The 57,671-nt window shown below is 60.1% G+C and carries 49 protein-coding genes and 5 tRNA genes (2 of these 54 only partly in view); 29 read left to right on the forward strand and 25 right to left on the reverse strand.

Translation table 11 applies throughout. The features are described from left to right. Positions 1-7, reverse strand: the beginning of a protein-coding gene (locus tag BFL40_RS21900) for an outer membrane protein assembly factor BamD (protein ID WP_071485892.1). Its footprint begins 1,019 nt before the window's first position; the window shows 7 of its 1,026 coding nt (coding positions 1-7); its start codon is at positions 5-7; its stop codon lies beyond the left edge, outside the window. A gap of 149 nt (positions 8-156) precedes the next feature. Between BFL40_RS21900 and rluD the strand changes: the two genes are divergently transcribed. The 9 genes from rluD to BFL40_RS21945 all read left to right on the forward strand — a co-directional run bounded on the left by rluD (position 157) and on the right by BFL40_RS21945 (position 7,088). After that, the gene (rluD, locus tag BFL40_RS21905) at positions 157-1,119 is read left to right on the forward strand and encodes a 23S rRNA pseudouridine(1911/1915/1917) synthase RluD (protein WP_071485893.1); all 963 of its coding nucleotides are present in this window, start codon (positions 157-159) and stop codon (positions 1,117-1,119) included. Next, a complete protein-coding gene (gene pgeF / locus BFL40_RS21910) occupies positions 1,116-1,841 on the forward strand; it encodes a peptidoglycan editing factor PgeF (RefSeq protein ID WP_071485894.1) in 726 nt (241 codons plus the stop codon). The genes rluD and pgeF overlap by 4 nt, the downstream gene beginning before the upstream one ends. A gap of 137 nt (positions 1,842-1,978) precedes the next feature. Further along, positions 1,979-4,543 (forward strand): ATP-dependent chaperone ClpB, encoded by a 2,565-nt coding sequence (gene clpB / locus BFL40_RS21915; protein WP_071485895.1) that lies wholly within the window; start codon positions 1,979-1,981, stop codon positions 4,541-4,543. Positions 4,544-4,845: 302 nt separating this feature from the next. Next, a tRNA-Asn gene (locus tag BFL40_RS21920) sits at positions 4,846-4,921 on the forward strand. 9 nt (positions 4,922-4,930) lie between these two features. Further along, positions 4,931-5,007: transfer RNA gene (locus BFL40_RS21925), tRNA-Pro, on the forward strand. A gap of 5 nt (positions 5,008-5,012) precedes the next feature. Beyond that, a tRNA-Lys gene (locus BFL40_RS21930) sits at positions 5,013-5,088 on the forward strand. Between the two features lie 94 nt (positions 5,089-5,182). Then, positions 5,183-5,259: transfer RNA gene (locus BFL40_RS21935), tRNA-Pro, on the forward strand. A 166-nt stretch (positions 5,260-5,425) separates the two neighbouring features. Beyond that, positions 5,426-6,169 carry a cysteine hydrolase family protein gene (locus BFL40_RS21940; RefSeq protein WP_071485896.1) on the forward strand — a complete coding sequence of 248 codons (744 nt, stop codon included), beginning with the start codon at positions 5,426-5,428 and terminating at the stop codon, positions 6,167-6,169. Positions 6,170-6,200: 31 nt separating this feature from the next. Further along, positions 6,201-7,088 carry a LysR family transcriptional regulator gene (locus tag BFL40_RS21945; protein ID WP_071485897.1) on the forward strand — a complete coding sequence of 296 codons (888 nt, stop codon included), beginning with the start codon at positions 6,201-6,203 and terminating at the stop codon, positions 7,086-7,088. 49 nt (positions 7,089-7,137) lie between these two features. Here BFL40_RS21945 and BFL40_RS21950 read toward each other — a convergent pair whose 3' ends face one another. The 3 genes from BFL40_RS21950 to BFL40_RS21960 form a co-directional block, all read right to left on the reverse strand. Beyond that, on the reverse strand, positions 7,138-8,436 hold the full coding sequence (locus BFL40_RS21950; RefSeq protein WP_071485898.1) for an NAD(P)/FAD-dependent oxidoreductase: 1,299 nt from the start codon (positions 8,434-8,436) through the stop codon (positions 7,138-7,140). A gap of 60 nt (positions 8,437-8,496) precedes the next feature. Continuing rightward, a complete protein-coding gene (locus BFL40_RS21955) occupies positions 8,497-8,670 on the reverse strand; it encodes a DUF3094 family protein (RefSeq protein WP_016971625.1) in 174 nt (57 codons plus the stop codon). Between the two features lie 89 nt (positions 8,671-8,759). Next, positions 8,760-9,389 (reverse strand): DUF1780 domain-containing protein, encoded by a 630-nt coding sequence (locus BFL40_RS21960; RefSeq protein ID WP_071485899.1) that lies wholly within the window; start codon positions 9,387-9,389, stop codon positions 8,760-8,762. Positions 9,390-9,518: 129 nt separating this feature from the next. On the opposite strand from BFL40_RS21960, the gene BFL40_RS21965 reads away from it, so the two are divergent. Beyond that, complete coding sequence (locus tag BFL40_RS21965; RefSeq protein ID WP_071485900.1) at positions 9,519-10,208, forward strand: energy-coupling factor ABC transporter permease; 690 nt, start codon at positions 9,519-9,521, stop codon at positions 10,206-10,208. A 66-nt stretch (positions 10,209-10,274) separates the two neighbouring features. Then, positions 10,275-10,490: a hypothetical protein gene (locus BFL40_RS21970; RefSeq protein WP_003171680.1), complete on the forward strand. Its 216-nt coding sequence runs from the start codon at positions 10,275-10,277 to the stop codon at positions 10,488-10,490. On the opposite strand, the gene yacG is transcribed toward BFL40_RS21970, so the two are convergent. The 4 genes from yacG to BFL40_RS21990 are packed head-to-tail and all read right to left on the reverse strand — an operon-like array spanning position 10,487 to position 13,375. Further along, positions 10,487-10,687 (reverse strand): DNA gyrase inhibitor YacG, encoded by a 201-nt coding sequence (gene yacG / locus BFL40_RS21975; RefSeq protein ID WP_003188437.1) that lies wholly within the window; start codon positions 10,685-10,687, stop codon positions 10,487-10,489. The two genes, BFL40_RS21970 and yacG, sit on opposite strands and share 4 nt — an antisense overlap. Continuing rightward, positions 10,684-11,307, reverse strand: a complete 624-nt coding sequence (gene coaE, locus BFL40_RS21980) for a dephospho-CoA kinase (RefSeq protein ID WP_071485901.1) — start codon at positions 11,305-11,307, stop codon at positions 10,684-10,686. The genes yacG and coaE overlap by 4 nt, the downstream gene beginning before the upstream one ends. After that, positions 11,304-12,170 (reverse strand): prepilin peptidase, encoded by an 867-nt coding sequence (locus BFL40_RS21985; RefSeq protein ID WP_071485902.1) that lies wholly within the window; start codon positions 12,168-12,170, stop codon positions 11,304-11,306. Before BFL40_RS21985 ends, coaE begins: the two co-directional genes overlap by 4 nt. Beyond that, positions 12,167-13,375 carry a type II secretion system F family protein gene (locus BFL40_RS21990; RefSeq protein ID WP_071485903.1) on the reverse strand — a complete coding sequence of 403 codons (1,209 nt, stop codon included), beginning with the start codon at positions 13,373-13,375 and terminating at the stop codon, positions 12,167-12,169. Before BFL40_RS21990 ends, BFL40_RS21985 begins: the two co-directional genes overlap by 4 nt. Positions 13,376-13,578: 203 nt before the next feature. Between BFL40_RS21990 and BFL40_RS21995 the strand changes: the two genes are divergently transcribed. From BFL40_RS21995 to BFL40_RS22005, 3 genes are all read left to right on the forward strand, one after another. Beyond that, complete coding sequence (locus tag BFL40_RS21995; protein WP_071485904.1) at positions 13,579-13,992, forward strand: pilin; 414 nt, start codon at positions 13,579-13,581, stop codon at positions 13,990-13,992. 64 nt (positions 13,993-14,056) lie between these two features. Continuing rightward, positions 14,057-14,129 (forward strand) — tRNA-Thr (locus BFL40_RS22000). A 151-nt stretch (positions 14,130-14,280) separates the two neighbouring features. After that, on the forward strand, positions 14,281-14,586 hold the full coding sequence (locus BFL40_RS22005; protein ID WP_071485905.1) for a DUF6388 family protein: 306 nt from the start codon (positions 14,281-14,283) through the stop codon (positions 14,584-14,586). A 42-nt stretch (positions 14,587-14,628) separates the two neighbouring features. On the opposite strand, the gene nadC is transcribed toward BFL40_RS22005, so the two are convergent. Beyond that, positions 14,629-15,477 carry a carboxylating nicotinate-nucleotide diphosphorylase gene (gene nadC, locus BFL40_RS22010; RefSeq protein WP_071485906.1) on the reverse strand — a complete coding sequence of 283 codons (849 nt, stop codon included), beginning with the start codon at positions 15,475-15,477 and terminating at the stop codon, positions 14,629-14,631. Between the two features lie 246 nt (positions 15,478-15,723). Here nadC and BFL40_RS22015 point away from each other — a divergent pair, with 246 nt between their 5' ends. The 4 genes from BFL40_RS22015 to BFL40_RS34655 all read left to right on the forward strand — a co-directional run bounded on the left by BFL40_RS22015 (position 15,724) and on the right by BFL40_RS34655 (position 21,521). Then, entirely contained in the window at positions 15,724-17,880 is a 2,157-nt protein-coding gene (locus tag BFL40_RS22015; RefSeq protein WP_071485907.1) for a DUF1631 domain-containing protein, read from the forward strand. 61 nt (positions 17,881-17,941) lie between these two features. Continuing rightward, positions 17,942-18,505 (forward strand): 1,6-anhydro-N-acetylmuramyl-L-alanine amidase AmpD, encoded by a 564-nt coding sequence (gene ampD, locus BFL40_RS22020; RefSeq protein ID WP_071485908.1) that lies wholly within the window; start codon positions 17,942-17,944, stop codon positions 18,503-18,505. Then, positions 18,502-19,338, forward strand: a complete 837-nt coding sequence (gene ampE / locus BFL40_RS22025) for a regulatory signaling modulator protein AmpE (protein ID WP_071485909.1) — start codon at positions 18,502-18,504, stop codon at positions 19,336-19,338. Before ampD ends, ampE begins: the two co-directional genes overlap by 4 nt. 1,478 nt (positions 19,339-20,816) lie before the next feature. After that, positions 20,817-21,521, forward strand: a complete 705-nt coding sequence (locus BFL40_RS34655; protein WP_408003982.1) for a methyl-accepting chemotaxis protein — start codon at positions 20,817-20,819, stop codon at positions 21,519-21,521. Positions 21,522-21,532: 11 nt separating this feature from the next. On the opposite strand, the gene BFL40_RS22035 is transcribed toward BFL40_RS34655, so the two are convergent. Then, positions 21,533-22,309: a TatD family hydrolase gene (locus BFL40_RS22035; RefSeq protein WP_071485911.1), complete on the reverse strand. Its 777-nt coding sequence runs from the start codon at positions 22,307-22,309 to the stop codon at positions 21,533-21,535. Between the two features lie 2 nt (positions 22,310-22,311). Next, positions 22,312-23,307, reverse strand: coding sequence for a catabolite repressor/activator (gene cra, locus BFL40_RS22040; protein ID WP_071485912.1), 996 nt, complete (start codon positions 23,305-23,307; stop codon positions 22,312-22,314). Positions 23,308-23,601: 294 nt separating this feature from the next. Between cra and ptsP the strand changes: the two genes are divergently transcribed. From ptsP to BFL40_RS22075, 7 genes are all read left to right on the forward strand, one after another. Then, positions 23,602-26,460: a phosphoenolpyruvate--protein phosphotransferase gene (ptsP, locus tag BFL40_RS22045; RefSeq protein WP_071485913.1), complete on the forward strand. Its 2,859-nt coding sequence runs from the start codon at positions 23,602-23,604 to the stop codon at positions 26,458-26,460. Beyond that, the gene (gene pfkB, locus BFL40_RS22050; protein ID WP_071485914.1) at positions 26,461-27,399 is read left to right on the forward strand and encodes a 1-phosphofructokinase; all 939 of its coding nucleotides are present in this window, start codon (positions 26,461-26,463) and stop codon (positions 27,397-27,399) included. Positions 27,400-27,413: 14 nt separating this feature from the next. Further along, complete coding sequence (locus tag BFL40_RS22055) at positions 27,414-29,132, forward strand: PTS fructose-like transporter subunit IIB (protein WP_071485915.1); 1,719 nt, start codon at positions 27,414-27,416, stop codon at positions 29,130-29,132. 102 nt (positions 29,133-29,234) lie between these two features. After that, entirely contained in the window at positions 29,235-30,776 is a 1,542-nt protein-coding gene (locus BFL40_RS22060; RefSeq protein ID WP_071485916.1) for an alkaline phosphatase D family protein, read from the forward strand. Between the two features lie 154 nt (positions 30,777-30,930). Next, positions 30,931-31,449, forward strand: a complete 519-nt coding sequence (locus tag BFL40_RS22065; protein ID WP_071485917.1) for a sigma-70 family RNA polymerase sigma factor — start codon at positions 30,931-30,933, stop codon at positions 31,447-31,449. Further along, positions 31,446-32,399: a FecR family protein gene (locus BFL40_RS22070; protein ID WP_071485918.1), complete on the forward strand. Its 954-nt coding sequence runs from the start codon at positions 31,446-31,448 to the stop codon at positions 32,397-32,399. Before BFL40_RS22065 ends, BFL40_RS22070 begins: the two co-directional genes overlap by 4 nt. A gap of 78 nt (positions 32,400-32,477) precedes the next feature. Continuing rightward, entirely contained in the window at positions 32,478-34,892 is a 2,415-nt protein-coding gene (locus BFL40_RS22075; protein ID WP_071485919.1) for a TonB-dependent siderophore receptor, read from the forward strand. 54 nt (positions 34,893-34,946) lie between these two features. Here the strand turns inward: BFL40_RS22075 and BFL40_RS22080 are convergent, their stop codons facing one another. Together BFL40_RS22080 and BFL40_RS22085 are read right to left on the reverse strand one after the other, a co-directional pair. Then, the gene (locus BFL40_RS22080) at positions 34,947-37,469 is read right to left on the reverse strand and encodes a PepSY domain-containing protein (RefSeq protein ID WP_071485920.1); all 2,523 of its coding nucleotides are present in this window, start codon (positions 37,467-37,469) and stop codon (positions 34,947-34,949) included. 136 nt (positions 37,470-37,605) lie between these two features. Then, positions 37,606-39,897 (reverse strand): TonB-dependent receptor, encoded by a 2,292-nt coding sequence (locus BFL40_RS22085; protein WP_071485921.1) that lies wholly within the window; start codon positions 39,895-39,897, stop codon positions 37,606-37,608. Positions 39,898-40,104: 207 nt separating this feature from the next. On the opposite strand from BFL40_RS22085, the gene BFL40_RS22090 reads away from it, so the two are divergent. Together BFL40_RS22090 and BFL40_RS22095 are read left to right on the forward strand one after the other, a co-directional pair. Further along, the gene (locus BFL40_RS22090) at positions 40,105-40,785 is read left to right on the forward strand and encodes a Fe2+-dependent dioxygenase (protein WP_071485922.1); all 681 of its coding nucleotides are present in this window, start codon (positions 40,105-40,107) and stop codon (positions 40,783-40,785) included. Between the two features lie 2 nt (positions 40,786-40,787). Continuing rightward, positions 40,788-41,537 carry a tetratricopeptide repeat protein gene (locus BFL40_RS22095; RefSeq protein ID WP_071485923.1) on the forward strand — a complete coding sequence of 250 codons (750 nt, stop codon included), beginning with the start codon at positions 40,788-40,790 and terminating at the stop codon, positions 41,535-41,537. A gap of 49 nt (positions 41,538-41,586) precedes the next feature. Here the strand turns inward: BFL40_RS22095 and BFL40_RS22100 are convergent, their stop codons facing one another. The 5 genes from BFL40_RS22100 to BFL40_RS22120 form a co-directional block, all read right to left on the reverse strand. Next, a complete protein-coding gene (locus BFL40_RS22100) occupies positions 41,587-42,750 on the reverse strand; it encodes a type III PLP-dependent enzyme (RefSeq protein ID WP_071485924.1) in 1,164 nt (387 codons plus the stop codon). Between the two features lie 449 nt (positions 42,751-43,199). Further along, complete coding sequence (locus BFL40_RS22105; protein ID WP_071485925.1) at positions 43,200-44,357, reverse strand: osmoprotectant ABC transporter ATP-binding protein OsmV; 1,158 nt, start codon at positions 44,355-44,357, stop codon at positions 43,200-43,202. Then, entirely contained in the window at positions 44,354-45,007 is a 654-nt protein-coding gene (locus BFL40_RS22110) for an ABC transporter permease (RefSeq protein WP_071485926.1), read from the reverse strand. The genes BFL40_RS22105 and BFL40_RS22110 overlap by 4 nt, the downstream gene beginning before the upstream one ends. Positions 45,008-45,018: 11 nt before the next feature. Continuing rightward, positions 45,019-45,912, reverse strand: a complete 894-nt coding sequence (locus BFL40_RS22115; protein WP_071485927.1) for a glycine betaine ABC transporter substrate-binding protein — start codon at positions 45,910-45,912, stop codon at positions 45,019-45,021. A gap of 20 nt (positions 45,913-45,932) precedes the next feature. Further along, positions 45,933-46,649: an ABC transporter permease gene (locus BFL40_RS22120; protein ID WP_004372306.1), complete on the reverse strand. Its 717-nt coding sequence runs from the start codon at positions 46,647-46,649 to the stop codon at positions 45,933-45,935. Positions 46,650-46,978: 329 nt separating this feature from the next. Here BFL40_RS22120 and BFL40_RS22125 point away from each other — a divergent pair, with 329 nt between their 5' ends. Both BFL40_RS22125 and BFL40_RS22130 read left to right on the forward strand, forming a co-directional pair. Beyond that, positions 46,979-48,562 (forward strand): peptide chain release factor 3, encoded by a 1,584-nt coding sequence (locus BFL40_RS22125; RefSeq protein WP_071485928.1) that lies wholly within the window; start codon positions 46,979-46,981, stop codon positions 48,560-48,562. A 493-nt stretch (positions 48,563-49,055) separates the two neighbouring features. Further along, complete coding sequence (locus BFL40_RS22130; RefSeq protein ID WP_071485929.1) at positions 49,056-49,313, forward strand: hypothetical protein; 258 nt, start codon at positions 49,056-49,058, stop codon at positions 49,311-49,313. Positions 49,314-49,422: 109 nt separating this feature from the next. Here the strand turns inward: BFL40_RS22130 and BFL40_RS22135 are convergent, their stop codons facing one another. The 7 genes from BFL40_RS22135 to BFL40_RS22165 all read right to left on the reverse strand — a co-directional run. Further along, a complete protein-coding gene (locus tag BFL40_RS22135) occupies positions 49,423-50,394 on the reverse strand; it encodes a peptide ABC transporter ATP-binding protein (RefSeq protein WP_071485930.1) in 972 nt (323 codons plus the stop codon). Beyond that, positions 50,394-51,362: an ABC transporter ATP-binding protein gene (locus BFL40_RS22140; RefSeq protein WP_071485931.1), complete on the reverse strand. Its 969-nt coding sequence runs from the start codon at positions 51,360-51,362 to the stop codon at positions 50,394-50,396. Before BFL40_RS22140 ends, BFL40_RS22135 begins: the two co-directional genes overlap by 1 nt. Before the next feature lie 10 nt (positions 51,363-51,372). Continuing rightward, positions 51,373-52,284 carry an ABC transporter permease subunit gene (locus BFL40_RS22145; protein WP_071485932.1) on the reverse strand — a complete coding sequence of 304 codons (912 nt, stop codon included), beginning with the start codon at positions 52,282-52,284 and terminating at the stop codon, positions 51,373-51,375. A gap of 10 nt (positions 52,285-52,294) precedes the next feature. Continuing rightward, positions 52,295-53,305 carry an ABC transporter permease subunit gene (locus BFL40_RS22150; protein ID WP_071486157.1) on the reverse strand — a complete coding sequence of 337 codons (1,011 nt, stop codon included), beginning with the start codon at positions 53,303-53,305 and terminating at the stop codon, positions 52,295-52,297. Between the two features lie 73 nt (positions 53,306-53,378). Continuing rightward, entirely contained in the window at positions 53,379-54,977 is a 1,599-nt protein-coding gene (locus tag BFL40_RS22155) for an ABC transporter substrate-binding protein (RefSeq protein WP_071485933.1), read from the reverse strand. An 80-nt stretch (positions 54,978-55,057) separates the two neighbouring features. Beyond that, positions 55,058-56,455: an OprD family outer membrane porin gene (locus tag BFL40_RS22160; protein WP_071485934.1), complete on the reverse strand. Its 1,398-nt coding sequence runs from the start codon at positions 56,453-56,455 to the stop codon at positions 55,058-55,060. Between the two features lie 170 nt (positions 56,456-56,625). Continuing rightward, positions 56,626-57,671, reverse strand: the 3' portion of a protein-coding gene (locus tag BFL40_RS22165; protein WP_408003983.1) for an ABC transporter substrate-binding protein. Its footprint extends 532 nt past the window's final position; only the last 1,046 of its 1,578 coding nucleotides appear in the window; its start codon lies off the right edge, out of view — the gene reads right to left on this strand; the stop codon is at positions 56,626-56,628.

Consider the following 57,671-nt stretch of genomic DNA (forward strand, 5'->3'; position numbering starts at 1 on the left):
CTTGCATGGCGGCTTGCGTCCCTATGACGGCCGCTGTCTTGGGCGGGGCCGTCCTGTTATGATGAGCGCCCCGTTGAAAGCCTCGGGGCAAAAGACGCCGTATTTAACCACAAGCGCGCAGCCGAAACCAAAGGCTGTGCCACGCCTAGTCTGAGCATGTCCGATAAAATTGAACTTCGCGCAGAGGTGCCGTCCGAATTGGGCGGCCAACGCCTCGATCAAGTCGCCGCACAATTATTCGCTGAGCACTCGCGCTCGCGCCTTTCCGCCTGGATTAAAGACGGCCGCCTGACTGTGGATGGAGCGGTTATCCGCCCGCGAGACATAGTCCATGGCGGTGCGATTCTTGAGCTGACTGCCGAGCAGGAAGCCCAGGGAGAATGGATCGCCCAGGACATCGAGCTGGACATCGTCTATGAAGACGACGACATCCTGGTCATCAACAAACCCGCAGGCCTGGTGGTTCACCCGGCGGCTGGGCATGCTGATGGCACTTTGCTCAATGCCTTGTTGCACCACGTGCCGGACATCATCAATGTCCCGCGCTGCGGCATCGTGCACCGTTTGGACAAGGACACCACTGGTCTGATGGTGGTGGCCAAGACCATCCAGGCCCAGACGCAACTGGTCACGCAATTGCAGAGCCGCAGCGTCAGCCGGATCTACGAGTGCATCGTAATCGGTGTCGTGGTCGCGGGTGGCAAGATCAACGCGCCTATCGGTCGACACGGCCAGCAGCGCCAGCGTATGGCGGTGATGGAAGGCGGTAAGCAGGCCGTCAGCCACTACCGTGTGCTGGAGCGTTTCCGGTCCCACACGCACGTGCGTGTCAAGCTTGAAACCGGCCGTACCCACCAGATTCGCGTGCATATGGCGCACATTAACTTCCCGTTGGTCGGAGATCCGGCCTACGGCGGCCGTTTCCGTATTCCGCCGGCGGCCAGTGCAACCATGGTCGACTCGCTGAAAAACTTCCCACGCCAGGCGCTGCATGCACGTTTCCTGGAACTGGATCATCCGACGAGCGGTAAGCGGATGAGCTGGGAATCGCCTCTTCCGGACGATCTGGTCTGGTTGTTGTCGCTGCTCAAGCAGGATCGCGAGGCGTTTATCGGATGACTGACTGGCTGATTCCTGACTGGCCCGCGCCGGCCGGGGTGAAAGCCTGTGTCACCACCCGTGCGGGCGGCGTCAGTCTGGCGCCGTTCGACAGCCTCAATCTGGGCGATCATGTCGAGGATGACCTTGAGGCCGTTCTCGAAAATCGCCGTCGTCTCACCGATGCTTTTGATATTCAACCGGCATGGCTGCGGCAAGTCCACGGGGTGACCGTGGTCGAGGCGGATCCCGGCAGCATTGCCGAGGCCGACGGCAGTTGGACCAGCACCCCTGGGATCGCCTGCACCTCAATGACCGCAGATTGCTTGCCTGCGCTGTTCTGCAATCGCGCCGGTACCCGCGTCGCAGCGGCTCATGCCGGTTGGCGTGGCCTGGCGGCGGGCGTGCTGGAAGCAGCCTTCGAAAGCCTGGATGCCGAGCCTGCTGACGTCCTGGTATGGCTGGGGCCTGCTATTGGCCCACAAACCTTCGAAGTCGGCCCAGAAGTGCGTGAAGCTTTCATGCAGCAACTGCCGATCACCGTCGAAGCCTTTACGCCCAGCCGCAACCCCGACAAGTACATGGCCGACATCTACCAACTGGCACGCCTGCGCCTGGCTGCGCGGGGTGTCACCGCTGTGTACGGTGGCGGTTTTTGCACCGTGACCGACCCGCGCTTCTTTTCTTACCGCCGCAGTCCTCGCACGGGTCGGTTTGCCTCTCTTATCTGGCTTGAGCGCTAGACTCTTCTGATCTGCGTCAACTGTCCAAAGCTTGAATCTCCCAGAATCGACCACATCTATAGGGGTATCTGGCAGGCTTCTTCATTCAGGATGTGTTTCTCTACATAGCTCCGGCCTGCTCAAAAGGAAGGTGACTAATGCGTATTGATCGTTTAACCAGCAAATTGCAGTTGGCTTTATCTGACGCCCAATCTCTGGCTGTTGGCCTGGACCATCCGGCCATTGAGCCTGCGCACTTGATGCAAGCGCTCCTGGAACAGCAAGGCGGTTCCATCAAACCCTTGTTGATGCAGGTGGGCTTTGACGTCAACAGCCTGCGCAAGGAGTTGAGCAAAGAGCTCGATCAACTGCCGAAAATCCAAAATCCTACTGGTGACGTGAACATGTCCCAGGACCTGGCGCGTCTGCTGAATCAGGCAGATCGCCTGGCCCAGCAGAAGGGCGACCAGTTCATCTCCAGCGAGCTGGTGCTACTCGCCGCCATGGACGAGAACAGCAAGCTCGGCAAATTGTTGTTGGGTCAGGGCGTGAGCAAAAAAGCCCTGGAAAACGCCATCAACAACCTGCGTGGCGGCGAGGCGGTGAATGACCCCAACCATGAGGAGTCGCGCCAGGCCCTGGACAAATACACCGTCGACCTGACCAAGCGCGCCGAAGAAGGCAAGCTTGATCCGGTGATCGGCCGTGACGATGAAATTCGTCGCACCATCCAGGTGCTGCAACGTCGTACCAAGAACAACCCGGTACTGATCGGCGAGCCTGGTGTGGGTAAAACCGCGATTGCCGAAGGCCTTGCCCAGCGCATCATTAATGGTGAAGTGCCAGACGGCCTTAAAGGTAAGCGCCTGTTGTCCCTGGACATGGGGTCGCTGATCGCCGGTGCCAAGTTCCGTGGTGAATTCGAAGAGCGCCTGAAATCCCTGCTGAATGAACTGTCCAAGCAGGAAGGGCAGATCATTCTGTTTATCGACGAACTGCACACCATGGTCGGCGCTGGTAAAGGCGAAGGCTCCATGGACGCCGGTAACATGCTCAAGCCAGCACTGGCGCGTGGTGAGTTGCATTGCGTCGGTGCTACCACGCTGAACGAATACCGCCAGTACATTGAAAAGGACGCGGCCCTTGAGCGTCGTTTCCAGAAAGTGCTGGTGGAAGAACCGAGTGAAGAAGACACCATCGCGATCCTGCGTGGTTTGAAAGAGCGCTATGAGGTCCACCATAAGGTGGCAATCACTGACGGGGCGATTATTGCGGCGGCCAAGTTGAGCCATCGCTATATCACCGACCGCCAGTTGCCGGACAAGGCCATCGACCTGATCGACGAAGCGGCCAGTCGTATTCGCATGGAGATCGACTCCAAGCCGGAAGTACTCGACCGTCTGGATCGGCGCCTGATTCAACTGAAAGTCGAATCCCAGGCCCTGAAGAAAGAAGAGGACGAGGCGGCGAAGAAACGCCTGGAAAAACTCCAGGAAGAAATTGTCCGCCTGGAACGTGAGTATTCGGACCTCGAAGAAATCTGGACCTCGGAAAAAGCCGAAGTGCAGGGGTCTGCGCAGATTCAGCAAAAGATCGAGCAGTCCCGTCAGGAACTGGAAGCGGCGCGCCGTAAAGGCGACCTGAATCGCATGGCCGAGTTGCAGTACGGGGTGATCCCGGACCTGGAACGCAGCCTGCAGATGGTCGACCAGCACGGAAAGCCCGAGAACCAGTTGCTGCGCAGCAAGGTGACCGAGGAGGAAATTGCAGAAGTCGTCTCGAAGTGGACCGGCATTCCGGTGTCGAAAATGCTCGAAGGTGAGCGTGACAAGCTGCTGAAGATGGAGCACCTGTTGCACCAGCGCGTTATCGGCCAGGAAGAGGCGGTGGTGGCGGTGTCCAATGCGGTGCGGCGTTCGCGGGCTGGCTTGTCCGACCCGAACCGTCCGAGCGGCTCGTTCATGTTCCTCGGCCCAACCGGCGTGGGTAAGACCGAGCTGTGCAAAGCCTTGGCCGAATTCCTCTTTGATACGGAAGAGGCCATGGTGCGGATCGATATGTCCGAGTTCATGGAGAAACACTCGGTGGCTCGCTTGATCGGCGCACCACCAGGTTATGTGGGCTACGAAGAGGGCGGTTACCTGACCGAAGCTGTGCGGCGTAAGCCTTACTCGGTGATCCTGCTGGATGAGGTCGAGAAGGCGCACCCGGATGTGTTCAACATCTTGCTGCAAGTGCTGGAAGATGGCCGTCTGACGGACAGTCATGGGCGTACCGTGGACTTCCGTAATACGGTGATCGTGATGACGTCCAACCTGGGGTCGGCGCAGATCCAGGAACTGGTAGGCGATCGTGAAGCCCAGCGCGCTGCTGTGATGGATGCGCTGACCACCCACTTCCGTCCGGAATTTATCAACCGGGTCGACGAAGTAGTGATCTTCGAGCCGTTGGCGCGGGATCAGATTGCGGGTATTACCGAGATTCAGCTGGGTCGTCTGCGCAGTCGCCTGGCCGAGCGCGAGCTAGCCTTGGAGCTGAGCAGCGAGGCATTGGACAAGCTGATCGCGGTCGGTTATGACCCGGTGTATGGCGCACGGCCGTTGAAGCGTGCAATCCAGCGCTGGATCGAGAACCCGCTGGCGCAGCTGATTCTGTCGGGCAGCTTTATGCCGGGCACCAGCGTCGAGGCGACTGTGGAGAACGACGAAATCGTCTTCCACTAAGCGCAGTCTGTATGGCTATAAGAGGAGGCCCCGCATTGCGGGGCCTTTTTTTTCGATAGGGCGTTGAACTGTAAGGCAAAGGCTTGTAAAGTGCGCCCCGCAGCAACGTCAGCCCACGGGTTTCTTCTCCCCAAGAAGAAATCAGAAACAAGCGCAAATCATTGTCTTAAAAGCAATTTAAAGGGTTGACAGGGGTTTTTAAGATTGTAGAATAGCGCGCCTCAGACACATGAACGTAGCGATACGGACAAGTCGAAGAGAAGGTTACATAGCAGTAAAAGTTGTACTTTGAAATATGTAGTTCCGTGATAGCTCAGTCGGTAGAGCAAATGACTGTTAATCATTGGGTCCCAGGTTCGAGTCCTGGTCACGGAGCCAATTTCAAGCCGGGGTATAGCGCAGTCCGGTAGCGCGCCTGCTTTGGGAGCAGGATGTCAGGAGTTCGAATCCCCTTACCCCGACCATATTTGGGTCGTTAGCTCAGTTGGTAGAGCAGTTGGCTTTTAACCAATTGGTCGTAGGTTCGAATCCCACACGACCCACCATTTTTGAGACCAGTTAACGCTGGAATCGAATCTTAAGATCAGAGGCCAAAAGCGCTGATCGAAGAAGGCGACTGAAAGGTCGCCTTTTTATTACCGGGGTATAGCGCAGTCCGGTAGCGCGCCTGCTTTGGGAGCAGGATGTCAGGAGTTCGAATCCCCTTACCCCGACCATATTAAAAATCCTCGTATCGAAAGATACGGGGATTTTTTTTGCCTGTTTTTTAGTCTGGCTTGTGCAAATTCCAAACAGATATTGTGCTGATTGGTGCGTTGGTGCTGCGGTAACGGCCTCCTAGACTGGGCTCTCCGGCTAATCACTCCAACAGGAATTCGCATCATGACTCAGACCGCTTCTTTCCTTGCTGCTCAACCCGTTCGCTCGTTGCCTGCGCTGCTCAAGTCCACCCTCGTTGGCCTGGGCATGATGATGGGGCTCGGTCAATGTGCTGTCGCTGCCGAAACTGCCGCGAATCAGCAGCCGACCATTCGCGCCATGTTGGGCGCCAAGCCGATCGACCGACTGGACCCGAAAACCACCGCTTTATTGGTGATCGACTTCCAGAATGAATATTTCACCGGCCGCATGCCGATCCCGGATGGTATGAAAGCCCTGGAAAATACCCAGCGTTTGATCAAGTTTGCGGACAAGGAACATATTCAAGTCATTCATGTGCAGCACATCGCTCCGGACGGCGCGGCTGTATTCGCGAAGAACGGTAAGACGGTGGATTTTCACCCGCTGATGAAGCCACGGCCGCAGGACAAGCTCGTACAGAAGACTACGGTCAGCGTATTTGCCAGCACTGACCTGGATGCCCAATTGAAGAAAGCTGGGGTCAAGACCCTGATTATCTCGGGCCTGATGACCCACGCCTGTGTCGCGGGCGCTGCCCGGGACGCCGCGCCGATGGGTTATGACGTTGTGGTAGCATCCGATGCCAGCGCCACTCGAGCGATTACCCGTGCCGATGGCCGCTCGGTGACCAAGGATGAGTTGCATAACTCGGCACTGGCTGAAATCGAAGACACCTTCGGCTCGGTGTTGACCGCCTCGCAAATTATCGCTTTGCCGGTTAACTGACTCCCCTGACCAGCTTGGGATCGCCTGTTTCATGAACCAGTTATCTGCCATGCGCGCCTTTCGGTGCATCGTTGAAGCCAAGGGCTTTTCTGCAGCGGCAGAGCGTTTGGATACCACCCATTCGACGATTTCCCGGCAGTTGCAACAACTGGAGATTGAACTGGGCGCCCAACTGATCAATCGCAATACGCGGCGTTTCAGTCTGACCGCTGCTGGGGAGCAGTACTACGCGGCATGCGTCGACATCCTTGACCGTGTCGACGCAGCATCCCAGGTTATTGCCCAAGGGCACCAACGTCCTGAGGGTTTGCTGAGAGTCAGTGTGCCACTGGTGGTGGGGACCTTGGATCTGCCGCATTGGCTGCCGGGTTTTCAGCGGTGCTATCCCGATATTGAGCTTGAGTTGTGTTGTGATGATCAGTTCGTCGACCTGGTCGCCAACGGATTTGATGTCGCGGTGCGTATCGCCAGTGTCCTGGCGGATACCTCGCTAGTTGCACGCACGTTGACGGTTTCCAAGCAGGTATTGGTGGCTTCGCCGGGTTATATCGGTCGCCATGGCTTGCCCCGTTCGGCCCAGGAGCTCGACCAGCATCGCTTGCTGACCTTCATTGGTGCTTCTTCGGATTGGGAGCTGAGCGCAGCGCGTGGTGGGGCGGTCAAGGTCACGCCATCTGGACGCTTCAGAACCAATACGATCAGTGCGTTGCACGCGGCCACGTTGGCAGGTGCGGGCATTTCATGTTTCACCCAGGCCACGGTGCGCAATGAGCTTGCGCAGGGGCAGCTTGTCCGCATTCTGCCCAATTATTCGTTAGGCGAACGGCACTACTACGCCCTCTATCCGCAGTCTCGGCATCTGGCGCCGAAGGTGCGGGCGTTTGTCGACCATATAGCTGAGTTTTACTCATCCCAATAAAAAATCCCCCTATTTTTCGATAGGGGGATTTTTGCAATAGCGCAGTCGATCAATGCAGCTTGAGCCTCGGCTCAGTCCCACGCCCGATCTTGCTGCCCAACATCAGCATCGCGGTGCGGAAAAAACCGTACAGCGCCATCTGGTGCATGCGGTACAGCGATACGTAGAACATCCGCGCCAACCAGCCTTCCAGCATCACGCTGCCGGTCAGGTTGCCCATCAAGTTACCCACAGCCGAGAACCGTGACAGCGAGATCAGCGAGCCATAATCGGTGTACTTGTAGGAGGGCAGGTCCTTGCCCTCGATCCGCAGCTTCAGCGATTTGGCCAGCAGCGAAGCCTGCTGGTGAGCTGCCTGGGCCCGTGGCGGTACATTGCGGTCGGTGCCCGGTTGCGGGCAGGCGGCGCAGTCACCGAAGGCGAAGATGTTTTCGTCGCGGGTGGTTTGCAGCGTCGGCAGCACTTGCAGTTGATTGATCCGGTTGGTTTCCAGGCCATCAATGTCCTTGAGGAAGCCAGGTGCGCGAATACCGGCTGCCCATACCTTGAGACTGGCTGGGATGACCTGGCCGCTGCTGGTGATCAGGGCGTCGGCAGTCACTTCGCTGACGGCCGAGTTAGTCAGCACGGTCACCCCGAGTTTCTCCAGGGTTTTATGCACAGGCCCGCCAATCCGCTCCGGCAGTGCAGGTAATACACGTGGGCCGGCTTCGATCAGGGTGATGTGCATGTTTTCCGGCTTGATCCGGTCCAAGCCATACGCCGCCAACTCATGGGCGGCGTTGTGCAGCTCGGCGGCCAGCTCAACCCCGGTAGCACCGGCACCGACGATGGCAACGCTGATGTTTTCTTCCGTGTCGGTCTGGCCCGCATGGGCGCGCAGGTAGTGGTTAAGCAACTGCTGATGGAAGCGTTCGGCCTGTTTGCGGGTGTCGAGGAACAGGCAGTGCTGCGCCGCGCCCTCGGTGCCGAAGTCGTTGGTGGTGCTGCCGACTGCAATCACCAGGCTGTCATAGCCCAGCACTCGTGCAGGCACCAGTTCCCGGCCTTCTTCGTCGAGGGTGGCGGCCAACTGAATTTTCTTCTGTTCACGGTCAAGCCCGCTCATGCGCCCCAGCTGGAACTCGAAGTGGTTCCATTTGGCCTGGGCGACATAATTGAGTTCGTCTTCCGAAGAGTTCAGTGAGCCGGCGGCCACTTCGTGCAACAGGGGCTTCCAGATATGGGTCAGGTTGGTGTCCACCAGCGTGATGCTGGCGGTGCCGCGCTTGCCCAGAGTCTTACCGAGGCGGGTAGCCAACTCCAGGCCGCCGGCGCCGCCGCCGACGATAATAATACGATGGGTCATGGGGATATCTCGCAAGGCTAAAAGAAATCGGAGCAGTTACCCCCGCGAGCGCCAGGCAGCTCATAGCGTCAGGTAACTCAAAAGGCGGCTCAGCAGACCGAGCCCGATCACTGCTACCAGCACCACAACCAGGAGCAGCCATGGCCTGAAAGGCTTGCGCTCGACTCGGTTCTGGGAGAGTTGCAAGTACTCTTCGACATGCTGTTGGTCATCAGGGTTCAGGCGGCTGGTCATAAAGGCCTCGTCGGGTAGACGTTGCAAAAGGGCGCCACGTTACAGTCAGGGAATCGGCGGTATCGCCACAAGCGTAGCCTGTGCCCCGGTCACAGGCTGATGCCCACGTCGAATACTATGCTGCGCCCCAAGTTGTTGCGCAAGAAGTCCGGCGCATCCGGGTGGGCAAACAGCACGCGTGCAAAGGTCGGCCCTACCAGTGATAACGAGCGCCAGCCCTGGCGCAGGTATTCGGTCGGTGGTGGAAAGTGGCTGTTGAGGTCCAGTACTTCACGTTTGAGGCTGGTAAAGGCGATGAGATCCAGCTCCCCCAGGTCCATCCCGCGCTCTTTGTAGTTATGGGCCTTCTTACGCAAGGTCGGTGCCAGGCGTTGCAGAAACTCATGGGCCGGAATGCGTCGAGGCTTGGCTTCGCGTCGCACCAGTTGGCTCAGGGAAAACGCGCTACGTCGACGCAGTAACTCATCGCGCCATTCGTCATTCAGGCGCCGACCTTCATCCAGCACGAAAAATACCTCGAAACTGGCGTCGCGAAACAGCACGTCCGGAGGCTCTTGGCCGGCGGCGTGAAACTCCTCGGCACGGTAGGGCACATTCAAGCCTTGCAGCAGGCGCTGGCAGACCCAACGCTCACGCTCCCATTTGCGGGCATTGGACAGGAACGCGTTGGCTTGTTCGGCCGCTACGGTGAGCAGGCGCAAATAATCTGAGTCATCCATATTGGCAGCTTAGCGTTCAAATGATGACCACAGGAAGTCTTGCTTCAAAACGTCGGTGTAGACTGGCTACTCGACAGTAGTCCCAGGGATGAGGTGCGTAATGAGGTGTTTTGCAGTGGTGGTGCACCTGTGATCAGCGCTGCCGTGCTGGCGCCGGAGACGCTCAGTATCGGCTGGCTGCTATATGCGCCGGTGGTGATGTGGGCGATCCTGCGTTCGCCATGGGTTGAGTTGTTTGCCGATCGACGGCGCCAGCATTTGCTGTTCGGTACGGTGTTCGCGTTGTTCATGTTGTGGCTGGTACGGCGGGATTTCGATACAGGCGTTTCCTACCACTTTATCGGCATGACCGCCGTCACCCTGTTGCTCGACTGGCCCTTGGCAATTGTCGGAGGGCTAGCCGCACAGTTGGGGCTGGTATTGCTGGGGCGCCAGGATCTAGCCGCCGTTGGCGTCAATGGTTTGCTACTGATCGTACTGCCGGTGCTGGTCACCGAGGCCTGTGCGTCGCTGGTCGAGCGGGCGCAGCCGCGAAACCCGTTTGTGTATATCTTCTGTTCCGGTTTTTTTGCCGCCGCGCTGTCGGCGCTGCTCTGCCTGCTGGTGGGGTTGGGGCTGTTGTGGTTCGACGGCCGTTTCGCAATGCCCGAATGGTTGGAGGATTTCGTCGGTTACCTGTGGCTGATCATCTTCCCTGAGGCTTTTATCAACGGCATGGTCATTAGTGCCCTGGTGGTGTTTTGCCCTGAATGGCTGGAGACCTTCAACCGCACCCGTTACCTATCAGCGCCATGGAAGGATGACGATTCGCGGCGTTGACCCAGATCAAATACTGGGCAGCCGCGCAGGCCCATGCTCTGCGAAATTCTTCCAGGAGCTTGGATCATGAGTGTGTATGAGTGGGCACGGCAGGAGTTGCGCAGAAGCCAGGACGCAGCACAGGAAATCGGTTTTGACCCCGGCTTGACCCTGCGTGCCATGCTCAGTGCGGTGGTGCAGCAGAGCAAGGGCGTGCGCAGTTTTGAAGACTTGGCCGACGAACTGCAATACCTTGCAGAGAACCTCGACGACCAGCAGGAATACGCTTTTATGCGCCCTTAGTGGCGCGGCGGCAGGTCTTCGGAAAACAGCTCGTCTTCGGCATCCGGGGCCACCGGGATCTTGTGTTCTTCAGCGGCCCAGGCGCCCAGGTCGATGAGTTTGCAACGGTCCGAGCAGAACGGTCGGTTGAGGTTGGTCGCTTTCCATTCCACGGGTGCGCCGCAGGTTGGGCAGTCGACGGTCAAGGGTTGGCTCATGATCGGCCTCCACGCAAAGTAAGGTAAAAGTGGTGCAGTCGCTCGACCTCGCTGTGCAGCCAGGCGAGGTCCTTGTCATTGACCAGCACGTCATCGGCATGGTTCAGGCGGTCTTCGCGGCTGGACTGGGCCTTCAGAATCGCCTGCACCTGTTGTTCGCTGATGCCATCGCGCTGCAGGGTACGCTGAATCTGTAGCGATTGCGGCACGTCGATCACCAGGACGCGCTGGGTCATGCTGTGTTGGCCGGATTCGATCAGCAGCGGCGACACAAGGATCGCGTAAGGCGACCGGGCGCGGGCCAGGTGGCTGCGAATCTCATCGCCAATCAATGGGTGCAGCAAGGCTTCCAGCCAACGGCGCTCTTCAGGTACTTCAAAGATCAGCTTGCGCAGCGCGGCGCGGTCCAGTTGGCCGTCGGGCTGCAGCACGCCGGCACCGAAATGTTCGGCGATGCGCGCCAGTGCCGGTCGGCCGGGCTCGACCACCCAGCGGGCGGCATGGTCGGCATCGACCAGGTCAATGCCCAAGTCAATAAAGTGCTGGGCAGCAGCGCTTTTGCCGCTGCCGATGCCACCGGTGAGGCCAAGAATCCAGGGTGTTGCGACAGAGGTGGTCATCTGAAACCGACAGACTGCAAATAGAAGTCGCTTATTTGACCACCCCAGAGCAATGCAATCCAGCCGGCAATCGCCAGACATGGACCAAATGGCATCGGTGTCGATGCCTGGGACCCGCGCAAGCGCATCAGGATCAGGCCGGCCAGTACCCCGAGCAGCGACGACATCAGCAGCGTCATCGGCAGAATCTGCCAGCCTCCCCAAGCGCCGAGCAGTGCCAGAAGCTTGAAGTCGCCATGGCCCATGCCGTCCTTGCCGGTGACCAGTTTGAACAGCCAAAACACTGTCCACAGGCTCATATACCCAATCACCGCGCCCCACAGGCCGTCGTGCAGGGTCACCAGTAAATCAAAGCCGTTAACGATCAGCCCCAGCCACAACAGTGGCAGTACCAATACGTCCGGCAACAGTTGGTGATCCACATCGATCAGGCTCATCGCCAGCAAGCCCCAGCTCAATAGCATCACCGCACCTGCTTCCCAGCCAAAGCCGAAGCGCCAGGCAACCAGGGCTGAGGTCAGCGCGCATGCCAGTTCTGTGAGCGGGTAGCGGGTGCTGATACGCTCATGGCAGCGTGCGCAGCGCCCCCTGAGCATGACGTAGCTGAGCAGGGGGATATTTTCCCAGGGGCGAATCGGCTGGTTGCAATGCGGGCAGCAGGAGTTGGGGTGGGCAAGGTTGTAAGTGGGGCCTGCGGGATCTGCCGGTAGGCCGAGGACTTCCTGGGCTTGGGCGCGCCACTCCCGCTCGAGCATTTTCGGCAGGCGCCACACCAGTACATTGAGGAAGCTACCGATGATCAGGCCCAACACCAGTGCCATCCCGACAAAGAGCCAGGGGTGTTCACCCAGCAGCAGGCTCAAAATGCAGTACCCAGTTGGAAGACCGGCAGGTACATGGCGATGACCAAGGCACCGACAATGCCTCCCAGTATCACCATGATCAGTGGCTCCATCAGGCTGGTGAGGTTATCGACCAGATTCTCCACGTCGGCCTCATAGTGATTGGCGACCTTCTCCAACATGCGGTCCAGGGTGCCGGACTCTTCCCCAATCGCCGTCATCTGGATCGCCATGCCGGGAAACAGACCGCTGCTGGCCATGGATTGATTCAACTGCATGCCTGTTGATACATCGTGACGCATATGTTCGATCGCCTGTTTGAACAGTCCATTGCCGGCCGCACCCGCCACGGAGTCCAGAGCCTGCACCAGCGGAACGCCCGCTGCAAAGGTCGTCGAGAGTGTGCGGGCGTAGCGGGCGACGGCTGATTTTTTCAGCAGTGTGCCTGCCAGGGGGACGTTCAACAAACCTGCATCCAGCCAGTGGCGAAAACCAGGAGACAGTCGATAGGCCTGGCGCAGCCCGACAATTGCCGCGCCCACGCCTAGCGCGACCATCCACCAGGCGCGCTGCAGGAATTCGGACAGGGCAATGACAATCAAGGTGAAGCTTGGCAACTTGCCGTCGACCCCGGCAAACAGGGTCTGGAATTGCGGCACCACGTAAATCAGCAGGACCGTACTGACCAGGCCCGCAACCACGATGACTGCGATGGGGTAGGTCATGGCCTTCTTGATTCGTGCCTTGAGCTGCTGGCTCTTTTCCAGATGAATCGCCACTCGCTCCAACAGGGTTTCCAGGGCGCCGGCCTGTTCGCCAGCGGCAATCAGGTTGCAATACAGGTCATCGAAGTAGCGCGGCTGTTTGCGCAACGCTGTTGTCAGGTTATTGCCGGCGGCGATCTCCTGTTTCAATCCCTTCACCAGTTCGCGCATCAGGTGGTTGTCGAAGCCTTCACGGATAATGTCGAAGGCTTGCAACAGTGGTATGCCAGCCCTGAGCAATGTCGCCAACTGGCGGGTGAACAGGGCAATATCGGCGGGCTTTATCGGCGGCGCGAAACTTGGCAGGCGTGAGGACTTTTTGCGTACCCGGCTGGGGCAGATTCCTTGCTGGCGCAGTTGCGCCTTGATCAACGCAAGGTTATTGCCGGCGGTCTGCCCGGATACCCTGCGTCCTTTGCGGTTGGTGCCTTCCCAAGCGTAGATCGTTGAGGCGTCATTCATGTCACGTTTCCGCACACAGGTAGTGGAAGATTTATAGCTTAGTCAGGTGACGGATTTGGACAGGCGGGTGGTGAACGATAAAATGTCAGATTGTGCGTCTTGTGCGCATTTGGCCGCTCGCGGATGAGTACACTGGCGCCGCTGCAAAATGCAGGGCGCAGGACGCGCCTTGTTATGGGTTCTATTTCTGGAGAGTGAATGTGATGCGTCAGAAAGGCTTTACCTTGATCGAGTTATTGATCGTCGTGGCAATCATCGGCATTTTGGCCACTATCGGTTTGCCCATGTACACCAAGCACCAGGCCAAGGCCAAGTTCACGGCGGGGTTAGCTGAAATCTCCGCGTTGAAGGCCGGCTATGAAGACACCATCAACCAGGGCACCGTACCAACCCTGGCCTTGATCGGCGGCACCAGTCCCACCGCCAACTGCAAGATCGACGTGGCAGGAGATATCGCCACCGGTGCGGGCTCTATCAGTTGTGAAATACTCGATGCGCCGGCACCTGTGCTGGGCAAGACCATCACGTTGACGCGCAGTGCCACCACGGGCTGGAAGTGTGCTACCACGGCTGACGCGCAATACGTCGCCAAGGGTTGCGGCGCCGACGGCGCATAACGGCAACTGGGCGGTAGGCGAGTTAGTTGCCGCATGCCCAATGCGGTGCTAGCTTTAGCCCACCGCCCGTGTAGCTCAGCCGGTAGAGCAGCGCACTCGTAACGCGAAGGTCGCAGGTTCGATTCCTGTCTCGGGCACAAAGGCAGCACTGTTTCAAAGGCAACGTTTTCAGATGATCCCAGAATGGTTCTGAAGGCCAGATGAGTCGGCATTCCGTGCCCACTCTTTTGTATCTGCGCAACCTTGATGACCCAGATGCATCCCCATTCCTCGATCTAAGAGAACAACATGACCACACAAGAAATGACCCAGGAAGCGCGGCACGAAGCAGCCCTCAAAAAGTATGTCGCGGAGTCACCGGAACTGCTGGATGAGATCAAGGACCTGAGTGCCGATGATCAAAAGGACCAGATCCAATGGTCATTTGAGGATGAGGCCGAGGCCCAGGGCCTGCAGCCATGGGAGCTGACCCTCAAGTACACCTCCAGCCCCGAAGAGTTCGAGGCGGCGCGCCTGGCTTTGCACAAGGAGGCCGCCGAGGTGCTGGGCGTCGATTGGAACGAGTATTGCGGGATGAACAATCTCGCGATCTGAGGCACAACGGAAGGAGCGAGTACGCTCGCTCCTTCAGCTTTCTCAGATACTAAGCCGCATCGACAAATCCACCGCCTTCACATCCTTGGTCATTGCGCCGATGGAGATGTAGTCCACGCCGGTTTGCGCGATGGGCAGCAGGGTGCTTTCGTTGATCCCGCCGCTGGCTTCCAGCTTGGCCTTGCCGTCGTTCAGGCGTACGGCTTCACGCATGTCATCCAGGCTCAACTCGTCGAGCATGATGATATCGGCGCCCGCCGCCAGTGCTTCGCGTAGTTCCGCCAAACTTTCCACTTCGATTTCCACCGGCTTGCCCGGGGCGATCTTGTGGGCGGCTGTAATCGCCTGGGCAATACCGCCACACGCAGCGATATGGTTTTCCTTGATCAGGAACGCGTCGTACAACCCGATGCGATGGTTGTGGCAACCGCCGCAGGTCACCGCGTACTTCTGTGCCAGACGCAGGCCCGGCAGGGTTTTTCGGGTGTCCAGCAGCTTGACCTGAGTACTGGCGACAAAGTCCGCCAGGGACTGGGCGCGGGTTGCTACGCCTGACAGCATTTGCAGAAAGTTCAGCGCGCAACGTTCACCGCTAAGCAGTGAACGTGCCGGACCTTCGAGGTGAAACAGCACCTGGTTGGGGCTGACGCGCTCACCATCAGACACCTGCCAATGCACCGCGACCCGAGGATCGAGTTGGCGGAACACCGCGTCCACCCAGGCTGTACCGGCGATAACGGCTGCATCGCGGGTGATGATCGTGGCCTTGGCCAGCCGTTCGGCCGGGATCAACTGCGCAGTGATGTCGCCGCTGCCGATGTCTTCCAGCAGTGCGCGGCGCACGTTGGCTTCGATTTCGGCAGTGAGGTCGGCAAGACGGAGATTCGGCATAACAGGCTCCACAAACAAAGTGCCTCGATTATAGGGGCAGTGCGCCTCTGAACCCAGACTCCCTACTCATTTACCGCGCAATGGCAGAGTTTGCTGGCGCAACTGCACTCACTTGCAAGATAATCTTGCGCCTTGCAATTGGCGTCATAGCTTTGACGTACTGGTGGTGACCGGATACTTGCAGCGCCCAGTTGGGCCTGTAACCGATCTTTCCCCAACCCAACACCGCCGTTTCAGGAGGCCAGGATGCACATTGACGGAAAGGTGGTGCCAATCAATAAGGCACAGACCACGCCATCGCCGCTTGCGCGCTTGCCGGTGGTGTTGCTGCAGGTTCGCGACAAGGCCGCACAACAGTTGCAGCAAGGCTTGCAGGAGTTGTTCGATAACGCCGACGACACCCTGTTCGAGATGGCCGACAAGGCTCGCAGCAACGTCGATCACCATATTTTTTTCGAGGCCATGCGCGACTTGCGCCTCAAGCGCAAGAATTTCGAGCGCGTGTTCATGGAGCAACTGTTCGCCGCTTTCGCCAACCTGGGTCAGGCTCGGCGTAGTGAGCTGCATTTAGTGCCGGTGGTGTCCTACGAGGCGGCGTCCGGCACGTCCAGTGATGATCTGGAAAAAGCGGTAGCGCTGGAGGCAATGCTGGGGCGGGTGCGACATCGCGATGGCCTGGTGCTGGGGCAGTTGACCGCACGCTTGAGTGCGTTGCTGGGTGAACACTTGGATGATCTCGATAACCCCTTGGGGCCTGCATTGCTTTGTGAGTTTTTTCTGCGGGCGGGGCGCAGTCTCGGGGTGGAGATTCGCGTCAAGCTGATCATGCTCAAGCTCTTTGAAAAATACGTACTCAGTGACGCTGACCAACTGTGCGGCGAAGCCAACCAGTTGCTGATTGCCACTGGGGTCTTGCCTGGGCTCAAAGCGGTGCCTTCGCGTCGCCCAGGCGGGCGTGCGACCCGTGAGCAGCAGCGTGAGGACAGCCTGCCAAGCGTCGATCAGCCGCTTGATGAGAATGGGCAGGAAGCCTTCGCCTCCCTGCAGGAACTGCTGACGGTTGTTCGTGGTAGCGTGGCGCCTACCCTGGAGGCCAGCGCCGAGCCGCAACCCATTGCCGCCCGCGACCTGCTGCGTCTGCTCTCCCATCTGCAGCAATACGTGCCGGAGCCTGAGGCCGAAGATGATTTTGACCTATGTAACCAGCTTGAACAGCTGTTGACCCGGGTCAGCGTCAAGAGTGGCAAATCCCGAGTAGTAGAAGACGCCGACGAAGATGTGATCAACCTGGTTGCCCTGTTGTTCGAGTTCATCCTCAATGACCATAGCGTGCCTGACGCCTTCAAGGCCTTGATCGGTCGTTTGCAGATCCCGCTGTTGAAAGTCGCGGTGCTGGACAAGAGTTTTTTTAGTCGCACCGGCCATCCTGCGCGGCGATTGCTCAATGAAATCGCGGCCGCCACCATCGGCTGGAACCCGCACGATGACTACCAGATCGATAGCCTGTACTTGCGAATCGAGCAGGTGGTACAGCGTTTGCTCAACGATTTCGTTGAGGATCAGACGATTTTTTCCCGGCTTTTGGTGGAGTTCACGGCGTTTACCTCGGATGAACGGCGCCGCAGCGAACTGCTGGAGCAGCACACCTATGATGCCGAAGTAGGGCGCGTGCGCACTGAAGCCGCTCGTCAGCGCGTGGCTGATGTACTCAATCGACGGCTGCTGGGCAAGGTATTGCCGCAGGCCGTGGTGCAATTTCTCCAGCAGGCCTGGAGCCAGGTGCTCTTGTTGGCCAGCCTCAAGCACGGCGAACAGTCGGTGCAGTGGCAGGCGGGGTTGCGCGCCATGGACGAGTTGATCTGGAGCGTAGGCCTGCAGAAAGATACCGAGGCAGGCCGGCATCTGTTGGAGCAACTGCCCGGACTGCTCAAAACGTTGCGAGACGGCCTGACCAACGCAGCATTTGATCCTTCCAGCACCCGTGAGTTTTTCGTCCGGTTGCAGGCCATGCATGTTCAATCATTTGAAGGCGAGGGTATCGATGCATTGATCGAGGTGCGTGAGCCCTTTGTTCTCAGTTCCGGACTGCCTGATTCAACTGAAAGCCTGCCAAGCGATGACCCTGACCTGCTCAAGGCCTACCAGATGCGGATTGGCAGCTGGTTTGAGTTCCAGCACGACGAAGCCACTACCCTGCGATGCAAGCTGGCGGCGGTCATGGCGCCAGCCAATACCTATATTTTTGTCGGCCGCACAGGGCTCAAGGTGTTGGAAAGAAGTGCTGGCCAATTGGCCGTGGCATTCAGGCGTGGTGCGCTGCGGACCTTGGACGACGGGTTGCTGTTCGACCGCGCGCTGGCGTGCGTGATTGGCAACTTGCGTCAACTCAATCGCGGCAAGTGATCGCAACCGCAGGGCTGAACACGGCATACTGGTCACACCTCGTTTCATTCAAGGAACCTGTATGCAGTTGGACCCCACCAGCGGTTGGTGCAGGGGCATCCGTCATTGCCCTTCACCCAACTTCAACGAGCGCCCCACAGGCGAAATCTCACTGTTGGTGGTGCATAACATCAGCTTGCCACCGGCGCAGTTCGCCACGGGTAAGGTGCAGGAGTTTTTCCAGAATCGCCTGGATGTCACGGAACACCCCTACTTTGAAGGCATTGCCGACCTACGGGTGTCTGCGCATTTTCTGATTGAGCGCGACGGCACAGTGACGCAATTTGTGTCGTGCCTGGATCGCGCTTGGCATGCCGGGGTTTCCAGCTTCGAGGGGCGAGAAGTCTGCAATGACTTTTCCCTGGGGATCGAGTTGGAAGGGACGGATGAGCTACCGTTTACCGATGCTCAATATACGTCGCTGATCGAGCTGACACGCCAATTGCTGGCGGCCTACCCGGGCATTACCCGTCAGCGTATTTGTGGTCACAGTGATATCGCTCCGGGGCGCAAGACTGACCCGGGCCCGGCTTTTGATTGGACGCGCTTTCGCAGCGCCCTGCAGGATGGAGGACACGCACGATGAGTTTTCTGGTGTTGGTGTTGGCGGTCTGGATCGAGAAATTCTCGGCCCTGCGCCTGCGGTTGCAGCGCGACGGAGGATGGTTGCGTGAGCTGGCCAAGTTGGAATCGAGCCCGCGGATGGGCAAGCAGCCCTGGCTGATTCTTGTGCTGCTGGTGCTGTTGCCGGTGGCCTTGCTGGCGCTGTTGCTTCTGGTGCTGGAGCCCGTGGCTTATGGTCTCTTGGCGCTGCCGGTGCACTTGCTGGTGGTAATTTACAGCCTGGGCCGTGGCGATTTGTTAGCGGGACTTGGGCCGTTTCGCGATGCGTGGCGGCGCGGTGACCTGCAGGCTGCCGAACATGTGGCCGAACGCGACCTGAAGATTGCGGCCGACAGTGGCGAGCAATTGCTGGAGCGCGTCCAAGGCCATCTCCTGTGGCAGGCCTACCAAAGCTTTTTCGCCGTGATTTTCTGGTACTTCCTGTTGGGGCCTGTGGCGGCCCTGGCCTATCGCCTGTTGGCGTTGGCCAGCGAGCACAGCCAGAATCCCCTGGTGGCCGAGCGCGCCGGGCAATTGCGCCACGCGTTTGACTGGCTGCCGGTGCGTCTGCTGGCGGCGAGTTTTGCCCTGGTGGGTAACTTTGTCGCGGTCAGCCGTGTGATGCTCCATGAACTGTTGAGTTGGGACATCAGTGCGGCACAACTGGTGGAAAAAGTCGGCTTGGTGGCTGCTGAAATTCCACCGCCGGTGGTGGGTGTCGACGGTATCAACAGCCTGGATCGTCTGTGGGAACTGCTGCTGCGCGCAGCAGTGCTGTGGTATGCCGGGTTTGCTATCTGGACCGTGCTGCCCTGAAACATTTCGGCAGGGGTGCATCAGTCGCCTCTGCCGTTAACCTTACGTTACAAAACTCCCTTTCGAATTGAGCTATACAGGCAGAGCACAAAATAGTGGCTATCTGCCGTCGCCCTGCGCCTCAATAAAAATAATAGAAAGGGAGTTCGTCTGTGAAGAGCTTGCTCTATCCCGCCGTCGCGCTGATGAATCGCCTGAGTTTCGGCATGAAATTCAGCCTGATCAGCGTGCTGTTCCTACTGCCGATGTTGGTGACCAACTATTTCCTGGTGCGCGATTCCTGGCGTGAATTCCAGGGCACTCGCATTGAGCTGCAAAGCCTCGACCTGCTCGGCAGCAGCCTGGCCCTGCGCCGCGATCTGGAAACCCTCAACAACCAGGTACAGATTAACGCGACCCTCGGCCAATCCGGCAAGGCCGGTGACCTCGAAGGCAAAATCAGTGCCTTGGAGCAGAGCGTGCTGAGCCGCCTGCAAGGCCTCAACGCCATGGCCACCGATCCTGAGCAAATCACCGCCTTTGACAGCAAGCGCGACGAGTTGATTACCGCGTTCAAGGCCCAGCAACAGGAAACCTCGCTGCTGAGCAAAAGTGCGCTGATCGGCAAATTGCTCAACAAGGCCCAGATGCTCAGTCAGATCATCGCCAGCCAATCCGGCTTGAGCCGTGACTCCCAAAGCGATTTACGCCAACTCAGCGAGCTGGTCACCAGCGTTACGCCACAAGTGACCCAAACCCTGGGGGAGGGGCGGGCAATGGGCGCGTACTCCCTGGGTCAAGGCTTTCTCAATTCGTCCTCCAGTACGCGCTTTGAAGAGCTGCAGCAGCAGTTGGAGAAACTCCAGGCTGAATACGGCTTGAAGTTGCAGGATGCGCTAGGCGCCAGCAAAGCCGCGCACGCCGCGCTCGATGGCCTGGCAAAGGCCAGCGGTGCCAGCCTCAAGCAAAGCAGTGAGTTGTTTGAAGAACGGGTGGTTATGGCAGAAACCCTCGACGCGCCGTGGCAGGCTTTCTACGACGACGTCAGCCAGTTAATGGCCCAGACGTACCAACTCGATGAAGCCACCCTGACATTTCTCGGGCAGCAGTTGGAACAACGTCTGACACAAAACCGCACGCACATGCTGGTGCTGGTCTTTGCCCTGACAGCGGTGTTTTTGCTGATCTTCTATTTGTACGCCGGTTTCTACGCCTCGACCCGCACCACCTTGCGACGTCTGGGGGCGATGATGGACAAAGTGGCGGCCGGCGACATGACGGTCACCTTTGTTGCTCACAGCCGCGATGAGCTGGGGGATTTGGGTCAGGTGTTCAATGGCACCGTGGCGAAAATCCACGACCTGATCGAACGTGTCGGGCACACCGTCAGCCAGGTCGAGCTGCAAGCCGGCCAGGTGGAAGCTGTCTCGGCTCAAAGCAATCAGGCGGTTTCCGGTCAGCGCAGCCAGATTGAACAGGTAGCGACGGCCATGAACCAGATGTCTTCCACGGCCCTGGAAGTGGCGCGCAGTGCAGCGGCGGCGGTCAGCAGCGCCCATAGCGTCAACGATGAAACCGTCAGCGGTCGCGGCCTGGTGCAATCCCAGCAAGGCAGCATCGCGCGCCTGGCGTCGGAGATTGATGAGTCGGTGCGGGTCATCAACCAATTGGCTACCGACAGCCAGTCCATCAGCAGCGTATTGGAGGTCATCAAGAGCATCGCCGAGCAAACCAACCTGCTGGCGCTCAACGCCGCCATTGAGGCCGCGCGTGCCGGTGAGCAGGGGCGTGGGTTCGCGGTGGTGGCGGATGAGGTGCGCACCCTGGCCCGGCGTACCCAGCGCTCCACCGAAGAAATCGAACAGATGATCAGCCGATTGCACAGTGGTGTTGGCGCGGCGGTGAAGGCCATGGGCACCAGCCATGCAATGGCCAGTGGCACCGTGGGGCAGTCGGAAAAAGTCCAGCAGGCCCTGGAAAACATCCTCGGTGCCGTCGGTATGATCGTCGATCAGAACCAGCAGATTGCCGCTGCCGTGGAGCAGCAAACCGCAGTCGCCCACGATATCGACCAGAATATCGTCGAAATCAACCGTGCGGGTGAGCATGCGGCTCAGGGGGCTTATCAGACCGAGGCTGCCAGCCGGCAACTATCGATACAGGTCATTGAGTTGAAGCAACTGATCGGGGCGTTTCGGGTGTAGGGCGGGCGCGTCTACCACTTGAACAACTCGCACGCATTGCGTGTGCTCGTCTCGGCCAGCAATGAGGGGCTGATGCCCATGTGTTCGGCCAACGCGGTGCAGATGTCCGGCAGGTGTTGCGGGCTGTTGCGCTGGCCGGGGTACATGGCGGGTGCCATATCCGGCGAATCGGTTTCCAGCACCACGGCCTCAAGCGGCAGTTGAGCGAGCACCTTGTGCATGCGCAGCGCCTGGGGCCAGGTGGCTGCACCACCCAGGCCCAGTTTGAAACCGAGCTTGATGTACTCGCGGGCCTCCTCTGAGCTGCCGGCGAACGCATGGATGATGCCGCCCCGTGGCAAGCGAATGCGCTTGAGGGTGGCGATCACCGCCGCGTGGCTGCGGCGCACGTGCAGCAGGGCCGGCAGCTGGAAGTCCACAGCGAGTTTCAGTTGGGCTTCAAACAGGCTTTGCTGACGTTCGCGATCCAGGTGTTCGAGGAAGTAGTCCAGGCCGATCTCGCCGACTGCGCACAGCTGCCGGTGACCGTTCAGGCGGGCCAACCAATCGCCGAGCTCTGTCAGGTCGGCGGGGCGATGCTCATCGAGATACACCGGATGCAGACCGAAGGCGGCGAACAAGCCTTCATCCTCCTGCACCAGATCCCACAGCCGTTGCCAATTTTGCTGATACACCCCCAACACCACCATGCGCTGCACCCCGAGTTGGCGGCTGTGCGCGAGGACTTCCCGGCGATCAGTATCGAAATCCGGGAAGTCCAGGTGCGTATGGGTGTCGATCAGCTCCACGCTCAGGCCTCGTGAATGCGCTGCTTGAACGTGCGGCCGATGGCGTGCACGCCGGGCTGATACTGCTCTTCTTCAATTGCGGCAAGGGCCAGGCGCAGGGCGGTGTCGGCGATCAGTTGATGTTGTTGGGCCATGGCGTTGACCGGCAGCGGCAGGAAATCCAGCAACTGGGTGTCACCGAAGGTGCCCAGGCGCAGCGGCCGTGACTTGAGCGGGAAGTCGTGCAGCGCGTCAAACACGCCTTGCAGCAGCACGTAGGAAGTGGTCACCAACGCGTCAGGCAAATGCCCCAGGCGGTGCAGGAGCTGTTCCATCAACTGGCGGCCACAGTCACGGCTGAAGGCCTCGCCTTGTTCGATCAGCACTTCGCCCTTGAAGTCCCGCAACGCTTCACGAAAACCGGCGGTGCGTTCCTGGCTGATGCTCAGTTCGGGCCGCGCACCGATCAATACGATTTGCTTGGGCAACGGTTGCAGCAGGCTGCTGGTCAGTTGCTGGCAGGCTTGACGGTCGTCGCTGACCACCGAGCAGAACTGCCCCGGCTCCATCACCCTGTCGATGGCAATCACCGGCAGGCCCTTGGCTTGCAGCTCGCGGTAGCTGTCATCGCTGGCCGGCAGGCAACTGGCGACGAACAACGCGTCGCAGCGCCGGGCGCGAAACAATTGCAGCAGTTGGCGTTCGCTGCCTGCCTCATCGTCGGAACTCGCGATCAGCAACTGATAGCCGCGTGCCCGTGCGCCTTGCTCCAACAGCTTGGCGATACGTGCGTAACTGGGGTTTTCCAGGTCCGGCAGGATGAAACCCAAGGTGCGCGTATGCCGACTGCGCAGCCCGGCCGCCTGGGGGTTGGGGGTAAAGCCATGGGCCTCGACCACTGCACGCACCCGCTCGACGGTTGCGTTGCTGATGCGTTGCTGTTCGGCCTTGCCATTGATGACATAGCTGGCGGTGGTCACGGACACACCGGCCAGACGTGCGATATCACTGAGTTTCAAACCGGGATTTCCTTGTTTTTTAGAGCTTGCCCCGACACTTTGTCCAATCGTAACCGATTCCAGCACACGACTAATGGCCAAGCTCGAGTGCCGAGTGGTCCTTCAAGCTTGCAAAATTAACGCGTAATCTGCCATAAATTCTAGATTAAACGTTTCAGCCAGCGTATTTTTACGAAGTTAGCGACGTAGTGGCTACTGCCAATTGACCACTCAGTCAGTTATTTTTGAACACCGCTACGCTGATTTATTCAAAACAATACCTAGTGCGCCCATCGCACTAACTAGGAGAACGGCATGCTTGAGCTCACTGTAGAGCAGATTTCCATGGGCCAGGTGGCTGTGGATAAATCTGCTGCCTTGCACGTGCTCGCTGACAAACTGGTGGCCGATGGCCTGGTCGCCGAGGGCTACCTCAGTGGCTTGCAGGCCCGTGAAGCCCAAGGCTCGACCTTTCTCGGCCAAGGCATCGCGATACCCCACGGCACTCCCGAAACCCGCGATCAGGTATTTTCCACCGGCGTGCGCCTGCTGCAGTTCCCCGAAGGGGTGGATTGGGGCGACGGCCAGATCGTCTACCTGGCCATCGGCATTGCCGCCAAATCTGATGAACACCTGCGTTTGTTGCAACTGCTGACCCGTGCCCTCGGTGAAACCGATCTGGGCCAGGCGCTGCGCCGTGCCGGTTCCGCCGAAGCTTTGCTGAAGCTGTTGCAAGGCGCGCCGCAGGAACTGGCGCTGGATGCCCAGATGATCAGCCTGGGTGTGTCTGCTGATGATTTTGAAGAGCTGGTCTGGCGAGGTGCACGCCTGTTGCGTCAGGCTGACTGCGTGAGCAATGGTTTCGCCGCCGTGCTGCAGCAAGTTGACGCGTTGCCCCTGGGCGATGGCCTGTGGTGGTTGCACAGCGAGCAGACCGTAAAACGTCCGGGCCTGGCGTTCGTGACCCCGGACAAGCCCATGCGCTACCTCGGCCAACCCCTTAACGGTCTGTTCTGCCTGGCCAGCCTTGGTGAAGCTCACCAAAGCTTGCTCGAACGCCTGTGTGCTTTGCTGATTGAAGGTCGCGGCCAGGAATTGGGCCGCGCTACCAGCAGTCGTGCCGTGCTGGAAGTCCTCGGCGGCGAACTGCCCCCGGACTGGCCGAGCGCACGCATTGCCCTGGCGAACGCCCACGGTCTGCATGCGCGCCCGGCGAAGATCCTCGCGCAATTGGCGAAAAGCTTTGAAGGCGACATCCGCGTACGTATCGTCGATGGCCCGGTGGGCGCCGTGTCGGTAAAAAGCCTGAGCAAGTTGCTGAGCCTCGGCGCCCGGCGCGGCCAGGTGTTGGAGTTTGTCGCTGAGCCGACGATTGCCGGCGATGCATTGCCCGCATTGCTCGCGGCCGTAGAAGACGGTCTCGGTGAAGAGGTCGAGCCGCTGCCGACCATAAGCGCTCAACCCGTTGCCCTCGAACTCGAGCCGGTGCTCAGCGCGCCCCCAACAGGCAGCCAGATCCAGGCCATCGCTGCCGCGCCGGGTATCGCGGTCGGCCCTGCGCATATCCAGATTCAGCAAGTGTTCGATTACCCACTGCGCGGCGAGTCCTCGGCCATTGAGCGCCAGCGCCTGCAGGACGCCCTGGCCGACGTGCGTCGTGATATTCAGGGGCTGATCGAACGCAGCCAGTCCAAAGCCATCCGCGAGATTTTTATCACTCACCAGGAAATGCTCGACGACCCGGAACTGACCGATGAAGTCGACACGCGCCTCAAGCAAGGCGAGAGCGCCGAAGCCGCGTGGATGAGCGTGATCGAAGCCGCCGCCAAGCAGCAGGAGTCGTTGCAGGATGCCTTGCTCGCCGAGCGCGCCGCCGACCTGCGGGATATCGGTCGCCGTGTGCTGGCGCAACTGTGTGGCATCGAAACCGCCCAGGAGCCGAGCGAACCCTACATTCTGGTGATGGATGAAGTGGGCCCATCCGATGTTGCGCGCCTCGACCCGACTCGTGTCGCCGGCATCCTCACCGCCCGTGGCGGTGCCACAGCCCACAGCGCCATCGTCGCCCGAGCCCTCGGCATTCCGGCGCTGGTGGGCGCAGGTCCTGCGGTACTGCTGCTGGCCTCCGGCACGCCGCTGTTGCTCGACGGCCAGCGCGGTCGCCTGCATGTCGCTCCCGACGCCGCCACCCTGCAACGCGCCACCGTCGAACGCGACACGCGCGAGCAACGTCTGCAAGCCGCCTCGGCCCAGCGTCACCAGCCGGCACTGACCCGCGACGGCCATGCGGTGGAAGTGTTCGCCAATATCGGCGAAAGCGCCGGCGTTGCCAGTGCGGTAGAGCAGGGCGCCGAAGGTATCGGCCTGTTGCGCACCGAACTGATTTTCATGGCCCACCCGCAAGCGCCGGATGAAGCCACCCAGGAAGCCGAATATCGCCGTGTACTCGATGGTCTCGGCGGTCGCCCGCTGGTGGTGCGCACCCTCGATGTGGGCGGCGACAAACCGCTGCCGTATTGGCCGATTGCCCAGGAAGAAAACCCCTTCCTCGGCGTGCGCGGTATTCGCCTCACGTTGCAACGTCCGCAGATCATGGAGGCGCAATTACGCGCACTGTTGCGCTCGGCGGATAACCGGCCGCTGCGCATCATGTTTCCTATGGTCGGCAGCGTTGATGAATGGCGCGCGGCCCGCGATATGACCGAGCGCCTGCGCCTGGAAATCCCGGTGGCGGACTTGCAACTGGGGATCATGATCGAAGTGCCTTCCGCTGCATTGCTCGCGCCGGTACTTGCCAAGGAAGTCGACTTTTTCAGCGTCGGCACCAACGACCTGACCCAGTACACCCTGGCCATCGACCGTGGCCACCCGACGCTGTCGGCCCAGGCCGATGGGCTGCACCCAGCGGTGTTGCAACTGATCGACATCACCGTGCGCGCCGCCCATGCCCATGGCAAATGGGTCGGGGTGTGCGGCGAATTGGCGGCGGACCCGCTGGCGGTGCCGGTGTTGATCGGCCTGGGTGTGGATGAGTTGAGCGTGTCGGCCCGCAGCATTCCTGAAGTGAAGGCGCGGGTACGTGAATTCAGTCTGAGCGAGGCCCAGGGCCTGGCGCAAAAAGCACTGGCGGTGGGTTCGCCCGCCGAAGTGCGTGCCCTTGTGGAGACCGTGTAAATGGCAAGGATTTTGACCCTGACGCTGAACCCGGCGTTGGACCTTACGGTACGCCTGGTGCGCCTGGAACCGGGTGAAGTCAACCGCAGCGAAGCGATGCTCACCCATGCCGCCGGCAAGGGCGTGAACGTTGCCCAGGTGTTGGCGGATCTCGGCCATCACGTGACCGTGGGGGGCTTTCTCGGTGAGGACAACCCGCAAGCGTTTGAGGCGCTGATTGCGCGGCGTGGGTTTGTCGATGCGTTCATTCGCGTGCCCGGCGAAACCCGCAGCAATATCAAGATCGCCGAGCAGGACGGCCGGGTCACCGACGTCAATGCACCAGGGCCGTTGGTCAGTGAGCACGCGCAGCAGGCGTTGCTCGATCAACTGACCCGGATTGCTCCTGGTCATGATGCTGTCGTGGTCGCCGGCAGCTTGCCGCGTGGCGTCAGCGCGCAGTGGTTCCAGGGGGTGTTGGCGCTGCTCAAGAGCCTCGGTTTGAAAGTCGCCCTGGACACCAGCGGCGAAGCATTGCGCGCAGGCTTGAAGGCCGGTCCGTGGCTGGTCAAACCCAACACCGAAGAACTCGCTGAAGCCCTCGATTGCCCAACCGATTCCATCGCGCAACAGGTCCAGGCCGCAGAGCGTTTGCACGCTCAAGGCGTCGAGCATGTGGTGGTCTCACACGGTGCTGACGGCGTGAACTGGTTCAGCCCAGGCACGGCGCTGCATGCCACGCCGCCCAAGGTCAGCGTCGCCAGCACGGTGGGCGCGGGTGACTCGCTGCTGGCCGGGATGCTCCACGGTTTGCTCAGTTTCGATGTGCCGGACACCACCCTGCGCCGCGCCACGGCCATTGCCGCCATGGCGGTGACGCAAATCGGTTTCGGCATCAGCGATGACGCGCAGTTGGCGCGTCTCGAAAGCGGCGTTCATGTGCGCGCGCTGACAGAATAATAAGAGGGTTTGTGATGAAGTTAGCCATTGTTACCGCCTGCCCGAACGGCATGGTCACCAGTGTGCTGTGCGCCCGCTTGCTGGACGCTGCCGCGCAACGCCAAGGCTGGAGCACCAGTGTTGAAGTGGTGGATGTGCAACACCCGGAACGCCAGTTGTCCCAGGCCACACTCGATGATGCCGAATGGGTGTTGCTGGTCAGCAGCACGCCGGTGGATATGCAGCGGTTTGTCGGCAAGCGCGTATTCCAGAGTACGCCTGCCCAGGCGCTGGCGGATGTCGAAGCCGTCTTGCGTCGGGGTGTCGAAGAAGCTCAGGTACACGTCGCCGGCGCAGCGGTTGAAACGCCAAAAAATGCGCCGCGTATTGTCGCGATTACCGCGTGCCCAACCGGGGTTGCGCACACCTTTATGGCCGCTGAAGCCTTGCAGCAGACCGCCAAGCGCCTGGGCTATGACTTGCAGGTCGAGACCCAAGGCTCGGTGGGCGCACGCACGCCGCTAAGCCCGCAAGCCATCGCGAATGCCGACGTGGTCTTGCTGGCGGCCGATATCGAAGTCGCCACCGAGCGCTTCGCCGGCAAGAAGATTTACCGTTGCGGCACCGGTATCGCCCTCAAGCAATCCGAGGCGACCCTCAACAAGGCTCTGGCTGAGGGCGCGGTGGAAAGCGCCGCCAGCGGTGCGGTGGCCAAGAAGGAAAAAACCGGCGTCTACAAACACTTGCTCACCGGTGTGTCGTTCATGCTGCCGATGGTGGTGGCGGGCGGGTTGCTGATCGCCTTGTCATTCGTGTTCGGTATTCATGCCTTTGAAGAAAAAGGCACATTGGCGGCGGCACTCAAAACCGTCGGCGACCAGGCCTTTATGCTGATGGTGCCGCTGCTGGCGGGCTACATCGCGTACTCGATTGCCGACCGTCCCGGTATTGCTCCCGGCATGATCGGCGGGTTGTTGGCGGGTACCTTGGGGGCGGGGTTTATCGGCGGCATCCTCGCCGGTTTTCTCGCGGGTTACTGCGTCAAACTGATCACCCGCGCGGTGCAGTTGCCGCAAAGCCTGGAGGCGCTTAAGCCCATTCTGATCATCCCGTTGCTGGCGAGCCTGATCACGGGGCTGGTGATGATCTACCTGGTGGGCCCACCGGTCGCGCGGCTGCTCACCGGCCTGACTGACTTCCTCAGCACCATGGGCACCACCAACGCGGTGCTGCTGGGTATCTTGCTGGGCGGCATGATGTGCGTTGATTTGGGCGGGCCGATCAATAAGGCGGCGTATGCGTTTTCGGTCGGCTTGCTGGCGGCGTCCAGCGGTGCGCCGATGGCCGCGACAATGGCCGCCGGTATGGTGCCGCCGATTGGCATGGGCATCGCCACCTTCCTGGCGCGACGCAAGTTCGCCCAGACTGAGCGCGAGGCGGGCAAGGCCGCGATGATTCTCGGCATGTGCTTTATCTCCGAAGGCGCGATTCCGTTTGCCGCCAAGGACCCGCTGCGAGTGATCCCGGCCAGCATCGCCGGCGGTGCGCTGGCGGGTGCGCTGTCGATGTACTTCGGTTGCAAACTGGCGGCGCCCCACGGTGGCTTGTTTGTGTTGGTGATCCCGAATGCAATGAACCATGCGCTGCTGTACTTGCTGGCGATCGCCGCCGGTAGCCTGCTGACCGGTGTGGTGTATGCGCTGATCAAGCGCCCGGACGCGGTTGAGCTGGCGGTCACCTCTGCCAAAGCCTGATGAGCTCCCACATTTGATCTCCATTGGGTTGTAGATCGGTGTCACATGGGCTTCATCCGTCCGTGTTTAAGTTTCCCTTTTGATGCTCAAGAGGGAACCTGCATGAGCCACTTCGATCTCGGCCGTCGCCGCGTGATGCAAGTCGTCGGCGCCGGCCTGTTGCTGCCGGGCCTGGCCCCGGCGGTGATCGCTTCGGTGAAAGACCGACCGCAACTCACCGATGGCGTGCAGTCCGGCGACTTGCTTGGCGACCGTGCGATGATCTGGAGCCGCAGCGACCGCGCGGCGCGGATGGTGGTGGAATGGGACACCCGCAGCGTGTTCAGCAACCCGCGCAAATTCATCTCGCCCCTGGCCGACAACCGCAGCGACTTTACTGCCCGTGTCGAACTCACCGGGTTGCCCGCCGACCAGGCGATTTTCTACCGCGTGCATTTTGAAGATGCCCAGACCGGTGTCGCCAGCGAGCCGTGGTTCGGCCACCTGCGCAGCGTGCCGCAGCAGCGGCGTGATATTCGTTTTGTGTGGAGTGGCGACACCGTCGGCCAAGGTTTTGGCATCAACCCCGACATCGGCGGTATGCGCATCTACGAAGCCATGCGTCTGCGCCTGCCGGACTTCTTTATCCACAGCGGCGACACCATCTACGCCGACGGCCCGGTGCCCGCGCAGCTTGCGACTGAAGGTGGGCGCATCTGGCGCAATATCACCACCGAAGCCAAGAGCAAAGTCGCCGAAACCCTTGATGAGTATCGCGGCAATTACCGCTACAACCTGCTCGACGAAAATGTGCGCCGCTTCAATGCCGAAGTACCGCAGATCTGGCAGTGGGACGATCACGAGGTGGTCAACAACTGGTCCCCGAGCAAGCAATTGGATGAGCGTTACCAGACTAAGGACATCAACACGCTGGTCGGCCGCGCACGCCAGGCCTGGCTGGAATATTCACCGATGCGCAGGCAAAGCGCCGACGGCGGCGGGCGGATTTATCGCAAGCTCAGTTACGGCCCATTGCTGGATGTATTCGTGTTGGATATGCGCAGCTATCGCGGCGCCAACGATGACAATCTGGGTGGCGAAAAAGCCTTTATGGGTCGTGAGCAACTGGACTGGCTCAAGCGCGAACTCAAGGCCTCTCAGGCTCAATGGAAAGTGATCGCCGCCGACATGCCCATCGGCCTCGGCGTGCCCGACGGTGAGGTCAGCCCCGGCGTGCCGCGTTGGGAGGCCATCGCCAACGGCGACCCTGGCCCGGCGCAAGGCCGCGAGTTGGAGATCGCCGAGTTGCTGGGGTTTCTGCGGGCTCAGAAGGTACGTAATCACGTGTGGTTGACGGCAGATGTGCACTACTGCGCGGCGCATCACTACCACCCGGATCGTGCGGCGTTCCAGGATTTCGAACCGTTCTGGGAGTTTGTCGCCGGTCCCCTGAATGCGGGGAGTTTCGGGCCTAATCAATTGGATAAGACGTTCGGCCCCGAGGTGGTTTTCCAGAAGGCGCCCGCGGTGCAGAACAGCTCGCCGTTTGCCGGGTTTCAGTTTTTCGGCGAGGTGCAGATTGACGGGCAGACGACGGAGTTGACGGTGGTCCTGCGCGATCTCGACGGCGTGTCGGTGTTTGAGCAGAAGCTGCAACCAGTCTGAAAAGGGGTGGGGGAAGCAGATCTAAAGCCGTACATCGCAAGTCAGTACGGCTTAGTGACACTTGTTACCAAATGAAATATATTCGCATTCATGTAGGTTCACCCCCTTCAGGATGCCCCCATGCCAGCCCACCTTCTGCGGTCCCATCCCTGAGATGCCGTTGCTCGAATCCCCGCGCAACCGCCTGCTCGGTTTGCTCTACAGCGACCACCATGGCTGGCTGCACAATTGGCTGCGTAAAAAACTCGGTTGTTCCCAGCGCGCGGCGGATTTGGCCCAAGACACGTTCATCCGTCTACTGACCCTGGCCGAGCCCGAGCGCCTGCAAGAACCCCGTGCGTTTCTCACCACCACGGCGATCCGCCTGCTGATCGATGGCGAACGTCGACGCAAGTTGGAGCGCGCTTACCTCGCAGTGCTGGCCCACGAAAGTGCCGATGCAGCCGCTATCAGCCCTGAGGCACTGCACCAGATCCTTGAACTGTTGGAGTCGGTCGCTCGCCTGCTGGAAGGGCTGGCGGAAAAGCCTCGGCGCGCCTTTCTGCTCAATCGCCTGGACGGCTGGACCCACGACGAAATCGCCGAGCATTTGGGCGTCTCGAAAAGCATGATCAAGCAGTACATCGCCCAGGTCATGGTGCATTGCTACACCTTGTTGTATGTGAACCCATGAACCCCAGCGAACCCACCCCCGAAAACGTTGCCGCCGCCGCACAGTGGCTGTCACTGCTGCATTCCGGTGAGGCCAACGAGAGTCAGCGCCAAGCGTGCGAGGCCTGGCGCGGGGCTGACCCGGGGCACGCGCTGGCGATGTCGCGGCTGGAAATTCTCTGGGGGCGGTTTGACGGCTTGCCGGCTTCCCGTTCGCGCAAGACGCTGGAGCGGGTGTTGGCGCCGAAGCGTTCTGCTCGATTGGGCGCGGCGCTGGTGGTCTTGATCGCGGCGACCGTGGCCTGGCAGGGCATGCGTCAGGCGCCGGTTTGGCTGGCCGACCAGCGCACTGACGTGGGCGAGCGGCGTACATTGATTTTGGAAGACCGCAGCCGGTTGCAGCTCAACAGTGACTCAGCCGTCGACATCGAGTTTGACGGCCAACGCCGCCTGATCGACCTGCGACGCGGCGAGCTGTGGGTGGAAGTGGCCAAGGACCCGCAGCGGCCGTTTGTGGTTCGCACCGAGCAGGGCACGGTCACCGCCTTGGGTACGCGTTTCCTGGTTCGCCGTGAAGACGGCCAGACCCGTGTCACCGTGCTCGAATCCGCCATCGCTGCGCAACCAGCGAAGTCATCAAGCACCCCGGCACGGGTGGCGGCCGGGCAACAGGCGACGCTGTACGGCGACCATGTCGACGGCCCGCAAACCATCGGCAACGCCGACCCGGCGAGCTGGACGCGCGGCGTGCTGAAGGTCGATGACCGGCCGCTGCTGGAAGTGCTTGATGAGTTAGCCCGCTATCGCCGTGGTGTCCTGCATTACGATCGCCAGGCGCTGGCGGGGCTGCGGGTGTCGGGTTCGTTCCCGCTGGGCAACAGCGACGCCGCCCTTGCCGCGTTGCAGACCAACCTGCCGATCCGCGTGCAACGCTTTACCGGCTGGCTGGTGCTGGTCAAGGCGGAAAAATAAATTCGGCGGTCACTGTCCCTTCTGCGTTCTCACCCGTCATGGCCTGGGAAAACCAAACAACTTCCAGGAATCATCTCCATGACCCGCCCTGTTGTCCGGCTGCATCCGCTTGCGGCCGCACTGTTTCCGATCTTCCTCGCCGGTAGCGTGTTGCCGGCCGCAGCCGATCAATCGTCGGCCGCGCAGAGCCGCGTGCAAGCCTTCCGCATTCCGGCCGGTGAGCTGGGTGTGGCCCTCAGTACTCTGGCTGAGCAAGCCGGTGTGGCCCAGGCATTCGACCCGGCGCTGACCGTTGGCAAGCAAACCCAGGGCCTCAACGGCAGTTACAGCCTGGACATCGCGCTGGTGCGCCTATTGGCCGGCAGCGGGCTGGAAGCTGTGCAGGTCGGTGCGACGTATCGCTTGCAGGTGATCCCGCAGGGCGACGGCAAACTGCAACTCGATAGCCTGTCGATCACCGCGCCCGAAGCCGATCAAACGCCTTTTGGTGAAGTGGACGGTTACGTCGCCCAGCGCAGTATCAGTGCCACCAAGACTGGCACGCCGATCCACGAAACCCCGCAGTCGATTTCGGTGATTACCCGCGAACGCATGGAAGCCCAGGGTGTGCAGTCGGTGAACGAAGCGTTGCGCTACACGCCGGGGGTGTCCAGCTACGGTGCCAACAACCGTTCTGATTGGTACACCGTGATTCGCGGGTTCACGCCGACCACTTACCTGGACAGCCTGCAACTGCCGACCACCACCAACCTCGCCAGCTGGATGGTCGACCCCTACATGCTCGAGCGCGTCGAAGTGCTGCGCGGGCCGGCCGGTGTGCTGTACGGCCAGGGCGACCCCGGTGGTGTGGTCAACCAGGTTTCCAAGCGCCCTAGCACGATTGCCACCAATGAAGTGCAGGTGCAATACGGCACCGATGCGCGCAAGCAAATCAGCTTTGACAGCACCGGTCCGTTGGACGAACAGGGTGTGTGGTCGTACCGCATGGTGGGCGTGCTGCGCGACCAGAACATCAAGGACACGCCGTGGCAGGACAAGCGCCAGTCCCTGGCGCCGTCGCTGACGTTCCAGCCGGACGACGACACGCGCCTCACTCTGCTGGCGTCGTGGCTGTATGACGACAGCAACGCCGGCGACGGTTTTTACCCGGCCGCCGGCACCATCAATTTCAACCCCAACGGCCATATCCGCCGCGATGTGTTCCCCGCCGACAAGGCGTTCCAGAAGTACGAGAAGAAACAGTTTTCCCTGGGCTATGAGTTCTCCAAGCGGCTGAACGATACCTGGCAAGTGCGGCAGAACCTGCGCTACTCGCGGCTGGATCTGGACGACAACATGATCTACGGCACCGGTTTTGAGCCGGGCTCGCTGACGACCATTTCTCGCGCGGCAGAGATCGACGATTTCACCTACAAACGCTGGACCGTCGACAACCAGGCCCAGGCTGATTTCACCGTTGCCGGTATCGACCAGACGCTGTTGATCGGCCTGGATTATCAGCACCAGAACAGCAGTGAGCGCGACGTGTCCGCCGCGGCTTCGTCATTAAATCTCTACAACCCGGTGTTTGTGGCATTCGACCCTTCCGTGTTCAACGACCCGCAAAAAAGCTCGCGCTACCGGCCGAATTCGACACTGAACCAGACTGGCCTGTACCTGCAGGACCAACTCAAATTGGATGATCACTGGCGGCTGACCCTGAGTGGTCGCTACGACTGGGCCAGTTCAGAAACCAACGAGCATGTGTCCGGCACTCACGTTGAGCAAAAGGACGAGGCCCTCAGCGGTCGGGTTGGCGTGGTGTACCTGGCGGATAACGGCCTGGCACCTTACGCCAGCTACTCCACGGGCTTCACGCCGAACTCGGGGATCGATGCCAATGGCAAGCCTTTCGACGCCACCGAAGCCGAGCAGTACGAAGCCGGGATCAAGTTCAGCCCCAAGGGCAGCAATGCTTCGGTCACCGCCGCGGTGTTCCAGATCACCCAAAGCAACGTGACCACGCCCAGCCTGTTGAACCCCAACTTCAATGTGCAGACTGGCGAGATCCGTTCCCGTGGTTTCGAACTGGAAGGCACCGCAAGCCTGAGCCGTGAGCTGGACCTGATCGCCAGTTACACCTATCAGGATGTGAAAATCACCAAGGCCAATGACGTCAGCGAAGGCAAGACGCCGACCTTCATTCCGATTCCGCGCAACATGGCGTCGTTGTGGGCGGACTACACCTTGCGTGATGGCGTGTTGAAGAACTTTGGTGTGGGAGCGGGTGTGCGCTATGTCGGGGCTAACCCCGGTGGGGCAGATAATTCGTTGGAAGTACCGTCGTACACCGTGTTCGATGCATCGGCCCACTACCAGACCGGGCCTTGGAAGTTGGCGCTGAACGTCACCAACCTGACCAACGACCAATACATCTCCGGCTGCTATGACGCCACCCGTTGCCTGTTCGGTAACCCGCGTACCGCGGTGGCCTCTGCTACCTATCGCTGGTAGGACGAGTAGGCTTTTGTGCTGAGGGAGCATGCTCCCTCAGCACGAGGGCTGCTATCAGTAGACGTCCCGGCGATAGCGACCTTGTTCGATCAAGCGCTCGACCGCTTCTCTACCCAGCACATCGTGCAGCACCTGATCCACACCCGCCGCCATGCCCTGCAAACTGCCGCACACATAAATCGCGGCGCCCTCCGCCAGCCATTTACGCAGCACATCGGCCGATTCGCGCAGGCGGTCCTGCACGTAGATCTTCTCCTCCTGGTCCCGGGAAAATGCCAGGTCCAGCAGGGCCAGATCACCACTGGCCAGCCAGCCTTGCAGTTCGTCCCGGCACAGGAAGTCATGGGCAATATTGCGTTCGCCGAACAGCAGCCAGTTACGTTGCTGGCCGTCGGCAATGCGGGCCTTGAGCAAGCTGCGCAGGCCAGCCAGACCGGTGCCATTGCCCAGTAGAATCAGCGGCACCGGCTCCTGCGGCAGGTGGAAGCCACTGTTGCGGCGCAGGCGCAGGCTGATGCTCGAACCCATGGCTGCGTGTTCAGTCAGCCAGCCGGAGCCCAGGCCCAGGCTGCCGTCGGGGTGGCGTTCCTGGCGCACGATCAATTCCAGCACACCGTCGCTGGCAATCGAGGCGATGGAATATTCGCGCATGCCCAGCGGCACCAGTGCGCTCACCAGTGCCTGGGCATGCAGGCCGACCAGATGCGCACGGTTGTCCGGCAGTTGGCGAGTGGCCAGGGCCTGGTTGAGGGTTTGCGCAAGGCTATCGATCAGCACGCCATCGCTACCGGCCAGGCCCATGCCCGCGAGGAAGTGCTCGATGGCCCATGGGCAATTGCGCGGCAGTACTTCCACCAGGTCACCCGCCAACCAGCTTTGCGGCGAGGGCGGTGTGAGGCCCAGCAGGTAGACGTCCGCGCCGACGCTGCCAGGGTTGAGCAGGGTGCGCCGGCTCAGGGTCCAGTTATCGAACTGGGCAGCCTGCCATGTTGCGGGCGCGTGGCCGGTGATTTGGCCCAGTTGCTGCTGCCAGGTCTGCAAGGCCTCGGCGTCGCCGCTGTCGACTTCCACCGGGGCAAACAACGGGTTACCGCCTTGGTGGGTCAGCCAGAAGTGCAGGCGTCGGGCAAAGCCGCAGAAGTGTTCATATTGACGATCACCCAAGGCCAATACCGAGTAGTTCAGGCCCTTGAGGGGCAGGTCCTGGCCGAGCACGCTGCGCTCAAAACCACGGGCACTGTCGGGGGCTTCGCCGTCGCCGAAGGTGCTGACTACGAACAGCGCATTTTCCGACTGGCGCAGGTCGTCCTGGCTGACGCTGCCCAGGGGCTGCACCTTCACCGGCAATCCGGCGGCCTGCAATTGCCCAGCCGTCTGCCACGCAAGCTGCTCGGCAAAACCGCTTTGGCTGGCAAAACCGATCAGCCAGGCGGGGGCGTCGCCGTGGTTGGCGCCGAGCCCCTTGCGGGCATCGCGCACTTGGCGTTTCTTGCGGCGACGGTCGAGGTACAGCAGCCAGCCGGTAATAAAGAACAGCGGCATTAACAGCGAGCTGACGGTGAGGATGATCCGCCCGGTCAGGCCAAAGTAGCTGCCGGTGTGCAGCGCATAGATGCTGGTGAGCAACTGGGACTTGAGCGTCTTGCTGGCGTACCGGTCATGAAATTTGACCTCGCCGGTGGCCGGGTCCAGGTTGATCTGGTTGGTTGCCCGGTCATGGGGCGATGATTTGAGCAGGTAGTACACGGTGGCCGGCTGCCCGGCGACCGCTGGCATGCGGATGTTGTAAGCAATCAAGCCGGGACCGGCGTTGCTGTAGATGCTGCTCCAGATGGCGTCGTAGTTGGCCACGGGTGCGGGGCCACTGGGCGGCGGGCCGCGCTTGCGCATCCGCTCATTTTGCGGGGCGTCGGACAGCAGTTTGGTCAGGCCTTGGTTGTACCAGTCGTAGGACCAATACAGGCCGGTCAGCGCCGAGAATAGATAAAACAACAGGCACCAGGTGCCGAACACCGAGTGCAGGTCCCAGTTGAAACTGCGGCCCTTTTTGCGCCAGTCCAGCGTCAACCAGGCGCGCCAGCTTGCGACTTGGCGCGGCCAGCGCAGGTACAGGCCGGAAAGGCAGAAAAACACCAGCATCAGCGTGCAGGCACCGGTGATGTTGCGCCCGGTTTCGCCGATGGCGAGGAAGCGGTGCAACTGCAATACAAAGCTGAGCACATCCTGGCCGACGGCGTCGCCCATGTAGTCACCGGTATAGGGGTCGAAGTAGCGCATCTGGCCACGCCGCTCGCCCGGTGGCGCGGTGAAGAACACGCGCGCGGCGTTGCCGCTGTCGCTTTCCACCCACAGCATCGACACGGTCTTGCCTTCGGTGGCCTCCAGTTTGCGCACCAGTTCGGCGGGCGGCAGCACACCGGCTTCGCGTTTTTCGACGCTCAATACCGTGGGGTTGAGTGCGCGCAGGATTTCATCCTGAAACGAGACCGCGGCCCCGGTAATCCCCATCAACGCCAACACCAGACCGGCAGTAATGCCGAAAAACCAGTGCAACTGGAATAGGGTTTTCTTCAACACGTCGGACCGCCTCGCTCATCTGGATGTATTTGTCACGGCGCGCATTATGCCGTGGGTTATCGAGAAATATTCTGTTTTGCACGCAAAAGCCCCACGCATCCGATACGTGGGGCTTTTGGCTGTGCGTTGACCGCGTTTAGAAGTGGAAGCTGGTGGTCAACAGCGCCGTACGACCGGCCGCCTGGTTAGCGAAGTGCGCCGCGTAGGCTTTGTCGTAGTAGGTTTTGTCGGTCAGGTTCTGCACGTTCAGTTGCAGGTCGATGTTCTTGGTCAGCTTGTAGCTGGCCATGGCGTCGTAGCGGGTGTAGGACGGTACGTACACGGTGTTGGCCGGGTCGCCGTAAACCTGATCGACGTAGAACGCACCGCCGCCGATGGTCAGCTTTGGCGTGATGTCATACGTCGTCCACAGGCTGAAGGTGTTTTCCGGTGTGTTGGGCATTTGGTTGCCTTTGTTGGAACCGGTCGCCACTACGTTTTGACGGTTACCGATTTTGCCCGGGTCAACCAGCTCGCTTTTCAGGTAGCTGTAGCCGGCGAACACTTGCCATTGATCGGTGAGCTTACCGCTGGCCGACAGTTCCAGGCCGTCGACCCGGGATTCGCCCGCGTTTTGGAAGGTGTTGGAGTCCACCAGGATACGAGTGTTTTTCTTCTCGGTGCGGAACACCGCAGCGGTCAGGGACAGGCGGTTGTGGAACAGGTCCCACTTGGTGCCCAGCTCGTAGTTGACGGTCTCTTCGGGTTTCAGGTCGCTGGTGTTGACACCGGTGACGAAGCTGTTGGTTTCTTGACCTTCACCCACCAAGCCGCCGACCGGCGAGGCCGAGGTGGCGTAGGAGGTATAGATGCTGCCGTTTTCCAGCGGCTTCCAGACCAGGCCCGCCTGCCAGTTGAAGAACTGGCTGTCGTCCTTGAGTTTAGTGCGGCCGGTCGCGGCGTTGGTGTTGGCTTGGGTGTCGAAGGTGTCGTAGCGCAGGCCGACGTTCAGCAGCCATTTCGGGTCGAGTTCAATGGTGTCGAACATGTAGGCGGCGCGGCTGGTGGCCTTGGTGTTGGTGCCTAAATAGTTACGCGCGACGCTGCCGGTCCAGGCGTCGTCCGGGGTTGGGTTGCTCAGCGAGGTGCACTGGCCGCCCAGGCTGCCTTTGGCCACGGTGCAGGTCGGGTTGGCGTTCGGGCTGACGGTGTAGCCGCTGACGCGGGTTTCTTCACCGGTGAATTCCAGGCCGGTGGAGTAAGAGTGCTTCATGCCCGCCAGTTGGAAGTTGCCAAACAGGTCGGTCTGGTTGGTGGTGGTGTCGGTGGTGGACACACGGGTGTTCGCGCGGCGCCACACGGTGCCGAAACGGTTGACGTTGTGCTGGCTGTCGTCAGGCTGGGTCAAGACGTAGTCCTGGCCGGTGCTGCCATGGCGCAGGGTGTTTTTCAGCGTCATGTTGTCGTTCAGGTCGTGCTCGATCGAAACCGTGCTGATGTCGGCGCGGGTCTTGCGGAAGTCGCGATCTTTCAGGCCATAGAAGTTGCTGCTGTCGCCGCCGTCGGTGGGTTTGTCATGGACGTGTACGGCGGTTGCGCTGTTGTTGCTATAGCCATATGGAATGCCGGAGTCCGGCAGGTCATTGCTTTCCATGTGGTAGTAGCTGAAGTTGACGCGGGTCGGTGTGCCCAGGCCGAAGGTCAGCGACGGCGCTACACCCCAACGGTCGTAGTTGATGACATCGCGACCGGCCACGTTCTGTTCGTGGCTCATCAGGTTCAGGCGGAACGCGGCACTGTCGTCGAGGAACTGGCGGTTCACGTCGATGACGTAGCGGCGAGTCTGGTCGGAGCCGTAAGTGAAACCACCGTTGGTGAAGTCGCGCGCTTGTGGCGTCTTGCTCACCAGGTTGATGCTGCCGCCGGCCGAACCGCGACCGCCGAAGGAGGAGTTGGGGCCTTTGCTGACTTCGATCGATTCGATGTCGAAGATCTCGCGGCTCTGGCCGCCGGTGTCACGTACGCCGTCCAGGTAAGTGTCGCCCTGGGCGTCAAAACCACGGATGAACGGGCGGTCGCCCTGGGGGTTGCCGCCTTCACCGGCGCCAAAGGTAATGCCCGGTACGGTGCGCAAGGCATCCTGCAACGAGGTGGCGGCGGTGTCCTTGAGGACTTGCTGCGGCACCACGGTCACCGAGCGCGGAGTGTCGACCAGCGGCGCGGTGTACTTCTGCGAAGAGGCTTTTTCGACCTGGTAGGACGTTGTGTCCTGTTCCTGGCCGGTAATGCTGGTGGCGCCGAGGGAGATGCTGTTGCGCTCGCCTTTTTGTTCAGTGTCTTCGGCCGCTTGCGCCAGTTGGGCGGCAGAGCTGGCACTGAGGGCAACGCCGATGGCGGAGGCCAGCATGCGTGGTGAACTGGCAGGTATTTTTAGAGTAGTGCGCGACATGACGTGTCCTTTCCCCAAGGATGTGAAGCCGCGGAATATAGGGTGAACAGGTATTTCTATCAATTGCGATACATTGCTATTTGTGAGGAATTTACATTCTTTACACTTTCGGCTTACGGTTTTTACGATCTCGTTCGTCCCTTGCGTTTTACAGGGAGGATAAGAATCAATACCATTGGCATCTCTCTGATTTCAGGTATTGCCCCCATGTTGCTGCACATTCCCGGCCTGTTCTCTCGTGAGGAGGTGCTGCGCATTCGCCAAGCCCTGGAAAATACGGAGTGGGCCGACGGAAAAATCACCGCTGGGCATCAATCCGCCAAAGCCAAACACAACCTGCAATTGCCCGAAGGCCACCCGCTGGCCAAAGAAATCGGCGCGGCGATGCTGGAGCGTTTGTGGAAAAATCCGCTGTTTATGTCAGCGGCGTTACCTCACAAAGTCTTCCCACCATTGCTCAACTGCTACACCGCCGGTGGCAGTTTTGACTTCCATATCGATAACGCTGTGCGCCAGGCCCGTGGCAGTCACGAGCGGGTGCGCACCGATCTGTCGTCCACGCTGTTTTTCAGCGACCCGGATGAATACGACGGCGGCGAACTGGAGATCCAGGACACCTTTGGCCTGCAGCGGGTAAAACTGCCGGCTGGCGATATGGTGCTGTACCCCGGCTCCAGCCTGCACAAAGTCAACGCTGTGACCCGTGGCGCGCGCTATGCCTCGTTCTTTTGGACCCAAAGCCTGGTGCGCGAAGACAGCCAGCGTACCTTGCTGTTTGAGATGGACGGCGCCATCCAGCAACTGACCACGGACGTACCGGACCACCCAGCGCTGATCCAGCTCACCGGCACTTACCACAACCTGCTGCGCCGCTGGGTCGAGGTCTGAGCATGGGCTTTTTACTGCGCCGTGAAGAAGTGCTCAACGTTGAGCAATTGCAATCCATGCTCGACGACTCGCCCGTCCGCGCGGCCCAGGCGATTTTGATGGCCGCGAAGGAGGGAGTGGTCGACGCCCAGGCCCTGCTCGGGCAAATCCTGCTGGAAGGGCGCGGCATTGCGCGCGATGAAGCACTGGCACTGCGCTGGTTCCGGATCGCGGCCCAGGGTGGTCATTTGATGGCGCGCAATATGGCTGGTCGTTGCCTGGAACAGGGTTGGGGTTGTGCCGTCGACGAGGTAGCGGCTGCACGGGAATATCGCTTGGCGGCAGAGGCCGGGTTGGATTGGGGGCAGTACAACTACGCCAACTTGTTGGCTACGGGCCGAGGCGTCGCTGAAGATCAGCAACAAGCGCTGGCCTGCTACCGCCAAGCGGCAGAGCAGGGGCACGCCAAGTCAATGAACCTGCTGGGACGTTATCTGGAGGACGGCCGGTTCTGCCCAAGGGACTTGGACGCCGCCGTGGCGTGGTATCGCCGCTCGGCCGAAGGCGGGGATTTTCGTGGGCAGTTCAGTTATGCGGCGGTACTGGCGGACAGCGGCCAGATCGAGACGGCGCTGGAATGGTTGCGCAAGGCGTTGGCCGGCGGGAATCTGAAATTTTTGCGAACGGCCCACAAGGCGCTGACAGCGGCCAATGACCCGCAGATCCGGGCAATGGCCGACGCTTACCAACAGCGCGCCGCGAGCCTTTCCTGACCCATAAAAAAACCCATGACGCGTCATGGGTTTTTTGTGTGCGGCGATCTTACACGTAGTAAGACTTCAGTGGCGGAAAGCCATTGAACTCAACCGCGCTGTAGCTGGTGGTGTAGGCACCGGTCGACAACCAGTACAAACGATCACCGATCGCCAGGTTCAGTGGCAGGCCGTACTTGTAGTTTTCGTACATGATATCGGCGCTGTCGCAGGTCGGACCGGCGATAACCACTTCTTCCATCTCGCCTTTTTTCTCGGTCCAGATCGGGAACTTGATGGCTTCGTCCATGGTTTCGATCAGGCCGGAGAACTTGCCCACATCCGTGTACACCCAGCGCTCGACGGCGGTACGCGACTTACGCGCCACCAGTACGACTTCGCTGACCAGGATACCGGCGTTGGCGATCAACGAACGGCCCGGTTCCAGGATGATTTCCGGCAGGTCGTCGCCGAAATCTTCCTTGAGGAAGCGGATGATTTCTTCGGCGTAGGTTTCCAGGCTGTTGGTACGGGTGATGTAGTTGGCCGGGAAGCCGCCGCCCATGTTGATCAGCTTGAGGTGGATACCGTCTTCTTCTTTGAGGCGCTCGAAGATCACTTTGACCTTGGCGATTGCCGCGTCCCACACGCTGATGTCGCGCTGCTGGGAGCCGACGTGGAACGAGATGCCATAAGGCACCAGGCCCAGGTCACGGGCGAGGATCAGCAGGTCCATGGCCATGTCGGTCTGGCAGCCGAATTTGCGCGACAAAGGCCAGTCAGCCGTGGTCGAGCCTTCGGTGAGGATGCGCACATAGACTTTCGAACCCGGTGCGGCCTTGGCGATGTTGCGCAGGTCGGCTTCGGAGTCGGTGGAGAACAGGCGCACGCCTTTCTCGTAGAAGTAGCGGATGTCCTTGGATTTCTTGATGGTGTTGCCGTAGCTGATACGGTCGGCGCTGACGCCGCGGTCCATCACTTTATCCAGCTCGTAGATCGAGGCGATGTCGAAGCTCGAGCCCTTGTCTTTCAACAGGTCGATGATCTCGACGGCCGGGTTGGCCTTGACCGCGTAATAGACTTTGGCGAATTCGAAACCGGCGCGCAGGTCATCGTAGGCCTGGCTGATCATCGCGGTGTCGATCACCACGAACGGGGTTTCTTGCTTGTCGGCGAACGCCTTCATTTTGTCAAAAGTGGCGCGCGCGAAATAATCTTCGACGTTGATCGACATGCTGGGGACTCCTAAGGGCAAACTGTAATAATCAATGGGTGCAAATGAACGTCCTCCGTATCCCCACTTTGGTTCGCCTACTTCCCAAGGCATGTCGCCGAAAGCAAAAAGGCCATGGGAATAACCGCTTCCCTTGGCCTTGCTGTCTCGTCGTCAGTACTTGAGCCGGATGGATCGTTTCCAGCATGGACGTTCGGCGCGAACTTTAGGGCGTGAGGGGCTTGAGATCAACTAAAAATGTCGCGTTTTTGCACGCGTTCGTCGCGGGACCTGGTGCAGCTACTTATGTAACCGACCTGTGTGACGGATTGATGTTCCCCGAATGGGGCAAGAAGGATCGTTCCCACGCTCTGCGTGGGAATGCATCCGATGACGCTCTGCGTCACGAAAGGCAGGACGCAGAGCGTCCCAGGTGGCATTCCCACGCGGAGCGTAGGAACGCTCAGTGGTCAGGCCAAGGCAGTCTCAGCAGGCGACACAATGCTGGTCTTACCCCCACGCGACTTACCGGAACTCAGGTACTCGGCAATCGACTCCTGGGTCACTTCCCCCAGGAACACCCGCTCCGCATCCATCACCGGCAACCAAGAGCGGTTGAACTCGTACATACGTGACAGCAGGATGCGCAAATGCTCGTCATACGCCGCCGTGGCGTTGAATTCCCGCAGGTATTGCCCGCAAGTACCGGTCTGACGGTGCAGGTCACGACGTCGTACATAGCCCAGCGCCTTGTTCTCAGCACAGGTGACCACCACATAGCGACGGTCATGCTCGTCCATCAACTCCAGGGCATCGGCCACCGGAGTTTCCGGGCTGACCGACGGCGCGTTGTCCGCCGCGTCTTCAGCCTTCACCAGCAGCAGGCGCTTGAGGGTGCTGTCCTGGCCCACAAAGTTGCTGACAAAATCGTCGGCCGGGTGGGCCAGAAGAGTGTCCGGGTGGTCGATCTGCAGCAGCTTGCCGGCGCGGAAGATCGCGATTTTGTCGCCGAGCTTGATGGCCTCGTCAATGTCGTGGCTGACCATAATCACGGTCTTGTTCAGCGCGCGCTGCATCTCGAAGAACTCGTTCTGGATCATCTCGCGGTTGATCGGGTCGACCGCGCCGAATGGCTCATCCATCAGCAGCAACGGCGCATCAGCCGCCAGCGCACGAATCACGCCGATACGCTGTTGCTGGCCGCCCGACAATTCACGCGGGTAGCGGTGCAAATACTGCTTGGGTTCCAGCTTGATCATGCTCATCAACTCGCGGGCGCGGTCGTGGCATTTCTGTTTGTCCCAGCCGAGTAGCTTGGGCACGACCACGATGTTTTCTTCAATGGTCATGTTGGGGAACAGGCCGATTTGCTGGATCACGTAGCCGATGTTGCGGCGCAGGGTCACTTCGTCGAGATCGGTGGTGTCTTCGCCGTTGATCAAAATCTTGCCTGAGGTGGGCTTGATCAGGCGGTTGATCATTTTCAGCGTGGTGCTCTTGCCGCAGCCCGAGGGGCCGAGGAATACGCAAATCTCGCCTTCGTTGACGGTCAGGCTTACGTCGTTCACGGCGGACACTGTTTTGCCGTTGCTTTGAAAAGTCTTGGTCAGGTTTTGAAGTTCGATCATTTGAGCAGTCCTTTTGGAGTCAGCGAGCGTTGCAGCCATTGCAGAAGCAGGTCGGCGAAGATGGCCAGGAGACTGACCAGCACGGCGCCAACGATCAGCATCGACATGTCGCTGCGGCTGATGGCAGCCAGAATAAGTACACCCAAACCACCGGCGCCGATGGTGGCGGCGATGGTCATCACACCGATGTTCATCACTACGGCGGTGCGTACACCGGCGAGGATTACCGGCACGGCGATGGGTAGCTCGACCATGCGCAGGCGCTGGCCGAAGGTCATGCCGATGCCTTTGGCGGCTTCGCGAATACCTGGTTCAACGCCCGTGAGGGCCAGGTAGGTGTTACGCATGATCGGCAGCAGGGAGTAGAGGAACACGGCGGTAATCGCCGGCATGGGCCCCAGACCCTGGCCAAACTTGGAGTAGAACGGCAGCAGCAGGCCGAACAGGGCGATGGACGGCACGGTCAGTAGCACCGTGGCGCTGGCTTGCAGCGGGCCGGCGAGCGTCGGGAAGCGGGTCATCAGCACGCCCAGAGGCACGCCGACGACAATCGCCAGGATGACGGCGATGCCCACCAAGGTGATGTGCTGCCAGGTCAGATGGAGAACCTGTGCCCAATCAAGATGGGAAAAGGCGTTCAGAAATTCCATGTCTTCTCCTCTTAGTTGAGTGGGTGTTGGCGCAGGAAATCTGCGGCGACGGCGGACGGGCTTTCATGGTCGACGTCGACCCGAGCATTCAGTTGGCGCATGGTTGCGTCGTCGAACAGCGCCGCCAGCGGCTTGAGGTCGGCGGCCAGCTGCGGATGGGCGTCCAGGTAAACCTGGCGCACCACGGGCGCGGCGGTGTAGTCCGGGAAGTAATGCTTGTCGTCTTCCAGCAGCTTCAATTTGAAGGCATTCAGGCGACCGTCGGTGGTGTAGACCAACCCGGCGAACACCTGGCCATTACGTAGCGCGGTGTAGACCAGGCCTGCGTCCATCTGCCGGGTGTTTTTGCGGGTCAGGTTCATGTCATACAGCTTGACCATGCCGCCCATGCCGTCGGAACGGTTGGCGAACTCGGTGTCCAGGGCCACCAAACGCATGCTTTTGGTGTTATCGGCCAAGGCTTGGGTCAGGTCGCTGATGCTGTTGATCTGTGGGAATTCCTGGGCCACGTTTTCGGGTAAGGCCAAGGCATAGGTGTTGCTGAACTTCGACGGCGACAGCCAGACCAGGCCTTTTTTCGCATCGAGTTCTTTGACCCGAACGTAGGACTGTTCGCTGTCGAGCTTCTCGTCGACATGGTTGTAGGCCACCAGCGACACGCCGGTGTACTCCCAGATCAAGTCCAGTTGTCCGCTTTCCTGGGCACTGCGCGCCAGGTTGCTGCCCAGGCCACCGGTCACACGAGCGTCATAGCCCTTGGTGCGCAGGTACTGGGACGTGATTTCAGCCAGCAAGGTCTGTTCGGTGAACACCCGGGCGCCGATGCGAATCACGGGCTTTTCAGCGGCTTGCGCAAAACCTGCAAGCAGCAGGACGCAGCTCAATATCAATGTCAGCTTTTTCATGTGAGTTCCTTTGCCAAGCCTTAAGACGGACGCAACCCGCGTTCCAGCCAGAGGCGGCTGGCCATGGTCACCAGGCCGTCGAGCAGCAAGGCCAGCAGCGCGGTGCACGCGGCGCCGAGCAGCAGTTGCGGCTGATTGTTCAGGGCGATGCCGGGGAAGATCAGGCTGCCCAGGCTGTTGGCGCCAATCAGGAACGCCAGCGGCGCGGTACCGACGTTGATCGCCAGCGCGACGCGCACACCACCGATGATGATCGGCACGGCGTTGGGCAACTCCACGCGAAACAGTACCTGGCGCGGGGTCATGCCGATGCCGGTGGCGGCTTCTTTCAGGGAACCTTGAACGTTTTTCAGGCCTTCGTAGGTGTTGCGCACGATGGGCAGGAGGGAGGCTAAGAACAGCGCGAAGATGGCCGGGCCGCTGCCGATGCCGAGGACGCCGAGGGCGATGGCCAGTACGGCCAGGGGAGGGACGGTGTTGCCGATGTTGAAGATCTGCATGAAGCGTTCTGCGCGCCCAACCATGTTCGGTCGGCTAAGCAGGATACCGGCGGGGATGCCCACAATCAGGGCGGCCAGCATGGAGACAAGAACGAGGATCAGGTGAGCTTGCAGGTAAAACAACAAATCGTCGCGGTACAGTTCGATCGTGTTGATGCCAATCCAGTGGACCAGCAGGGCCAGGAGAGCGACGACAACCGCTCCTCCTATCAGCCCTTTGCCATAGCGAATAGCCACAGGCGGACTCCTTTATTTCAGTCGGCGAGCACATTCCCGTGTGGCAAAGCCATTCCTGGCTGCCGGTGAATGCGGTCGCGAAAAGCAGCTTGCCAATGCCGGTAAGACGGCATGAGGTCAAGCCATGAGCGCAGCCTCGTCAGGCTAACTTGCTGATTTTTCAGCCCCTGTTCCGAGTGCGGTAGCAGGGGAGTGGACGTCTCGACCTTTTAAAAGGTTCCACACTTGGGAGCATTTAGCCACCCCTAACCGGGTGAACGGTGGTCCGGTGCCCCGGGTTTACGCTATACTCGCCGCCCTTTTTTGACTCACCTGCCAGGCGATTTCCCATGACCCACCAGGCCGCCGAAGTCGCGAAACGCCGCACTTTCGCCATTATTTCCCACCCCGATGCCGGTAAAACCACCATCACCGAGAAGCTCCTGCTGATGGGCAAGGCAATCGCAGTGGCCGGCACGGTGAAATCCCGAAAATCCGACCGCCATGCCACCTCCGACTGGATGGAAATGGAAAAACAACGGGGTATTTCCATTACCACGTCGGTCATGCAGTTCCCGTATCGCGACCACATGGTCAACCTGCTCGACACTCCGGGCCACGAAGACTTCTCCGAAGACACCTACCGCACCCTGACGGCAGTTGACTCGGCACTGATGGTGCTCGACGGCGGTAAAGGCGTTGAGCCACGTACCATCGCGCTGATGGACGTGTGCCGTCTGCGTGATACGCCGATCGTCAGCTTCATCAACAAACTCGACCGCGACATTCGCGACCCGATCGAGTTGCTGGATGAAATCGAAGCGGTCCTGAAGATCAAGGCCGCGCCGATTACTTGGCCGATTGGTTGCTACCGTGACTTCAAGGGCGTGTACCACCTGGCCGAGGACTACATCATTGTCTACACCGCCGGCCACGGTCACGAGCGCACCGACGTCAAAATCATCGAGAAACTCGATTCGGACGAAGCCCGCGCCCACCTGGGTGATGAGTACGACCGTTTCGTTGATCAACTGGAACTGGTGCAGGGCGCCTGCCACGAGTTCAACCAGCAGGAATTCCTCGACGGCCAACTGACCCCGGTGTTCTTCGGTACCGCCCTGGGTAACTTCGGTGTCGACCACGTGCTCGACGCCGTGGTGGATTGGGCACCGAAACCCCTGGCTCGTGTTGCCAACGAGCGCACCGTTGAACCGGTGGAAGAGAAATTCACCGGCTTCGTGTTCAAGATCCAGGCGAACATGGACCCGAAACACCGCGACCGTATCGCCTTTATGCGTATCTGCTCCGGCAAATACGAAAAAGGCATGAAGATGCGTCATGTGCGCACCGGCAAGGACGTGCGCATCGGCGACGCCCTGACGTTCTTCTCCTCCGAGCGTGAACAGCTCGAAGAAGCCTTTGCCGGCGACATCATTGGTTTGCACAACCACGGCACCATCCAGATCGGCGACACCTTCACCGAAGGCGAAGCGCTGGGCTTCACCGGCATTCCGCACTTCGCCCCGGAACTGTTCCGCCGCGTACGCCTGCGCGATCCGCTGAAATCCAAGCAACTGCGCCAAGGCTTGCAGCAATTGGCGGAAGAAGGCGCCACCCAGGTGTTCTTCCCCGAGCGCAGCAACGACATCATTCTCGGCGCCGTCGGTGTGCTGCAGTTCGATGTGGTCGCCAGCCGCTTGAAAGAGGAATACAAGGTCGAATGCTCCTACGAGCCAATCACCGTGTACTCCGCGCGCTGGATTGATTGCAGCGATAAGAAGAAGTTGGAAGAGTTCAAGATCAAGGCTGTGGAAAACCTCGCCATCGACGGCGGCGGTCACCTGACCTACCTGGCCCCGACCCGGGTCAACCTGGCGCTGATGGAAGAGCGCTGGCCGGACGTGAAATTCCGCGCGACCCGCGAGCACCATTAAGGTCTGAGCGGTAGATGAAAGGGCGAAGCTGTCATGGCTTCGCCCTTTTTTGTGGGTGCAGCGATGATCAACTGTGGGAGCTGGTTTGCCTGCGATAGCCATAGGTATCTACACAACTTTTAGTCCTGCGCCAGGCCTGTGGCGAGGAAGCTTGCTCGCGTGGGGGGGCCTCGGGTTGGGCGTTTTCTTTTGGTGGGTTTTTGAGTACATATCCGTTGTTTGGGTACCCAAACAACGGATATGTACTCAGCGCCCCCGCGACAACCACAGAGTCCAGCCACAAAAAGATGTGTAGATACCTATGCTGCGATAGCGGTGGATCAGCCGCCAACAGGTTGGCTGGCAGACTGCCATCTCAGGCAAGGCGGCTCTCACATTTTGATCTCGCCCAGGGCGAAGCCTGGCGCAATCCCGGCATTGGGACTAGCTTCTACCCTGGCGACGGTAAAAGACTGTCGTGCGGTTTCACCTACTGACTGGACGGAAATCGACCATGAGTATTTTTCAACGAGTAGTGCTGCTGTTAAAGGTGCTGGTGCTGTTGTCGTTGGGGATGTCGACAGCCTGGGCACATAACCCGGCGCAGGGCAGCCAGGCGGGCTTTTCGACGGTGCAGACGACACAAGGCAAGGGCCTGCAACTGGCCAAGTCGGAATCCGAAGCCGGTGATGAGGACCAGGGCGGTTCCAAGGATGACGACGACCAGCAAGCTCCACCTGATGATGACAGCGACAGTGACAGCGATACGTAAGTCGCCATAAAAAAGCCCCGCCTGCCGGATTGATGCGCAATCCGACGGGTGGGGCGGTAGAACTCAAGCGATGCCCTGGGACTAATCACTCAGGGCATTTCTTTGCGGGTCAGGCCACGAACTGCTCCGCGTAGTGGCAAGCCACTTGGCGGTTATCCAGGGCGCGCAATTGCGGCTCCTCGCTGCTGCACCGCGCGGTCGCGTACGGGCAGCGCTTGTGGAAGGCGCAGCCTGGTGGCGGGTTCAGCGGGTTGGGCAGTTCGCCGACGATCTTGATTTTCGGCTTGTTCGGGTCCGGGTGGATGGTCGGGGTGGCCGACAGCAACGCCTGCGTGTACGGGTGCAGCGGGCGGGCGTAGATGTCGTCCTTGGGGCCCACTTCCACCGGGCGGCCGAGGTACATCACCATCACGTCATCGGCGACGTGTTGTACCACCGCCAGGTTGTGGGAGATGAACACGTAGGCGGTGTTGAATTCCTGCTGCAAATCCATGAACAGGTTCAGTACCTGGGCCTGGATCGATACGTCCAACGCCGAGGTCGGTTCATCCGCCACCAACACTTTAGGTTGCAGCATCATCGCGCGGGCCAAGGCGATCCGTTGGCGCTGACCACCGGAGAACATGTGTGGGTAGCGCTGATAATGCTCAGGGCGCAGGCCCACTTGCTTCATCATCGCCTGCACTTTCTCGCGGCGCTCAGCAGCGGACAGGTTGGTGTTGATCAGCAGCGGCTCGCCGAGTTGATCTCCGACTTTCTGGCGTGGGTTCAACGAGGCATACGGGCTCTGGAACACCATCTGCACGTCTTTTCGCAGTTGCTTGCGCTGGGCTTTGTCGGCACCGGTTACTTCCTGACCGGCGATTTTCAGCGAGCCCGAAGACGGCTCTTCAATCAACGTCAGCGCGCGGGCCAGGGTGGATTTGCCGCAGCCCGACTCGCCTACCACGGCGAGGGTTTTGCCGGCTTCCAGCTCGAAGGACACGCCATTCAGTGCGCGTACCAGGGCGTGACCCTTGAACAGGCCACGGGACACTTCGTAGTGACGGGTGAGGTCGCGGGCGGTAAGAACGACGGCCATTACGCCACCTCCTGGTTCAAGGGGTAGAAGCAGCGCGCAAGGCTGTTGCTTTTCGGATCAAGGCCGGGGCGCTGGGCACGGCAGGATTCCTGCACATACGGGCAACGCGGCGACAGCAGGCAACCCTGCGGGCGGTCGTAGCGACCGGGAACGATACCCGGCAGCGTGGCCAGGCGCGAGGCGCCGAGGCTGTGCTCGGGGATCGCCTTGAGCAACGCTTCGCTGTACGGGTGTGCCGGAATGTCGAACAACTGCGGCACTTGGCCGACTTCCACGGCTTGGCCGGCGTACATCACACACACGCGCTGGGCAGTTTCGGCCACGACGGCGAGGTCGTGGGTGATCAGCACCAGGCCCATGTTCTGCTCTTTCTGCAGGGCCAGCAGCAGTTCCATGATCTGTGCCTGGATGGTCACGTCCAACGCAGTGGTCGGTTCGTCGGCGATTAGCAGCTTCGGCTCGCCGGCAATCGCCATGGCGATGGCCACACGCTGGCTCATACCGCCGGACAGTTGGTGCGGGTAGGCATCCATACGGCTGGCAGCGCCCGGGATTTCTACTTTTTCCAACAGCTCGATAGCACGCTTGCGCGCTTGCTTGCCGGACATTTTCAGGTGCAGGCGCAGCACTTCTTCAATCTGGAAACCCACGGTGTAGCTGGGGTTCAGCGCGGTCATCGGGTCCTGGAACACCATCGCCAGGTCTTTACCGACGATCTGCCGACGCTGGCGGTTGCTCAGCTTGAGCATGTCCTTGCCATCGAAGTTCAGGGCGTCGGCGGTGACGATGCCGGGATGCTCGATCAGGCCCATCAGCGCCATCATGGTCACGGATTTACCCGAGCCCGACTCGCCAACGATTGCCAGTACTTCGCCCTTATCGACGGAGATGTCTAGGCCATCGACCACCGGTACGGCGGTCTTGTCGCCGAAGCGCACATTGAGATTCTTGATTTCTAACAGTGACATGGGAATCTCCTCAGGCGGCGTTCTTGAGTTTCGGGTCCAGCGCATCGCGCAGGCCGTCGCCCATCAAGTTGATTGCCAGCACGCTGAGCAAAATGGTCAAACCAGGCAGACTTACCACCCACCAGGCGCGTTCGATGTAGTCACGGGCCGAAGCCAGCATGGTGCCCCACTCAGGGGTTGGCGGTTGTACGCCAAGGCCAAGGAAGCCCAGGGCTGCGGCATCGAGAATCGCCGAAGAGAAACTCAAGGTGGCCTGTACGATCAGCGGCGCCATGCAGTTAGGCAGCACGGTGATGAACATCAGGCGTGGCAGGCCGGCACCCGCGAGGCGGGCGGCAGTCACGTAGTCGCGGTTCAGTTCGCCCATCACCGCAGCACGGGTCAAGCGGACATAGGACGGCAGGGACACGATGGCGATGGCGATCACGGTGTTGATCAGGCCAGGGCCGAGGATTGCGACAATGGCAACGGCCAGCAGCAGCGACGGCAGGGCCAGCATGATGTCCATCAAACGCATGATGGTTGGGCCAAGCAGGCGCGGGAAGAACCCGGCGAACAGACCCAGCAGGATGCCCGGGATCAGCGACATCACCACCGACGACAAGCCGATCAGCAAGGACAGGCGTGAGCCCTGGATCAGGCGCGACAGCAAGTCACGGCCCAGTTCGTCGGTGCCGAGCAGGAACTGCATCTGCCCACCTTCCAGCCAGGCTGGCGGGGTCAGCAGGAAGTCGCGGTATTGCTCGCTCGGGTTATGCGGTGCCACCCAGGGGGCGAACAGCGCGCAAAACACCACTAGCAGCATGAACAACAGGCCGGCAACCGCGCCTTTGTTCTTGGAAAAGGCTTGCCAGAATTCTTTGTACGGGGACGGGTACAGCAGGCTTTGATCGACTGCTACCGCTTGAGTAGGTGTGGTCATGGTCATGATCTCAGCGCTGGTGACGGATGCGTGGGTTGGCGAAGCCGTAGAGGATATCCACCACGAAGTTCACCAGGATCACCAAGCAGGCGATCAGCAGGATGCCGTTTTGCACCACCGGGTAGTCCCGCGCGCCAATGGCTTCGATCAGCCATTTGCCGATGCCGGGCCACGAGAAGATGGTTTCGGTCAGGACCGCACCGGCCAGTAGGGTGCCGACTTGCAGGCCGACCACGGTGAGTACCGGGATCAGCGCGTTACGCAGGCCGTGCACGAATACCACGCGCGCCGGCGACAGGCCTTTGGCCTTGGCGGTGCGTATGTAGTCTTCGCGCAGTACTTCGAGCATCGACGAACGGGTCATCCGCGCGATCACCGCCAAAGGGATAGTGCCAAGCACGATGGCCGGCAGGATCAGGTGGTGCAGGGCGTCGAAGAACGCGTCCGGCTCGTCAGCCAGCAGGGTGTCGATCAACATGAAGCCGGTGCGCGGCTCGATGTCATAGAGCAGGTCGATACGCCCGGAAACCGGGGTCCAACCCAGGCTTACCGAGAAGAACATGATCAGAATCAGGCCCCACCAGAAGATCGGCATCGAATATCCCGCGAGGGAGATGCCCATCACCCCATGGTCGAACAGGGATCCTCGTTTCAAGGCCGCGATCACCCCGGCCAACAGGCCCAGGACACCGGCGAACAGCAGGGCGGCCATGGACAGTTCCAGGGTCGCGGGGAAGAGGGCGGTGAATTCGGTCCACACGCTGGTGCGGGTACGCAGGGATTCACCCAGGTCGCCGTGGGCGAGTTTGCCTACGTAATCAAAGTATTGCGCATACAGCGGCTTGTTAAGGCCAAGGCGTTCCATTGCCTGTGCGTGCATCTCGGGGTCGACTCGTCGTTCGCCCATCATGACTTCGACGGGGTCGCCGGGGATCATGCGAATCAACGCAAACGTCAGCAACGTGATGCCGAAAAACGTGGGGATCAATAATCCCAATCGGCGGGCAATAAAACTAAACATCTTGTTGTGTACCTCAATCAGCCGGTTAGGCAGGTTCGGCACCGTCAGTGTCGACGGTGCCGAGCGTCTCTTATTACTTCACCTGGGTGGTGGCGAAGTTATTTGTCGTCAGAGGACTTTGGGTATAACCCTCGACGTTTTTGCGCATGGCGGTGAACATTTTCGGGTAAGCCATGGGAATCCATGGTTGGTCCTTGCCGAAAACGTCGAGTGCTTGTTCATAGAGTGCAGCGCGTTGGGTGGGTTCAGCGATTGCGCGTGCCTTGTCGATCAAGTCTTGAAACTCTTTGTTACACCAGCGGGCGTAGTTTTCGCCGTTTTTCGCTGCATCGCAACTCAGGTTAGGGGTGAGGAAGTTGTCCGGGTCCCCGTTATCCCCCGCCCAGCCGGCAGAAACCATGTCGTGCTCGCCTGCTTTGGCACGTTTGAGCATTTCGCCCCATTCCATGACCTTGATATTGACCTTCAAGCCAATCTGGGCCAAATCCGCCTGCATACGCTGGGCGCCGAGCATCGGGTTAGGGTTGGTCGGGCCACCGCCGTTACGGGTGAACAGGGTGAATTCGGTACCTTCCGGTACGCCGGCTTCCTTGAGCAGGGCGCGAGCCTTGTCCAGGTCACGCGGTGGGTTCTTCAGCTTGTCGTTGAAGCCCAGCAGGGTCGGCGGATACGGGCCGGTGCCCACCACCGCGTTGCCTTTGCCGTACAAGGCGTCGGTGTAACCGGCCTTGTCGAACGCGATGTTGATCGCGTGACGTACCCGCGCGTCGCTCATGTATTTGTGGGTGGTGTTCAGGGCGGTGTAGCTGGTGGTCATTGCCGCCAGTTCATCGACCTTCAGGTTCGGGTCAGCCTTGACGCTCGGCACGTCATCCGGCTTGGGGTACAGCGCGATCTGGCACTCGTTGGCCTTGAGCTTCTGCAAGCGCACGTTGTTGTCGGTGGTGATCGCCAGGATCAGCGGGTCAGCCGGCGGCTTGCCACGGAAGTACTCCGGGTTGGCCTTGAAACGCACTTGGGCGTCTTTGGCGTAGCGGGTGAAGATGAACGGTCCGGTGCCGATCGGCTTGGCGTTCAGGTCATCGGTCTTGCCGGACTTGAGCAACTGGTCGGCGTATTCGGCGGAGTGAATCGAGGAGAACGCCATGGCCAGGTCGGCCAGGAAGGGTGCTTCAGGACGGGTCAGGGTGAAGACAACGGTGTGATCGTCGGTCTTCGTTACGCTCTTGAGCAGTTCCTTGAAGCCCATGCTCTCAAAGTACGGGTAGCCCACGTTGGACTTGTTATGCCACGGGTGATTCGGGTCCAGCTGGCGCTGGAAGCTCCAAAGCACGTCGTCGGCGTTCATGTTGCGCGTGGGTTTGAAGTAGTCGGTGGTGTGGAACTTGATGTCGTCACGCAGGTGAAAGGTGTAGGTCAGGCCATCGGCGCTGATGTCCGGCAGGGCTTTGGCCAGTGCAGGAATCACTTCGGTGGTACCGGGCTTGAAGTCCACCAGGCGGTTGAACATGGTTTCCGCGGCGGCGTCAGCGGTGACGGCCGTGGTGTACAGGACCGGGTCGAAACCTTCCGGGCTGGCTTCGGTGCAGACCACCAGCGGTTTGGCCGAAATGCCGATCGCAACGCTCAACAGCGCAGCAGCAATGGCAGCTTGTAGCGGGAGCATTTTCATTAAGAGCCCTCTGCAATCGATTGAACCAGACAAGCGTAGACGGCGGGCTCGTCCTGAGCCCGCCGTCTACCTGGCGCTAATTAAAGAATGTTGAACGGGATGGTGGTTACCAGACGGAACTCACGGATGTTGCCGTCAGCCTGGTTAGCACTGGCGCGGTGGGTCACATAGGTACCACGAATAGTGGTGGCCTTGAGTGCGCCGCTCTGGATCGCGTAAGAGGTGCCGATGCCGTATTCCTGGTGGGTTTCGCCGTTCATCAGACGCAGGTCGCTACGTGCTTCACCGGCTGTGCCGTAGGCGGTGCCGGTGTAGTGAGTGCCGTCGATGCCCCAGCCGCGTGCCGAGTAGACGTTGAACTTCAGGCCTGGCACGCCGTATTCAGCCATGTTGAGGCCGTAGGCAATTTGGAAGGACTTCTCGTTCGGTCCGTTAAAGTCGGACGTCAGGGAGTTGGCCAGGTAGATGCCGTTGGTTTCGTGCAGGTAGTCGAAGTACTCGTCACCGTTGATGGCCTGGTAGGAGAAGGTCAGGCTGTGGGCTTGGTGAGTCAGGCCCAGCGACAACGAGTACGTGTCGTTGTCGATCTTGCCCATCTTCTTGCTGCCGGTATCGGTCGTTTTGTAGTAGTTCAGGCCGGTGGTCAGGCCCAGGACGTTGCTGTCACCCAGTTCATGGGTAGCGCCGACGTAGTACTGGTTCCAGAAGTCTTCAACATTGGCGGCGAAGACGCTGGTTTTCAGGCTTTTGAACGGCTGGTAGTTGAAGCCCAGGGTTTTGACTTTGTCGGTGGTCTGGCCATTACCGTACTCGGAACGGAACTTCGACAGGCTTTGCTCGGTACGTGGCGAAACGCGATCGAAGATACCGCCCTGGAACGACAGGTTGCTGAATTCTTCGCTGTTGAAGCTCACACCTTCAAAGCTCGAAGGCAGGGCACGGTTACCGATGGTGTCGACGATACCGCTGCTGAAGTTCTGGCGACCGGCGGTCAAGGTGGTGTTCGAAACACGGAACTTCACGTTGGCCAGGCCCAGTTTGCTCCACTGGTCGACAGCATCACCATTGTGATCAGCCAGGGTCCGGTTGGAGCCGCCCTTGATGTCGCGCGCGCTACGGTCCAGAACCAGGGCGTTGTAGACCGCCAATTCGGTACTCACGCCAACGGTGCCTTGGGTAAAGCCCGAAGTGCCGTTGAGGATGGTGCCTTGTACCCAGTTGGTACGATAGGCGTCGGTACGGGCTTCACCGTGCTTTTGGTAGGTGAATTTGCCACCGCGGAATTTTTGTTCGTTGGAGAACCAGTTACGGGTGGTACCGCCCAGGCTTGCTCCATCGATAAAGCCCTTGGCCTCGCTTTGGGCACTGGTGCCGGCCAATGTGGTGGGGACGAAGTCCTGGCTTTGGGTGTCAGCGTAGGCGGTCGCCGTGATGCTGCTGATGGCCAGGGCCAGAAGCGCTTTGCTACTCAGTTTCATGGATGAAGCTCCTTTGGTTCTCTTTTTAATGCCGGTCTTTTTAGGTGAACCGGCTATTGGGTGTGTAACTCGTTCAAGCCTTTGCAAACGTTTGCCGTAGGAAAATTCCCAACAAAAGGCTGCACGTTTGCCGGAGAGCCAACTTCGCTCTCCGCAATCCGGTTATTTTCTTATGGGTTTATACTGACGCCCGAGAACACGTTGCGGCCGAAGGGGCTCACTTTGAATCCTTCGACTTTGGCGCTTAACGGCTGGTTGACCGTCGAGTGGGCGACTGGCGTGATCGGCACCTGCTGCTTGAGCAGTTGCTGCGCCTGTTTGTACAGAACAGTCCTTTGTTCGCGGTCGGTGACGACCTTGGCTTGCTTGACCAGCTTGTCGTACGCCGTGTCACACCACATGGAGTAGTTGTTTCCGCCGATGGCGTCGCAGCTGTAGAGGGTGCCTAGCCAGTTGTCCGGGTCACCGTTGTCGCCGGTCCAGCCGATCAGGCTGATGTCGTGCTCACCGTTCTTGGTGCGCTTGATGTATTCGCCCCACTCGTAGCTGACGATCTTGACCTTGAGGCCGATCTTGGCCCAGTCGCTTTGCAGCATTTCAGCCATCAGCTTGGCGTTGGGGTTGTACGGTCGTTGCACCGGCATCGCCCAGAGGGTGATCTCGGTGCCTTCCTTCACGCCGGCGGCCTTGAGCAGTTCCTTGGCTTTTTCCGGGTTGTAGGCGGCATCCTTGATGGTGTCGTCGTAGGACCATTGGGTCGGCGGCATGGCGTTGACCGCCAACTGCCCGGCGCCCTGGTACACGGCATTCAGGATGCTCTGTTTGTTCACCGCCATGTCCAGCGCCTGGCGCACTTCGAGCTGGTCGAAGGGCTTGTGGCGCACGTTGTAGGCGATATAGCCCAGGTTGAAACCGGGTTTGGTCAGCAGTTGCAGTTTCGGGTCGGCCTTGAGGGCGTCGACGTCGGCTGGGCGAGGATGCAGAGTGATCTGGCACTCGCCGGCCTTGAGTTTCTGCACCCGCACCGAGGCGTCGGTGTTGATGGCGAAGATCAGTTGATCCAGCTTGACCCGGCTCGGGTCCCAGTACTGTTTGTTGCCCACATAACGAATCTGCGAGTCTTTCTGGTAGCGCTGGAACACAAATGGGCCAGTGCCGATCGGCTTCTGGTTGATATCGCTGGGCTTGCCTTCTTTGAGCAACTGCTCGGCGTACT

The organism is Pseudomonas costantinii (assembly GCF_001870435.1).
Classification (GTDB): domain Bacteria; phylum Pseudomonadota; class Gammaproteobacteria; order Pseudomonadales; family Pseudomonadaceae; genus Aquipseudomonas; species Aquipseudomonas costantinii.

Coding starts and splice junctions, on each gene's coding strand:
- BFL40_RS21990 (WP_071485903.1), bottom strand. CDS start 13,375: ATGAATGACGCCTCAACGATCTACGCTTGGGAAGGCACCAACCGCAAA.
- BFL40_RS22060 (WP_071485916.1), top strand. CDS start 29,235: ATGAGCCACTTCGATCTCGGCCGTCGCCGCGTGATGCAAGTCGTCGGC.
- BFL40_RS22015 (WP_071485907.1), top strand. CDS start 15,724: ATGCACATTGACGGAAAGGTGGTGCCAATCAATAAGGCACAGACCACG.
- rluD (WP_071485893.1), top strand. CDS start 157: ATGTCCGATAAAATTGAACTTCGCGCAGAGGTGCCGTCCGAATTGGGC.
- ptsP (WP_071485913.1), top strand. CDS start 23,602: ATGCTTGAGCTCACTGTAGAGCAGATTTCCATGGGCCAGGTGGCTGTG.
- BFL40_RS21950 (WP_071485898.1), bottom strand. CDS start 8,436: ATGACCCATCGTATTATTATCGTCGGCGGCGGCGCCGGCGGCCTGGAG.
- pfkB (WP_071485914.1), top strand. CDS start 26,461: ATGGCAAGGATTTTGACCCTGACGCTGAACCCGGCGTTGGACCTTACG.
- BFL40_RS22085 (WP_071485921.1), bottom strand. CDS start 39,897: ATGTCGCGCACTACTCTAAAAATACCTGCCAGTTCACCACGCATGCTG.
- BFL40_RS22160 (WP_071485934.1), bottom strand. CDS start 56,455: ATGAAACTGAGTAGCAAAGCGCTTCTGGCCCTGGCCATCAGCAGCATC.
- BFL40_RS22075 (WP_071485919.1), top strand. CDS start 32,478: ATGACCCGCCCTGTTGTCCGGCTGCATCCGCTTGCGGCCGCACTGTTT.
- yacG (WP_003188437.1), bottom strand. CDS start 10,687: ATGAGCCAACCCTTGACCGTCGACTGCCCAACCTGCGGCGCACCCGTG.
- BFL40_RS22130 (WP_071485929.1), top strand. CDS start 49,056: ATGAGTATTTTTCAACGAGTAGTGCTGCTGTTAAAGGTGCTGGTGCTG.
- nadC (WP_071485906.1), bottom strand. CDS start 15,477: ATGCCGAATCTCCGTCTTGCCGACCTCACTGCCGAAATCGAAGCCAAC.
- BFL40_RS22070 (WP_071485918.1), top strand. CDS start 31,446: ATGAACCCCAGCGAACCCACCCCCGAAAACGTTGCCGCCGCCGCACAG.
- BFL40_RS22100 (WP_071485924.1), bottom strand. CDS start 42,750: ATGTCGATCAACGTCGAAGATTATTTCGCGCGCGCCACTTTTGACAAA.
- BFL40_RS22105 (WP_071485925.1), bottom strand. CDS start 44,357: ATGATCGAACTTCAAAACCTGACCAAGACTTTTCAAAGCAACGGCAAA.
- ampD (WP_071485908.1), top strand. CDS start 17,942: ATGCAGTTGGACCCCACCAGCGGTTGGTGCAGGGGCATCCGTCATTGC.
- BFL40_RS22125 (WP_071485928.1), top strand. CDS start 46,979: ATGACCCACCAGGCCGCCGAAGTCGCGAAACGCCGCACTTTCGCCATT.
- BFL40_RS21940 (WP_071485896.1), top strand. CDS start 5,426: ATGACTCAGACCGCTTCTTTCCTTGCTGCTCAACCCGTTCGCTCGTTG.
- BFL40_RS22140 (WP_071485931.1), bottom strand. CDS start 51,362: ATGTCACTGTTAGAAATCAAGAATCTCAATGTGCGCTTCGGCGACAAG.
- coaE (WP_071485901.1), bottom strand. CDS start 11,307: ATGACCACCTCTGTCGCAACACCCTGGATTCTTGGCCTCACCGGTGGC.
- BFL40_RS22005 (WP_071485905.1), top strand. CDS start 14,281: ATGACCACACAAGAAATGACCCAGGAAGCGCGGCACGAAGCAGCCCTC.
- BFL40_RS22090 (WP_071485922.1), top strand. CDS start 40,105: ATGTTGCTGCACATTCCCGGCCTGTTCTCTCGTGAGGAGGTGCTGCGC.
- BFL40_RS34655 (WP_408003982.1), top strand. CDS start 20,817: ATGTCTTCCACGGCCCTGGAAGTGGCGCGCAGTGCAGCGGCGGCGGTC.
- ampE (WP_071485909.1), top strand. CDS start 18,502: ATGAGTTTTCTGGTGTTGGTGTTGGCGGTCTGGATCGAGAAATTCTCG.
- BFL40_RS21960 (WP_071485899.1), bottom strand. CDS start 9,389: ATGGATGACTCAGATTATTTGCGCCTGCTCACCGTAGCGGCCGAACAA.
- BFL40_RS22135 (WP_071485930.1), bottom strand. CDS start 50,394: ATGGCCGTCGTTCTTACCGCCCGCGACCTCACCCGTCACTACGAAGTG.
- BFL40_RS22110 (WP_071485926.1), bottom strand. CDS start 45,007: ATGGAATTTCTGAACGCCTTTTCCCATCTTGATTGGGCACAGGTTCTC.
- BFL40_RS21995 (WP_071485904.1), top strand. CDS start 13,579: ATGCGTCAGAAAGGCTTTACCTTGATCGAGTTATTGATCGTCGTGGCA.
- BFL40_RS21945 (WP_071485897.1), top strand. CDS start 6,201: ATGAACCAGTTATCTGCCATGCGCGCCTTTCGGTGCATCGTTGAAGCC.
- BFL40_RS21970 (WP_003171680.1), top strand. CDS start 10,275: ATGAGTGTGTATGAGTGGGCACGGCAGGAGTTGCGCAGAAGCCAGGAC.
- BFL40_RS22150 (WP_071486157.1), bottom strand. CDS start 53,305: ATGTTTAGTTTTATTGCCCGCCGATTGGGATTATTGATCCCCACGTTT.
- BFL40_RS22115 (WP_071485927.1), bottom strand. CDS start 45,912: ATGAAAAAGCTGACATTGATATTGAGCTGCGTCCTGCTGCTTGCAGGT.
- BFL40_RS22065 (WP_071485917.1), top strand. CDS start 30,931: ATGCCGTTGCTCGAATCCCCGCGCAACCGCCTGCTCGGTTTGCTCTAC.
- pgeF (WP_071485894.1), top strand. CDS start 1,116: ATGACTGACTGGCTGATTCCTGACTGGCCCGCGCCGGCCGGGGTGAAA.
- BFL40_RS22095 (WP_071485923.1), top strand. CDS start 40,788: ATGGGCTTTTTACTGCGCCGTGAAGAAGTGCTCAACGTTGAGCAATTG.
- BFL40_RS22155 (WP_071485933.1), bottom strand. CDS start 54,977: ATGAAAATGCTCCCGCTACAAGCTGCCATTGCTGCTGCGCTGTTGAGC.
- BFL40_RS22145 (WP_071485932.1), bottom strand. CDS start 52,284: ATGACCACACCTACTCAAGCGGTAGCAGTCGATCAAAGCCTGCTGTAC.
- clpB (WP_071485895.1), top strand. CDS start 1,979: ATGCGTATTGATCGTTTAACCAGCAAATTGCAGTTGGCTTTATCTGAC.
- BFL40_RS21955 (WP_016971625.1), bottom strand. CDS start 8,670: ATGACCAGCCGCCTGAACCCTGATGACCAACAGCATGTCGAAGAGTAC.
- BFL40_RS22055 (WP_071485915.1), top strand. CDS start 27,414: ATGAAGTTAGCCATTGTTACCGCCTGCCCGAACGGCATGGTCACCAGT.